Origin of the sequence: Antrihabitans stalagmiti, from assembly GCF_016482825.1 — a bacterium.
Classification (GTDB): Bacteria; Actinomycetota; Actinomycetes; order Mycobacteriales; family Mycobacteriaceae; genus Antrihabitans; species Antrihabitans stalagmiti.
Map to the genome: position 1 here is coordinate 1 of NZ_JAEMNV010000014.1, position 46361 is coordinate 46361.

The following is a 46361-nucleotide window of genomic DNA, read 5'->3' on the forward strand; positions in this document are numbered from 1 at the left end:
GTTGTAGCCCCGACGGGATTCGAACCCGCGCTACCGCCTTGAGAGGGCGACCAAAGGTGCTGGCAGACAGGCCGATACATCGTCTGACCTGCCCTAAGTCCACCGGGGCTTGTCTCGTTTCACCGGGTTTTGTCGTTCAGCTGTGGGCAAAATGTGGGCAGACGCCGCAACACGCGACCATTCGTCACGTGACCGGCGAAGCGGACTCCGCGGGACACCACTGCTTCATCTCGAGGTACGCCTTGCCGTTGCCCGTCGGCGCACGGAAGCTTAAGAGACAGAGCCACTCCCCCGTCGAAACGCGCGCCCACGCCCACAACTTTCCCGGGACAACCTCGTCGAGCGATAGGCCTTCTGCACGGACACGCAGCGGCCGACTGTTGTGACGCGGCGGTATCCGGGCGATCGCCACAGCGAGGTTCACCGATACCGACATGGGCGGATCCACCACATGCCGCGGCGGCGGCTCGAACACGTACGGCCAAGTCTCGAACACGGCCCGTCCCTTGGCGATTGATCGGACGTTTGATGGTGGCCGATGCTTCCCGAGCCTCGTCAGCCCCATCGACCACCTCCCCTGAGATTAGCACGCATGTTCGAACACGTTTCGGGTCGCCGACGACAAAAACGCCCCCAACCCACTGTGGGGTCGGGGGCGCTGATCCATACTCAATTCATGACGACGTGGTTGATAATCGCCGGGATACTGCTCGTGCTGATCTTCACGTGCAAGCTCGCCTGGAAAGTCGGCAAAGCTTCAGGCTTTGGCGAAGCGGGGTTGCCGGCTCCTGAGAAGAAGCAAACCAGGAAGCCTCCGTCGCAGATCTAGTTTCAGGTCGGGATACCGAGGGGGAATCATGCGAATAGTTGTAGTTATTGCGGCGCTGGCGATCACCGTTGCAGGGTGCGGTGGCAGCGACTCGGTCGACGAGCCCCAACGGGACGGGAAACAGGAATACGCGACCGCGCAGACGCTCGTCGACGATTGGGTTGATGCGGGCGCGTCGTCGTGTCCGACCTCGCGCGACCTTGACCCCGCGTATGCCAGCGACCAACTGCGATGCGGCGACATCAATAACCTGATCGTGTTTTCGGTGTACGACACGCCAACCGACTTGAACGCGCAACGCAACCTCTTCGCCGATCGCGAAGCGTCGGTCACTCAGCAGGCTGTTTTCGGGGAGAACTGGTCGGTGGCGTGCAGCAAGACGAGGGTGATTTCGTGCGTCGAAGCACAGAAGCTACTCGGCGGCGACCTGCTCTTCTAGGTCGTACTGCTCCGGCCCCTCCGCCTGCTGCGCTTCGATCGGCAACGGAAGCATCAGCCGCATCGGCCCGTAACACACCTGTTCGTGCTCGTCGCGTTCGTCCGACATAACCCCTCCTTAGCCTGGATTGACGGCCCAGTTGATGGTGACGCCGACCTGCCGCAGGAAGGCTTCGGGATCCTCGTACGGGAACTGCGTGTCCATCAGCCACTTGTCGTCGGTGCCGGCGCCCGCACTGCCATTGAAGGGGTACGAACCGCGGCGAACCGCGAAGTGCAGGTGAGGTTCGGATGAGTTGCCTGTTGATCCGACGTTGCCGATGACCTGACCGCGGGTGACGACCTGCCCCGCGACCAACGGCGGCGGGTTGACCATGTGGGCGTAGTCGGTGCAGATGTCGCCTTCGTGCCAGATGGACGCGCCGTTGCCGTACGCCGAGCCCATGACGCTAGGACCGCCCGCGAGCAGCACGATGCCATCGGCGGGGGCGTAGATCGGCCGCCCTGTGGTGCCGCCGGTGGTGAGGTCGATGCCGTTGTGGAAGGTCGTCGAGCTTCCGGTGTAGTAGCCGAAGCCGTTGGTCTTGTTGCCCCAGCCTGGCTGCATCCACTCGTAGGTTTCCCACACTGGCGTCGTCGGGAAGTAGTCTTCGGCGTCGATCCGCGCGATCGCCATCGAGTAGGTTGCGGTGCCTGTGCTGGATTCGGTGGTGTAGGTGACGAACCCCCAGTGACGGTTGGACTGCGAGACAATGTTGCCTACGTCCGTCCAGGAGATCGTCGTCGGAGAGTTGTTCAGCCACACGGTGTAGACGTTGCCGACTGCACGAAGCACCAACCCTGACGGGCACAGTCGCAACTGACCGGACACCGGGAGCATGTCGAGCTTGTATGCGGTGCTCGACGCGCGCACTGTGCCAGCACCACCGACGTAGGACTTGATTCCGATCGTGTGCGTCGTCCCGGAGATGGTCGCATAGACCTCGGCGCGGTTCTGCCCGTCCGCTGTCGAGCGCAGGAATCCGCCACCGCCCTGCGCATACGCCTGTGTGCCAGCAGGTTTCGCGACCCATGCGGTGACCTTCTGATCAGCCTGAGTGAGCGGGGTGACGTGACGAGCCGCATACGCTGTCGTCGAGTTCGATGCACCCGTCGTGCCACCCTGTGCACGTTGGGCGCTGATCACCGGGGCTTGCCCGATCGTCACCCAATCTGGTCCAAGCGGGCCATCCGGCCGGTTGAGGGTGTCGGAGATTGCGACTGTCGTCGTCATGGTCGGCGCAGGCATTGTTGCGGTGGCCGTCATCGGCGGGATGATGATGTTCGCGCCGGCTACAACGGTCGGCGGGAGCATGAATGCGGACGCGAGCGCGGGCGGGATCGCCGTTGTTGCGCCAGTGGCCGGCGTCGGTGTGGGCATCGACGCTGTTGCCGCCATCGGCGGAATGACAACGCTCGTCTGAATGCCGGCAGTCGGCGCGGGCATGAACGCGGTCGCGGTCATCGGAGGCACTGCGACGCCTGCATTTACGACAGCCGACGGCGCAGGCATCGACGCGGTCGCGTACATCGTGGGCGCTTGACCGATCGCGGTGTCGGTGATGAGTACACCCGGTGTCGGCATGGATGCTGTCGCCGACATGACGGGAATGTGCGTATCGACGGGCACCACGATCGTCGGTGCGGGCATCGACGCAGTGGCGGTCGCAACGGGAATCACCACGTGCGCGTTGACAATCGCAGTCGGTTCGGGCATCGACGCGGTGGCCATCATCGGCGGGATTGCCGCACTTGCGCCTGTGATGGTCGTCGGTGCGGGCATGTGCGCGGTGGCTTGCGCGGTGGGGATTCCGACGATGACCGGCCGCGTGCCGTCCCAGATGATCCGGGAGCCGTAGTAGACCGCGAGAGCTGGGATGCCGTTGCGGACGATCATCAGCGGGGATTGTCCGCGTTTGAGGATGAAGCCGTTCGGGAGTGCTTGAAGACCGCCTGCGGCGGTCAGTGTCGCTGTTGCAACAGTGGTATTCGCGCCGCCGACGAGGCCGACTGATCCGCTGGCGGTGAGCGTGGCTGTTGCGGTCGTGGATGCTGAGCCGCCGGATGCGACAGTGCCATCGGCGGTGAGTGTCGCGGTTCCCGTTGCCGATGTGCCGCCAATGTGGCCTCGGGTTCCGGCCGCCGTCAATGTCGCCGTGGAGGTCGTTGACGCGGAGCCGAGTGCGCCGATCGCACCGTCAGCGGTGAGCGTTGCGACGGCGATCGTGTCGGCCGCGCTCGGCGGGGTACCTACTATGCCGTCTGCGGTGAGTGTTGCTGTCGCGGTGAGGGTCGCAGCACCCGTGGTCGCCACTCGTCCATCTGCTGTGAGAGTCGCGGTCACGGTGGTCGACGAGCTGCCCTGTGCGGCAACTGCACCGCTAGCGGTCAGCGTGGCCGCGCCGGTTGTGGAGCTGCCCGAGCTGGTTTCTCGCGTGCCTGCGGCGGTGAGCGTGGCTGTGCCCGTCGTCGACGCGCCGCCCGCCGTAGCGCGCACACCTTCGGCCGCCAACGTAGCTGTGGCAGTGGTAGACGCGCCCGCGCTCGTGTTGCGCGTACCGGCAGCCGTCAGTGTTGCTGTGCCCGTGGTGGAGGCATCGGAACTTGTCCCGCGCACACCGTCCGCGGTGAGCGTCGCCGTAGCAACGAGATTCGCGTCGCCGGTGTAGTCGACCGACGTCGATTCCGTCTCGGAGACGTGAGGGCGGTACGCCGAAACTGGGCGCGATCTACCTATCCGTGGCATGACTCACCTCGCAATCGTCGGGATGAGTCGGACTACTCCTCGTACGCGAGCCAGCACGACATCCCGATCGCGACCGACGTGGTGGCGCGGATCCGCAGAATGTCGTTGGCGACGACGCCGGGTTCACGGTCGAGCGGGAACTGCTCGGAGAACTGCTGCGCCCACGTCGAGCCGCCCGCGAGGAGTCGTGACGCGGTCACGGTGCCCTCGGCGCTCGATGTGAAGCCGGACGCTGAGGTGCCGAGCGAGATCGCCGACGCGCCGGTACCGGCGTCGTCGTACTTCACGACATCGCCTGCGGCGTAGGCAGTTACGGTTGCGTTCACGGTTCCGGTGGTGATCAGCTCGACCTTCACCTGCGCCGTCGGGACGGCGTCGAAACTGTAACCCCAGGCGATGACGGAGATGTTGGTTGTCGGCTTGACCTGCAGCATCGTTTTGAGCGACGTGCCGGTGGTGACGGGAGCAAGGAAGGCGGTCAGCGCCGCTGTGGCGCCGTTCCACACGATGTATCTACGACGAGAGCCCATGACTGCAGCCGCCTTTCAGTAAGACCCGGACCGATTAACGGACTGGGTTGGGATGGCAAGTTTTGATGGCCGCAGGTCGCCGACCGTGAGCCGGCCGAAGCGGGTCGTGTTGTTGTTCTGCGCGATCAGTCCGGCGTAGCGGCCCGTCTGGTTCGCGATCGGAGTGGTGTCCGGCCATGACGAACCGCGTTGAACGCCGTTGACGAACTGGTAGTACACGTTCGAGACGACGAAGAACTCGATGACGTCGAAGAGGGCGATCGCGGTAGCCTGCGACGCCCTGGCTGTGTAGCCGGCGAGTGCCCACGATGTGGCGGTGGCGATCTCACTGCCCGCCGTCGAGATTGTCAGCAGCGGAAAGGTTCCCGATGTTGCAGTGCCACTCCCCCGGAGGAATAGGAAGTTCGACGTCGAACTGATCTGTTCGATCGTCGTTGCCACGTACTGATCCGCGCTCGCGAGCAGGCGCTTGTACTCAGCGGGAAACACTCCTGATGCATTGGCGTTGATCGTGCCTGATGCGATTCGGGGGTTGACTGCGCCGTTCTTGTAGACCCAGTCGGACCCGAGGACGCCGTCCGATCGGTCGGCTTCGTCGGTCCATCGCCGCCACTGCAGCATTTAGGCAGCCAGTGGCGCGTACGCGAGACTGAGAGTGTTCAGCGTGTAGGTGTCGGTGTTGACGACCGCGCGCGTCGATGACAGGGCGGCCGACCATAGGAAGTTGCCCGAGGTGGATGCGTCCCACACGCTGATGTGCGACAGGGTTTCGCCGGTGGTCATCGCCCAGTTCGGCAGCGTGCCGGTGACTGCGATTGCCCCGCCGGAGGCAGCGGAGAACGTTGCCTGAGATCGGGTTGTGACAGCGCTCGGATTCGCAGTACCAGCCGATCCTGGATCGCCGATGTGCAGCTTCACGTATAGCCCGGACGGCTGCGTGAATGCCGTGCCACCACGAAGGTGATCAAGTTGCTTGTTGACGAGGTTTACGGTGTGCAGTCCGACAGTCATCGGTCAGTCCTCCTGTGTAGTGGTGTCGTCGGCATCGGTCGTGCCGTCCGCGTGAGTCACGAACCCATCGGCCGTGAGAACGAGCTGAAATACGGGCACCTCGGTCGGCTCGGTCATCACGCCACCTGCGTATTGATGAGGCCATTCGAGTCCAGCTGCACCGTGAAGGTGGAGTTCGACGACGACTTGTCGCCGTCGAGGTCGGCCCATCCGATGAGCGGTTTGTTCGTCGAGGGTGTGGAGTCGTAGAACACGGCGCGGTTGGCGGTGATCGTCGAGGAGTTCCACACTGGATCGGCGCAGTCGACCTTGGTGGTATTCGTGGCCGCGTCGTAGGTGACCTGGACGCTGGTGAGCAGGACACCGCCCGTGGTGTAACCGTTTCCGTTGGCAACCTCGCCGCTGGTGATGTCAGCGAAGTACTGCATCGTGTCCTGGTTGATGGTGGCGGCCGACGTGAACAGCGCGCACTTGAGGGCGTCTGTCGAGAGCTTCACCTCTTGGTTGAACGCGCTGACTGGGAACTTGCCGAATAGCTTGGCTGACACTGCCATTGGAGACTCCTTACCGTTTCGGGAACGACGAAGAACCCGACAGGCAGTGGCCTTCGGGGGTTGGGGGTTGCGGGTGAGTTGCTTAGTCGGGGAAGAGAATGAACGTGGTGTTCGGGTCTGGCGACTCCTGGGACGTGAACTGACTCATGGTCATCACTTGGACCCGATCGAATCCGCCTGCGTTGCGGACGAATCCGTCAGGGTTTTCTGGTTGCGGCTCCGCTGCATCCCAGAGGGGTTGCAGCCGAAGTGGTATCCCCGAGTCGGGAATGTCGATCGTCCGCGTCTCTTGCCCGATCGTGACGTCGGCCGGACCGGGGTCGAGGTCCTTCGTCGTCATCACTCCGTTGGTGACAGGGGCTCGATAGGGGGTCTTCACGATCATGGCCGTGCCGTCGTAGCTCAGCCGCACGCGTGGGATTCCGAACTTCACGGTATCCACGCCGATTTCGCGCGCGATGTTGCCTATGGGCTCGAAGAGTATGGTCACTGGTCACAACTCCCGTGCGTGTCGTAGTGCGGCCCGCATCTGGTCGACGTCGTGCCCTCGCTCTTCGAGTAGGGGAATCGCGATGCGCAACTGAGTCGACAGTTCGACGACGTGACCGTCGAGCGCGCTGATCTGCTCGCGTTGGCCGTCGAGCTGCTCGCGCTGCCCTTCGAGTTGCTGCGCCTGACGCCCGAGTTGTGCGCTTACCTCGTCGACCTTCTCGTCGAGTTTGCGATTCTCTTCGCGCAGTTCCTTTGCCTCTTTGCGCAAGTCGGTCGCGATGCCGACGCTGATCTCGTTGATGACCTTCGCGTAGTTCGCTTGGTTCAGCCGGCGAACCGATACCGCCGCGATGAGCGCGAGGATGATGCCGGGGACGCCGAGCTGCACGGCGATCTGAGAGAAGTTCATCGGGCGTCGTCCTCTCGATCGAGTTCGGCCATTCGCACGACGACGTGCCGCAGGAGCCGAATGTCTCGAACGACGACGCCGATCGCGCAGATGCCGATCGCCGCGCCGATCCACGCTGCGAACGTCGCATTCTTGGCGTAGGTGGCTTGTACGATCGCCGCGACGTAGGCCCATGTGGCGAAGGTGAATCCGAGGTCACCGGAGAGCTGGACCCACAGGCCCGACAGATTGCGGTGCCGCAGCCAGTTGCCGAGCCACCCGAGTAGCGGGCACACGATCAGCATTGCCGTCCATATTGCGTCGAACATTTCGCCCATCACGCGAGTCACGGCGCCGGGAGGATTCGAGATGATCGCATGGGCGCCCGCGCATATATAGGCCGCGTAGATGATGTTTTGGTAGTGCCGAACGGATTCCGAGTCGATCCACGCTGCGAGTTGCGCGAAGAGTCTCCGCATTACGACCGCCGATGACGACCGACGTAAGCCTCGATCTCCTCGGCCTGGCGGATCGTCGGCGAGTTCGGCAACGCGACGACGCCGAGCACGCCGCCGATGACCTGCACAGCGAGCGCCAGGCCGATCGCGACGTTCGTCGGGACGAGGCCGGCGGGCAGGACAGTCAGCAACCACACGAGGTTGATCAGCGCTGCGACGGCCGCGGCGATCCCCTTCGCGTACCTCTTATAGATCGAGGTCGACTGCACGTATTCGGCGAGTGCCGAATTGTCGGGCGTGGTCACGACTTCGCCCGCAGCGCCGCGGCAACGCCGTCGCGCAGGGTGCGCTCCTGGCCCTTGCTGTTCTTGCCAAGCGACGACTCGTCACTCCAGTTCGGATCTTTCGGGCCGAGCTGCGCCTTGATCCATCGCGTGTTCTCGAGCAGTTCGCGCTGCTCCTCGGGTGTCAATGCGGCCATGATGTCTTCGCCCTCCTGCGGGTTGATGAATGTCTGCACTCGTCGGATGAACTCGGTCATCGGGAAGCCGTTGCCGGGGTCGGTGTGTCCGCCGCCGCGCCGACCGAAGTCGCGGTGACCGACGATGCCCTTCGCTTTGACCGGCCAACCTGCGCGGCCGCCGTCGCCTGCAAACTCGGCGGGGATGCCGAACTGCAAGCACGCCGCGGCCATCGCCTTCGCGCCACGCCACAACATCGCGTCTTCGTTGAGTCCGTCGCTCGTGTCGGTCGAGAGCCACTTGCCTGCGTCCCATTCGGCGAACGATCCTGCGAAGCACAGGTGGAACGCGATGTCGTTGGCTTCGGCTGCGGCCCAGGGACCTTCGTTGACGGGCACGACTTCGATCGTGTCTTTGTCGTCGACGACGACGTTGTAGGCGACGGGATTGGCGGTGTTCGCACTGTTGATGCAGTACTGCGCGAGGTTCACCGCCGTGCTCTTGGCTTGCTGCGTGTGCGCGGCGCCGAACAACGTCAGCCTGCGCGGGCCATTGCTGTTGCCGATGCCGGCACTGGTTGCGTTGTAGCCGTGCATCACTCGTGTGATGCCATAGTCGTAGGTGGGCACGCTCGGTCCTCCTGTCATTGCGGTGATGCGGTCGTAGAGTTGCTGCGCCTCACCCATCCGCTGGTCGTAGCGGTCGGGAAAGCTACTGCGCTGCACTGCTTGCGCGTAGCTACCGGGCGATCGGCTCGTGTTGTTGTAGTCCGTGTTCGCGAGCGCCTGGAAGAACATGCGGGCACTTCCGTATGGGCTCATCCGCTGTTCGGCGGTTCCCCACCACGGCGGCTGTTGCTGGAACAGGCCCGATGACTTCGAGTCCGAGCCGATGCGCTCGTGTGGATAGTTGAGCGTCTCCGGATCGGCGCGATTCGCGTACATGATCCAGTCGCATTCGACACTGACAGTTGCAAACCCGATGACGATCCCGCGCGCCGTGATGCCGAGATCCCTACCCGCGCGAAGAACCTCACGGGCGTACGTGTCGTTCGTCATCCGGCGACCGCGTATCCGAGCAGTGTGAGCACAGGCCAGTGCGTTGCCTGCCACGGGTGTGAGTAGTCCGCGATCGCCCGCATCGACGGCCCCAACGGACGACCTTTGTCGTTCGCGGCGAACACGATGGCTTGCGAGAAGCTGTGACCGCGATACGCCTTGATCACATCGACGACAACGTACTGAATCTCCTGGGCCGTATCGGGATCGACGAACGGAGGGTCGAGCTCGAAGCATCGAGCGTCACCGTTGTACCCGCCGACCGATTCGATATGCACACGCGCAGTGGACACTTGACTCCTTAACTTGGGGAGAAGATGACGTAGACCCGACCTGCTCCACCTGGTCCGCCGAGGCGTGGGGAGCCGAACTGGCCGTGTAGCCCAGCGCCGCCACCGCCGCCGCCAGGCGCGCCGCCTGCGCCACCCGCGCCGCCGGAGCCGGTGATATTGACGGTGCAACCGCCACCGCCACCTCCACCTCCGCCGCATGGGGTGATTCCATCGAGCGGGATGGAGTCGCCGTCCGTACCACTCTGCGGAACAACAGCATTCGACCCCCCCGTGCCGCCAAGTGCTAAAGCGGACGCCTGCCCATTGAAGCCACGCTGCCCGGGAAGTGAGTCGCCAACCATTCCACCGCCGGCACCGCCAGCGCCGGGAGCCGACGCCGAGGACACCGCGCCTCGACTGGTCAGCATCGACCCTTGCGTACCGGACGTTCCGATCAGGAAGCCGCCGAACGACGACAGTCCGCCTAGCTGAAAGTTTGTAATCCCTGGTGCGCCAACGGTAATGAGCACCGTCTCAGGTAGGCCCTCGCAAAAAAACTCGCGGTATTGGTAGCCGCCGTGTGATCCAGGGGTCGCGCCGCCAGTATTCGCATTGGCCTGGAACCCATTCGCGCCGCACTGGCCGCCATTGACCACCGCTACGCCGACCTTCCCCTGCCCGGGGTTGGTCCACACCCCATTCGATGGGTAGGTGTAGAGCGTTCCGCCGTTTTCGAGGGAGGTGACGCGGACGTCGAGGCCTTCGATCGAACCGGCCTGGCCGGCGATGGGACCGACGACCTTGGTTTGCAGCTCCTCGTGCGCGTTCTGCCATGGCGCAATCGCCGTGATGTTCAACCCGGCCCGCCAGGACGCCTCGGTCAGGCCGGACAGTGGCGACAAATCACCATCAGTGATCGTGCCGGGAGGGAAGTTACCGTCCGGAGTAGTCACCGGTCAGTCCCACCACTCCGGGTGCTCTTCACGAGTCCGATCGACAACCGCCTTGAGCACATGCGGTTTCATCTGCGCCAACGTCTCCGACAACGGATCACGTTCCGGGTCAGGCTCATCCACCGACACCCATGACCCGTGACCGTCGAACGGTGTCAACGGTGCTGCGATCGGCGGCCGGTACTTGATCACCGGATCGGCTACAAGACGACCGCCGACCTCGAATATCCGTTTCGAGATCGTCCGCAGATGATCGAAGCTCACCATCACCTGCGCGCCGTTCACGTCATCCAACCCGAGCAGCGCCCAAAGGAACATTTCTTCGGGGTCGTCGAGGTTGCACAACTCCCGAACAGGAAGGCCTTTGTCTTCGGCAGCCATCACTTTCCCATCATCAAAATAGCCCGAGTTGCGTGAGTCCACTGACCAGATTTGCCAAGTGACGCATAGCTTTTGCGAACGCATCCTCGCCAGGCTCGATCGCACCGACAGTCGGCAACCACGTCGGCGCCGAACCCGGAGACGCGACCAACTGCAACTTCTTGATCCGCTGCGAATAGATCCGGTTATCCCAATCGACCGGGGCCTGCATCAGGATTCGAGTACCGAGATCCATGTCGCCCAGGCCGTTTGCGCCGATACGCCACGGCAAAGCATCGACAATCTCGATTGCAGCCGAAAACTTCGTGGCCGCAGCAAGAATCGCAGTGCGCAACACCATCGTCGCCGTCAGCGTGTACGCCTTGTCCGAACCCGGCAGGAACGTCTCATACGGCCCGAACTTGCTGACCGACTGCGCCCGATTCGACAGGTACACCGTCATGAACGCAAGAACGACATCTTCGTAAAACGGCTTCAGCAGCGCGTCCGCCACACCACCCAAGGGTGGGACAAACGGAATTGCCGCAAACGCATCGCCGATCGCCTGGACGATCGCACCCAGAAGCTCGTTCACGCCCGGAGCCGAATGCCCGCCCGTAGTGAACCGCAAATACTTCGCGTTCCGCAGATGCGCCTCGAACGACGCAATCCCCGGAGAGTTCGCCGGATAGAACACGTACGGATGATCCGGTACCTGCCCGATCGTCCCCGGCTGGAAATACGCAGGCGGTGGCGGCTGACCAGTGATCGGCTGCTCCCCAGTCTCCACCGGCAACGGTGAACCCAACCCGATACCCTCGACCACCGCGTTCAAGAAGATGCGGATCAACTGCCCGATACCCTCGAACAGCCCGCCCGTCACCTCATCGGCAAGAGCGCCTTGGAAAACGAAGCTCACCACCAACGTGCCGTACGACAAGACCGCACCCGGCCACGGCAGCGGATCACCCCGCACATACCGACGCACCACCGTCGTCACATTCGCATCGTTGAGCATGTCCGCACACGCCTCATGCCACGACTTCATCCGCGACACAACCAAACCCGACACCACACCAGACGCCTTCGCCTGCGCATGACTGAACGGCTTGATCACAATCGGCCAGTTCCGGTAGTCCGCCGTCGTCACCGAAATCGGGTCAGTCGTCCACCCAAGACCAGCCGGATTCCCATGCGCGCGAGCCAAGTTCAACCACAACGCCGTCGCAGCCGCCCAATCGGCCGGACCACCCAGCAGAAACACCTTGATCGGCTGAAACCCCGCCGGCGTCGTCGGGGTCGGCCACAACGTCCGCGCCTTCAATAGCGCATAATCATGCTCGAGCATCAGCTCGATCTTCACGACGCCGAGATCGTCGACCTTCATCACGACGTCATCGACGCGCGCGCTGTACCGTTTGCCGACGTAATCGAACAGCACGAACATGTCGATCTTCTGACCCGAGATCAGCCGATCGCGCAACTTCCACGCCCACGGTGCCGCCGGGTGATCACCGTCGAGCGTGATCATCCCCGTGCCGGTATCGTTCTCGATTTCCGTCAAGTCGATACCGTCATCGCAACGGATGACATGCTGCAACGTGAACGTACCGTCGTACGCCCGAATCAGGATGTCTGCGTTACGTTCCCGATCCAGATCATGCTCGAACTCGTCGATCAGCGACGCACCCTCGAGAATCTGATCCTTCAACGACGCAGCGAAATTGATCGCCATCAGTAGCCGCCGACGAACGAACCCCACAACCGCGGCTGATGCAACTCAGCACGAGCACCACCAGCAGGCGCACCCGTCACCGAAATCGGCAACATCGTCAGCGGAGTATGAGGCGGAATTGGGTGCATGAAGAAATAGTTGCCGCCGACCTGCCCGGTGACGTTCGACTTACCGGCGTCGCGGAACATCACCTTCATCGGGTCCAGGCTGATCTCCACCGTGCCGTGCTGAGATGTCACCGGCTGCAACGGAATCGTGCGTGTCCCGTACACACCACCGGGCTTACGACGCCGCGGTGCACCTACCCACGACACGTCCGGTGCGGTCCAGATGCCGCGCGTCAGCTTGAGTGTCTGATACATGGTCTGATCGGTCGGATTGGAGCAGGGGATGAGGCCAGACCCCGACGATCCGCTCGTCTCCCATACCGTCACCTCAGTGGGCGACTCCCACAACGGTTGCGCGGCAATCAGTTTGTAGAAGACGTTGCCGTAACGCTGATGCTCCGGATCGAGATCGGGATTGAAGTCCGGCTCCTCCGACATCGCTATATGTAGCTCGCGAATGTCGTCCTTCACACCCGCCACGATGCGAGCGAGCTCATCCTCGTCCCACCACGGATCAAGCTGATAGGTGAACAAGCTCCGCAGAAACTGATGCTCGTCGCTCCACTCGAGGCCATGCCCGCCAACAACATTGAACCCGAGCGTCATCTGACGATCCGGCAACTCCAAGCCCTTGAACGTCGCGCCCCGCTGCTTACGCGCACGCGAATACTCCACATCGACCGGCGTCTCGTAGATCCCCTGGACCTGCCCCTCGCCTAGGGTGATGTTGCGCGCACCGGGACCGTTGACAATGACCTCTTCGCCGTTTCCAGCGCCGATAATCTTGATCGGGATCGACGGATTCACAGACCGCCGCCGTACTGCATGAACACGAGCTGGTTCTGCGTCTTCAACTTCCGCATCTGACTACGCTCATCGGAGACTTTGATGTGGTTGTCGATTTGGACGCGCGGACCGGTCGGGCCTTGTGGCGTCGAGGGCGGCAGTCTCAACATGTCGAGATTCGCGATCCGCTCGACATTCTCCTTCTCGAGCGGCGTCAACCAGGCCTCCGGCTTCTTGAGCAGATTGATGCCGATGTCACCCGGATTCATCACGCCGCCCTGATCGAAAAGCTTTGCCGGCGCACCCTTCCGCAACTGCTCGAACCAGGCCGGGATGCCCGTCGCTGGATCGAATCCCAACTGGCTCATCACATCGTTCTGCGTGAACGAAGGAACCGAACCGATTGCTTCCTTCGGCTTCTGCGTGAAGGCCGAGTAATCGATGCTCCACCAACGAGATTGACCGAGGTCGAAGGGAAGTTGCTCCAACGCTGCGTCGAAGAGGATGCCTGCCGAATCAGTGATCAAGTCGCGAAGTACGCCCTTGACGCCCTTCTCCTCCGACTCCCCGGTAGGCCTCGTCAAACCGTCCAACGCCTTCGACAGTTCGACGTCCGCCTTCAGTCGATCAGTCTCCGTCGCTTCGGGATCGGCATAGACGTCGTTGCGGCGCAGTTTCGCCGCTTCGACCGCAGCTTCGGCGTCGATCCGTGCGGCTTCGTCATCGGTGTAGCGGCGCGTCAGTTCCGGCGCTTCCGGCGCGATTCCGACGCCGCTAGCCGCGTCGTCCTTCTTGCCTTGGAGTTCGACGACCTTGTTTTGCGCCTTCTCGACTTTCAGGTCCGCCTGCTGCTTGTCGGCTTCCGACTTCGAGTCGTCACCGTAGACCTTGTCGCGCGCTTCTTCCGCCTGTGTGACAGCGACTTCGGCCGACTTCAAATCGGTTTCGTCGTCGTCGGACCACTGAACGCGCTGCTTGCCGCTGCCTGTGCCGAGCACGAGGTTGGAGATCTGCTCGTTCGGGAGGTGGAACTTGTACGGGAACTGTGAGTCACGCGCGCCAGCTCGACCGCCGTCGATGCCTGATGTTCCATGCGCGCCACCCGATTCGGCGTTGTGGCCGTCGATCGTTGCGGCCATGTGCTCGTCAGACACGCCTACCTGGAAGAAGGTGCCGACTGGACCGAGCCCGGACACGAGGCCGGCAGTCGCCCCGCCGATGAGGCTCAGTGTCGTGTACAGCCGCTTCGTCGAGCCGACGATGCCCATCGCGATCTGCTGCAACCAGCCGACGAATCCGGAGCAGTCGAAGTTGGTTGGACCGGTGCCGCCCCACGAGTACGGATTGCCGTCGACAGATCGGCCCGCGGACAACGCCGCGCGAATGCCGCCGTCGGCGTACTTCTGCAGCGAGAAGCCGAACCGGCTTGCCACCTCGGCGAGGATGCTCGTCGAACGACCACGCTTCGCCGCAGACATCGGGATGAACGCTTCGCCACCCGTCTCACCTTCCGCCCACTGCACGAGCCCGCCACCGCGACCAGGCTGGATCGTGGCCTGTCCAGGGAGGTTGTCGATCCCCCCGTCTGCGCGCGGCCGCGGCGGGATCCCGAAGATCGTGCCGACCTGCGGACTGATCTGCGAACCGAGATCCGGGTTGTCCTGCAAGACTGGATGAACCGGCACCGTGACCGACTTGCCGCTCAGTACCTGCAGCAGTTCCTGCATGTCATTCTTCGGCGTCTGCGTATCGAGATTGATCTTCGTCGGAATCTCCGCCGGGAACAGCTTCAACTGATCCGCAAGAGCGACCGCCGCTTCTTTCGAGCCGAGTGCCGCAGTCGCGAGTTCGATGAACGAGTCACGCACCCTCTGGCCCGCGTCCACACCCGCGGCGGCGACCTGTTGCGAGGACTGCCCTTGTTGCTGCGCGGCTGTGATCGCCGCAGCAGCCGCTTCATCGAACGCCTGCTGAACACCCTTGGTCGTGTCGCGCAGTTGCGACCCCGCAGCCGTCGCTGTGTCGATCTTTCCAGCGGCATCGATGGTCGCCGCGCCGCCAGAGTTGAGCGCTTCCTTGAAGCTCCTGAGCGAGTCGTTGACCTTCTGCTGCGCATCCTCTACCGACGACTCGTCATCGCGAAGGAGGCCGAGCGCTGACGCGAGACCACTGACGCCCGCTGACGCACCGACCGCGCCGTCCTTGATCTCGAGGAACGCGTCGCGGACCTTGTTCGCCGACGACTGCGATTCGAGGAATACCCGTCGAACCTCGTCGTACTTATCGACCAGGACACGGCCACCGTCGCCTGTGGCAAGCAGGCTGTTGCGCAGATCGTCCCACTGCGAGCTCGATCCCACCGCGGCCGCGCCGAGATCCTTGGTAGTCATATCAAGGGATTCGAGCGCCGACTGCGCGGCGCGAGCCTGGTTCGCCGCGTCCGTCAGTTCGAGAGCATCGCCGATCTGATTGCCCTGGCCGAAGCTGAACGACTCCTTGAAGAACGAGACGACGCCCTGCCACTTCGACGGGAATCGCTCGGACGCCGCTTCGAGCTCGTCATCGATCGCCGCAAGCTGATCGGTGACAACCGACTTGACGCCGCGGTCGATCGTTCCGCCCGAGTCACCGAACGCTTCGTCGAGGCTTTGACGGAATGTCTGCATCGACTCGCCGAATCGCTCAGCCGACGTTCGGTTCGCCTCGATGTTCTTGTTGAGCGTGTCCGACGCCGACTTGAACGAGATGATCCCTATCACCGCGGCAGCGAGCCCGAGAACGAGCGGGCCGCCGAGCGCGGACGCCAGATTGCTTGCGCCGGTACGCATCGCAGAAAGACCGGCGCGGCCAGCACCCTGGGCATTGGCGCCCAAGGTTGCAATGTTCGCCGCGCCATTGCGGAGCGCCCCAACAAACGCACCAGACGACGCCACAGCGGCACGCTGCACCGCAGCGTATCGAGCTAGAGCCGTCGTCTGCGCGTTGATCGCGGCAGCGTCGCGTATGCGGGTCGCTGTACCAGCGATCCGCTGCGCGATCGACTGACGCTCGACCGACACCGCGAATCCTTGCGCGGCCATATTCTCGCGAAGCGCGATCGTGTGAGCGGTGAGCGCGCGCGTAAGCAGAAGCTGACCGGCCAGGATCGCGGGCGCCTGAATCACCGCGACGACGCGGGCAATATGGAACGCGGTCTCTGCGGTCTGCGCAATCGCATAACCAGCGGCCAATCCCGCGAGCGCAACTGTTGCCGCCGTCGTGTGATCGGCAAAGAACCCCATGATGTTGCCGAGCGCACGCAATCCAACGACCGCGACACTGCCCGTACTGCCCACCAAATCAAGCAGTGACGTCCCCGCGCCCTGAATGACCGAGCCGAGTTTGCCGATCGACTCACCGACCGAATCGCTCGCACCACCAACAGAGTTCAGACCGTCGGCAACTTCCGTGCCGCTGCTCTTGAATACGTCGAAGAACTTCGAGAAGCCCTCAGCCGAGGGACTCTTGATGACGTCGAAGAGTCGCTGTGCGCCCTCGCGGATGCGGAACAGAATATCGACGACCTTCGAATCCTCTTCGAGGCCGAACGTCATATCGGCACCCTTGAAGTCACCCGAGGCGAGGATCGAAAAGACGCCACGGATGCCGTCAGTAACCTTGCGGGCGCGTTCGCCGAATCGCTCCCAGCGTGTTCCTTCGCCGTCGATCGAATCGCCTGAGGATTTGAACGCGGCCGACATCTGATGCAGGCCGTCCGCGGTGCGTTGAGCGAACGCGCTCACCGACGGAGTGATCCTGTCGAGCAACTCGGTTACCTTGCCGAGCCCGCCCTTGCCGTCGTTGAGGAACGGCGTCAGGAACCCCTCACCGAGACGACCGAACGCAGCCTTCATATTCGCGAACGACCCGCGCAGCGTCTTCCCGGACTCCAGGGCCGCGCCGCCGATGTTCTTCTCGATCACCCGCTTGAACGTTTCCGAGTCGACCTCGCCGGCCTTGACCATCTTCGACAGTTCGTCGGCGCTGACGCCGTACTCCTTTTGGAGCCACTGGAAGATCGGCACGCCGCGGTCGGAAAGCTGATTCAGGTTGTCGGTGAATACTTTTCCCGACGCCTGCACCTTGTTGACGATCGAGCCCATTTCCTCGAGCGAGGTGCCGGCGATTGTCGCTGCGTCGGCGGTGAGCTTCAAGTACTTCGTCAGCTCTTGGCCTGGCTGGATACCTGCGGCCACCGCAGATGCGGCGATCGTTGCTGCCTCGCCGAGTCCGAACGCCGTGCCTTTCACCGACGCGAGAGCCGAGGACATGATCTCCGCAACCGACTCGGCGGAGTGCCCCAGGCCCGCGAGCTTGCCCTTCGCATCGTCGATCGCGACGAGCCGCTTCATCCCCTGCGTCAATGCAGTGCTCAGCGCGAGTCCTGCGACTGTGCCCGCAGCGATTGCGCCGGCCTTGAGGGTCGACCCCATCGCCGATGCAATCTTGGAACCCATGCTGCGACCGACGGAATCCGCACCACGCGCACCTTGCTTGAGGGAGGACTCGATCTGACTTGGAATCTTCGATGTGTCCGCGACCAGCGAGACATAGGCAACGGCGAGTTCGGAAGCCAACGATTCGACCTCCTTTCAGCTACGGGCAGGGAGAATGCATCGGGTGATTTACAGCGCGGCGGTCAGCGCGAGTTGCCGACTGGCGATGCGTTGTTTGATCTGGTCCAACGGAATCCGCTGCGCCACAGACTTAGTCGACGCGGTTCTGCCTTCACCCACGCCGGGTCGCGGCATCGGCTTCGGGCGCGACGCGTGCTTGTCGCCGCCTCGTTGCCAATTCGCGCCGGCCAGAAGGTCGATGACAATCGCCAACAGGTGAGCCTGCAAATTCCAGCCATCGTCGGGGAAACGCAACTGCCGCAACGCCGAAGTCTTCGGGAGGTGCTTGATAATGCACTTCACGTCCCACCACGACAGGTCGGCCGTGCCGATTCGATCCAAGGTGTAGCCGCGCTCCAGCAGGTCGGACTGCACGGCCTCCGCAGTCTCCTGATCGCTCAGGAATCGACGGAGGCCTAGGATTCCGGGACTGTCACCTTCGACATCTCGAACCAGTGATTCGAGATGTCGTCGAGTTCACCGCTGGTCAATTTCGACAACGCGTCGAGATGCTTCGGGACGAGCATTTCGATCAGCTTCAACGTCATCTTGCGATCAGACTTCGCGTCGCCGTCCTTGTTCTCCTTGAGCCATTCCTCGAACTCGTCAGCCTTGTCGGTCGGCAGATACTGCAGCTTCGGGACGCTGAAAAAGATCGGATTCTGCCGACCCTTGATCGGCACCTCGAACTCGACCTGTACCGACGGATCGTGCGCGGGAGTAACGCGGTAAACGGACATGCGTGAGGACCGGGCCTTTCGTGTTGGGTAGCGGACCGAGCCGAACCCACCCGGCAAGGGCAGGCCCGGTCCAAGGGGTGAAACACCTTGCCGGGTGGGTACTTTTAGGCGTACGTGACTGCGAACGCCGCCGACGGCCCGTTGGCGTCGGTCACGATCACGTTGTGAGGACCGGCCGTCTTCGCGGGGGTGATGACGCTGATCGAGTTGTCGGTCAAGACCTGGAACGCCGTCACGGCGGTGCCGCCGATCGTGATGCCGGTTGTGCCGTCGAAACCGCGGCCTCGGATCGTCCGCAACTGTCCGCCCGCTGTACCGAAGTTGCCCGTCGGCGTCACGCCCGTCACGGTCGGGACCGCGCTACTGGAACCGCTCGGAGGCTCGCGGAGCTCGACGACGGTGTCACCGTCTGCGTTCTCGAAGCATTCGATTGTCAGCGTGTACTCGACGGTGTCGGTATGCACCTTGGTGATGTCACCGACAGTTGTGACCTGCCCGATTTCGATCAGGTCGCGCTGCAGCATGCCCTCGCCGTCGATCGTGTCGACCACGTAGAAGGACTTGGGCAGGATCGACTTGTTGTGCCGGACCTTGATCGGGAACCCGTCCTCGTCGACCTCGACGTTGCTGTCACCGAAGACAGTCCGCAACGTCTCGGCGTTCTTGTCCTCGAGCAACGTCACCTGATAGGTCTCGGTGTAGTCGTTCTGGAGGGTCGCGACGGTTGCGCCGCCGAACGACTTCTTCTTCTGCACGTCACGCGACGCGGAGTTGACGATGCCGGACTCACCGACGTAGCCGTGATCCTTGAACAGGTTGGACAGCGATGCGATGGCGTCCGTCGGCGCAGTCGTGCCGAGCGGTGCCCGATAGAAAACGCCTACCCCTCCGGGGCGAGGAGTGGCGACGGAAACATTGGCCGAATCAGCCATGACTTTGCCCCTTTCAAAAGGCAGTGCGTTTGGACCGGGCCTGAAAGGGATCGAGCTACTGAGCTGAGATGCCCAGCGTTCCTGTGACCTGCCAGCGCGATTGACTCGGCACGGCAGGGTCGTTGAACGACGCGCGGCCAGCCTCGGACCAGCCGAGAAGCTTTACGTCGTTGATGGTTTCGAACTGGGCTGCGCGGAGGTGCGCGGCTACGAGGTTGGCGAGAGTTTCCGCTTCCGCCTCGGTCGGTGCCCAGCATTCGAAGATGAGCCACGGCCGATCGGTCACAATGTTCGACATCCCACCACCAGCGCGGGACACTCTGACAAACGTCGCGGGGCGCGGGTTCGGCACCTTCGATGACACGGGCGGAACGATCCTGTCGTTCAGCAGTTGCACCGCCACCGTCTGCGCAGGCGCTGGAACGATCAGTTCAGCGTCCGGCATCGAGTGCCCGGATCAATGTGTTGTTCGTGGCGTTGTCCTGCATCGCCTCCGCCGTCGCCGTGACAACGCTTGTCCGCCAACGACCTTGCGGACTTTTCACGCCCTGTTGTGAGGATGTCTCGTAGCCGCCTTCGGACCCACCGGCTGCCGCTTGCACGCGACTAGCCCGTTCTTCCAGATCGGAAACGACTCCGGGGGAACGCCGGAGATCGTAGAAGGCGTTCGGATCCCACTTGATCCGCATCTACCCCTCCACTCGCTTGAGGTTGACTACCGAGCCGGGTCGCCAACCGTGGAATCCGTGATTCGCATCCTCTGGGTAGCCGATGACCTCGAACTGCCCCTGCGGACCCTCAGGTAAATCCACGACGTCACGGGGTCCTACCGGAAAACCCTCCGGCACAGCCATTTCGATCTCGACGACCGTCCGGTTATGACCAGCGAGCTTCGGTTCGCCCTCCCCGCGACTGGCCGGACCCCAGCAAATCACCCGATGTTGCACGCCCGGTTGATCAAGTGGTGGCGTAAACACGTCAGCCGGGTTTCCCTGTGCATCCTCGGCGCCGGCCGAGTGAGTGTGCACCCCAACCTCATAGAGGAGCGGGAATGTCACTTAGATCAGCCAGCCCATGCAAGCGCCGACAGTTGGGCCGTCGAGCGCGGCGATGTCAGCGGCGTTGAAGTACAGATTGCCTGTTGGATTGGCGAACGTCCGCGTCATGCCGAACTGGAGTGCAGATAGAGACTGCTGCGACACCCCGTCCGCTTCGGGCGCCAGCATCGCCCGTTTCACCATCCCGCACACGATCCGAACAACGGTGAGCTCGGCTACGGCACCCGACGCGATACGTGCATCGATGTCGGGCCAACGCTCACGGATCATCTGCGATGCATCCGCGAGAAGCGTTGTCGCAATGGCGGACTCGGAGACACTGAGAGGCCGCCACCGCGACTCCACATCTTGCGGCGTGGCGAACGGGTCAGCCATGACGGCCTCTCGCGGTCACTTCTCGGAGTCGAGCGGGTTGGACTCGTCGAGGTACCCCAACTCGCGGAGTAGGTCGACTGATTCCTTCTCGACGTCGTCGGTGATGATGTCGCCGTAGCGGAGCTGCTTCACGGCTCCGTCCTTGGTCTTGACGGACACCAGTGCGGCAGCGACGAACGGACCGGCGGCTTTCTTAGCCGCTTGTGCAGGCATCAGGCCACGCCCGAGATGCGGAAGCCGGCGCCCGGATCGGTGACCACGGGTGCGAAGTTCGCCCGCACACGCAGTCGCCACGAGTCGTTGTTGTCGACTCGCATGACCTTCGACTGCACCAGGTCGGTGGCCTGCTGGTATCCGCCGGCCAGGTCCTCGGTCGCGATGAATCCGAGCTGGCGAGTGTCGAGCACCCACGCGTTGGTTCCGACACCGCCAGGCAGGTTGGCGGCGTTGGTGACCATGATTTCGAGGCCGGCGATTACTTCGTAGCGGCCCGAGTAGATCGGGTTGCTCTTGTCCTCGCGGGCCATCGCTGCTGCGATGACCGGATCGGACGCGAGGTATGCCCAGGCGTTGTCATCGACCAGCAGTGCGTTGGGCTCGTACCCGAGATTCAAGCCGCGGATCGCGGCTTTTGCCTTCAGGATGTCCCGCAGCACGCTGGGGGACGCCGCAGTCCATGCCGTTGCAGCGGCAGCGGTGTTGGTGACCGATGTTGCGATCAGCGACACGACGGCCTGGTCGATGGCGCGACCTTCGGTGTTGACGAGCTTCAAGAGTCCCTTGTCGACAGGATCCATGTTGCGGCGCTTGATCGCCTCGTCGAAGACGAGAGTGTCGAGACCGGACTTGACGACCTTCGCGAGACCGCCAGGTCCGTCACCGACCGGAGAGATGGTGTATTCGCCACCGGGCGCGACGATTTCGGGAGTGGAGTCCGCGAAGATGCCTTCGACAGTCTCGTAGCCCACGGCACCGCCGGTGGTCTCTTCACGGCCGCGCAGGAGTTCGCCACCGACGTAGCGCTGCTGCATGAGCGTGTTCAGATCGCGTGCCACCCACTGCGGGTTCTGCAGGTAGCGCGATGCGGTCAGATTCGGGTCTGCGTATGTAGGCGCAGCGGGAGGGTTGGCAACCATGTCTTGTTCACCTCAGTGAGTTTGTGGGGCCGTGACCCCTGGAATGAAGGGGGTCAGCGAGCGAAGGCGACGCGAACCTTCGCCCCGTCTGCGGCGGCAGTTTCAGCGATGCCGACGAACTGCGCCGCGGTCGGAGTCGCCGCTGTTGCGACCTTGCCTGTCGCAGCGCTTGCCACTGCGTCGCCTGCGGCAACTGCGCCGGACGCGACGAGAACTTGAGTTCCACCGCGGTATACGGCGACTGAGTCGTTGGTCGCGGCATCGGTACCGGCAACGCCGATCCACGCTGCAGATGTTGCGCCGGCCGGACCGACTGTGCCGGAACCGGTGATGGCGACCAATTGTCCAGCCGTGATGGTGGCGCTGGCTTTGAAGGTGGGCACGTGGCCCGGAGTCCGGATAGGGAGGTACTCGGCCATGACGGCCTCGCTTTCTGGGTTGGTTGGTTTCAGCGCCCGAAGCGGGCCGCGTACTGCGCATACTCGGTCTCTTCGGGGTCGTTCTGTTCGGGCGTTGCGCCCGGTTTGAGATTGGGAACCGGTCGGCCAGAACTCGGTTTGCCCTGTTGCAGGGCTTCGAGTTGCGCCTTCAGGTCGTCGTTCTCTGTGCGCAGTTTCAGCAATGCGCCGAGCCGTTCTGCGCGTCCGGCGATGGCGTCTTCGTCGCCCGTGCCGAGGAGGTCGAAGTGGTCCTCGTCGATGCCGAACTTGGCGGCCGCCTTGTACCGGAGTCCTTCAGCGCGCGCGTCGTCGCGTTCCCGTTCCGCTGCTGCGGCGCGGTCTGCGATCTTCTGCGCTTCTGTTTTCTGGGACTCCTCGAAGTCTGCGAGTCGCTTCGCGGCGTCGGCGTTTGCTTTCGCTTCACGTCGGGCCGCGTCACGTTCCGCCTTCATGGCGGCGATGGCGCGCTTGCCTGCATCACCCAGTTCGACGGGATGTCCGTCGGGGGCGACCGTTGCGGGCGCTTCCGGCGTGACGTCGGGTGTGACGGCTGGCTGTTCGGTGAGAATTTCGGACATGTTGGAACTCCCCGTTGCGGGTTGGCCGACGCCGTTGCGGTGTCGGAGGTTCAGTGAGACGCGATGTACGCGCGCACACGGGCGCGATCGGCGTCGGTGGAACTGTGCAGGGACGGCACATACGGCCGCACCGGGAGCGGCTCACCACGAAAAGCTGGGATCGCGGTGCAGTTGCAGTTGTCGTGGCTGGCGAAGTCGGCATGCTTGGCCGAATAGACAGCACCGCGACCCGCGAGCATCTGACAGAACGTGCAGCCGCCGCTCGATTGCCGCTGCCAACCGCTCGCCTTCGGGTCGTCGTAGGACGCGATTTGAATCGTCGTGCGGGCAACGTCCGCCACTCGGCGCTGTAGTCCACCCTGGATCAATGTGAGCGCCGACGAAGGGTCCGGCTTGTCACCCAGTAGCGGGCCAGTGCCCCACCCGATCAGCGCATCGACACTCTCGACGGCCGGCTGAGCGGGCACGGCGAAAAACCGTCCGCCGACCCCTTTCTCCAGTCGAAGATCGTCGTACCACTCGGCCGCCACGGCACCAGCTGCAGCACCGTAGGTATCGACGATCGCGGGAAGTACTTCAGCGAGCACTTCCCGTGCCTCGACCGCAGAGGAGATACGTCGCCAGATGATCGCCAGGTCAGCCGACGCACGATCGGTCAATTCAGCGACAGCGCTACGCAGCAGGGTTTCGGTCTGCACTCGCAGCTACATTCTCGACCGGACTGTCGACCGCCGTCCGTTCGGCGAGCAACCTGTCGATCACCCGCGATCCCTCGGCCTTCCGGAGCGCCGCAACAGCACGCGCCAGCTTCTGCTCCGTCATACCCGGAACATCCTCGAGCACAATCTCCGGCGCAAGGATGCCTCCCTGAACGAGCTTCACCAGACCGTCAACAGTCTGAGCGAACGACCGTGCCTCGTAGTCGCGCCAGCGAAGCTCGGAGTTGTAGTCGTCGGCCGCCGCGTCGTTGCCATCGATATAAGCGCACAGCCGCAGCAGCTGCTCGTGTGACTCACCCAGCGATGTCTGAATCTCCCCTGACTCACGGTTCTTCGCAGCTTCGAGCCCAGCGAGTGTTGCATCGGAGATATTGGAGATGCCGTCGATTCCCAGCGCCTGCGCAGGGATCTGGCCTTGCGCCGCGAAGTCACGAATAGACGCTTCCCGTAGTTTCAGATCGACAGTGCCGGCGGATAGTTGGCCGATCTCGATCTCTTCTTTGTCGCCAGGGAAGTACCAGATCCGCGCCGCGCCGACCTTCAGTTCTTGCTGCTCACTCTCAGGCACCCAGCCGAGCACGTACCGCTGCATGAACGCTTGCGTGTACTGCACCACCATTGCCTGAAACGTGGTCTCGGTAATCCGCTCGTTGATCGTCAGCAACGGCTCGACAATCCCGTAGGACTCCTCGCCAGCCAACAGATTTCGGTCCCGATACCGGACGACCGGGCATACACCCAGTTCGTGAGCTTCAGCGTCGAGGTAAGTCAGAATGCCGGCGCCGAACTCCAACGTTGCCGCCGGTTCATACCAGCGATTCAACGCCTTCGGCTCGACACCGAACCGGTAGATCATCTCGTCGTCGATGAGCGTGACAATGTTGCCGTCACGGCACAACGCCATGATCGGCCACTCATCGGCGTTCGGATCCTGATATAGCGCCGTCATTTCCCGCGGGGAATACAGCGAGATCGATGGTCCCGGTTGATTGCGTCCGTACGTTCCCGGGAGCACAGTCGCGTAAGACGCACCGTAGGTCAGGGCGTCATGGACCAAACCTGTTTGCCGCGAATCCATCCGATTGCGCTGCCACCACACCCAGGGCTCGGAAGAGTCTGGATCGGACTCGCTGTAGTACCCGTCAGCTTTGATCACCTGGCGGTACGTCTTCACCAGCAGCGGCAGATAGTTCGTTTCCGACTTGCGGGCCAACTCTTTCATCAACGGCGGCGCATCCTTCGGAACTTGCACCGTAGGAATGAACTCACCCGACCTCCGGCACGGCTGCATCGCGTCGTGAATCCGCCGCAACCTCTCGGCTTCCTGCACCCGCGGTCCCGACAAGATCTCACGAGCCGCGACGAGGGCATCCGCTTTACTCAACGCCACAGCGGACCTCCTCTCATCGGAACACGGGTTCAGCAGTGGTTTTCGGCTTCAACACCGCCCCGTAGCGAGCAAGCGTCACCGCGACGAGCGGAGAAATGTTCACGGTCTGGTCCTTGCGGTCCCACGCCCACATTCCGGCGTCGCGGATGTCGCGTTTCTTCGCGCCGGCAAGAGCCGCGTCAAGTTGCGGCTGAGCAGCGTGAGTCAACCGGCCTTCGACCGCGTCCTCACGAAGCCCGCCGCACGCCTTGCCCATATCGACCGCCGAAGTGACGATCACCTTCACTTTGCGAGCCTTCAGAGTCGGCACCATCTCGGCCGCGGGACTGATGGAGTCGATAACGACCGGGATTCGCTTCGGCTTCGCTCGCTCTATCAACCACTCCACAGCCGCCCAGGTCTCGGCCGCATAGTCGACGGCAAGAAGTTCAATGTGCTTGCGGTCAACCATGTCCCAACATCCCGCGATCGAAATCAGTCGGTCGTGCGACATGTCGACAGCCAGCGCGGTCGGCGGTATCTCGTCCAACGGCGCCGGACGATCCTCGTTGACTGCAAGGGGGTTCCAGACTGCAGAAGCAATCACCTGACTCAGCGTGATCGGTTCGTCCCACCAGCCGAGAGACTCCCGCATAAACTCCGCGGGAGGCATCGCCTGCCGTAGAGCTCGAATCGTTTCGATGTCGATGCGCCCGGTCTCTATCGACGGATTTGCAGCGCGGACAAGATGTTCGCGGTCGAGCGCACAATCCAATCCCAGATCGACAGCATTCTTCGGGTGCCGGCAATCGGGAGTACCGCAATCTTCCTTTGGCGCAAGCCACTCGAGGTACGACAAGCGCGGTGACATCGCGTGTCGTCCACGCTCCCGCAGATCGAACAACGCGTCGCTGTCCTCTTTGCCGGCACTCGATCCGTACAACACTTGAGGATCGGCCTGCGCCGTCATCAGTGGAAGTAACGAACCCAGCATTGATGCCTTCAGCGCAAACGCTTCGTCGAGGATCAACTTCGGAGCCGCAAGGCCGCGGCCACCGGAGACGGTGCGTGCCTTGAACAACAGGCGCTGTCCCGACGCAAGCTCGATCCGTTCCTCGCCGTTCGCGTCATAGATGCCGTCGTTCTGACCGGCCTTCAGATGCTTCCGCAGAGACGGCGTGCCGAGGATCAGGTCCGCCAGCTCTCGCCGTGCCTCGTTCGTCGTCGACATCTCGTGCGCGGACCACACGATCAAGGGCTGCTCGGTGACGAACAACCACCCGAGAGCCGCCTGTTTGAATAACCCGGTCTTGAGATTCTGTCGGCAGCAGATCACGCAGAACTCGAACGACAACGCCGACCCGTCCGGTCTGATCGCAAAAATCAGATCGAGCCCGAGCTGCTGCTGAGCATCCGGCTCGAAGCCAGCCTTCGCACAAACATCAGCGACCTCCGGGCCGTACGTGAGCGATTCTGCGGGGCGCGCCCGGTGACCGTGTGGGCATGTCCAGTGATCGGGCTCAACCAGCCGCTTGGCGAGCCTTACGCTCACGAGCCTCCCTCGCCTTGGAGACCTCATCGTCGGCATCGGCCGGCGCCGACTTCACGCTTGCGCCGTCGAGGGCGGTCGCCATGACGGTCCGCAACTCCTTCGACAACGACGAAATCCCCGACGCGCCCTGGGCCGTCAGTTGCCGCGCCAACTCGACCGCGAGCTGCCCGTCGAACGAGTCGAGCCGACCCGCCGCCTTCAGCTCGGCGGTCACTGAACCGACCAGCCCGACCGGACCGGGCTCCGAACCACGCTTACGCCTCTGCCGGCACCGATCCGAGCAGTACTTCGCCGTCGAACGACGAGCCTCGAACTCCGCTCCGCACACGCCACACTTGACCTGCATCGCGGCCTCCTTAGCGTGACAATCGGACTTGCGGAGAGAGAAGCGGCCCTATGCCCAGAGGTCGCCGCGATGGTCGATCGGGGGGTTACCCCCCCACCTTCACCAGGAGCGTGTGGTGGTGACGGGTTGGACTGTGGGTTTGGGTTGGCGTGTTCCGTTGCCTCTGCGGACGTTGCAGAGCCTGTGGGCTAGTCGGCAGTTCGATCGCTGAGTTGGCGATCCGCCGAGGCTGACTGGGATTACTTCGTCGACTTCGGGTGAGCCTGGGTCGGGTGTCTTCAAGGTCTTGTCGACTGGCTTGTTGCATAGCCAGCATGTGTGTTCTTCGCGTAGGACTCGGGCTCGGACTTGCCTGCGTCGGTGCCCATTGGCACTACGAGGGTTTGGATTCGCCATCGATCTGCTGTCCCTCGAAGTAGTGCAGTGGACGTAGCTTCTCGATCAGTGCGGTTGCGAGCGGTGCAGTTGCGTACGCGAGTAGTTCCTCGCGTGAGCCTGGCCCTTGCGATGGCAGGCGGAGTGGGTCGACGTCGAAGTAGGTTCGAGCGAGTGTGACTGCGACGTGGACTGATTCATGAATGATCGTGTCAACACTGAGGTGCTCGGATGAGAGGCGCAGGATGCCGAGGTATCCGTTGTGGCCTGGCTTGTCTGGTTCGGTCCAGCACCCGCCGACATCGCTGATGGTCTTGATCGAGTAGCGGCCATGCTTCGCCATCGCACGATGGAGATCCTTGTTGGTCTCGTACAGAACGATGGTGATCCAGTAGTGCGGGATGGCGTCGAGACCGGGCACGGATAGATCTTCCGCGTCGAGCCTGAAGCGACGCTCGGGCATTGGTTAGAACAGGCCGACGACGAGCGGGATGAGCTTCACAACGGCCGCGACGATGGTCGCAACGAGCGGTGCGATGGCGAGGATTGTGGTCAGCATGGGGATGCCTCCTGTGTGCGCGGTAGTCGGTCGAGTAGTAGGTCCATCCGCAGCGCCAGGAACTCGGCAGCTTCGGTCTTGCCGGCCGCGCGTGCGGCTTTGAGTTGCGCTCGGCAGGCTATGAGTTGATCCTCGATCGACGGCATTGGTTCACCCACAATCGGCGGTCGCGGCGGGTTCGTGGGTTCGTGTGTGCTCGGTGAGCGCCAGACCGGCTGTTCGTGACATTCGGCCCGCTTCGCTCGTGATCGGACGATGCCGATCAGCGCGGACAACAACACGCCAGCCGCATACATCACAGTGCGCGATAACGCGATCCATCTCATTGCCTGCGTCGCTGGGTGTGGACCTTGATGGCCGAGAGGACTGCGAAGCCAAAGCCTGCGTATGGATCGAGTCGTGGGTATCGGTCGAGTGCGTTGAGTAGGTGCGCTGTTGTGACGGTCGCGAACCCAATTGTGATTGCGATCGTGGTGATTGGCGCGCGTTCGAGGGCGCGGTCGAAGGCGTGGCTGATGAGTTGGTCGGGGTCGCATGTCACTTCGTGCAGTGCGGCTCCGGCCACGAGTGCGCCGATCGCTTGGGGTCCGGTGAGTGCCATGTTTCCGCCCTTCGATGGACGCAATTCCTTGCAAGTTAACTTGCATTGTGGCGTGAAACAAGGTAACTTGTTAGTATGCAATCGGAACCGGTAATCACCCCAAGCGCGTACAAGCACGGGATCGTCGAAGACGACATCCTGCACGCGTTCCGGAACCCGCTGTTCGTCCACCCGGGCGCTGAAGGTTTCACGATGATTGCCGGACCCGCCCGCGACGCAAGCATGTTGGAGATTGGATACATCACGTCTGACCAGTTCCAAGCACTGATCATTCACGCCATGCTCGCCCGAACGAAATACCTGAGGTGATACAGATGCCACGCACATCCGCAGAGATAATGGCGCACGCAGACGAGCTCGCGGCGCGCTTCGAGAATGACGATTTCGGTGCAACCGAGTCGATCGAGGTCGACGGGCTCGTCGGGCTCCGCAAGGCGGTCGTCGAGTTGTCCGATGCGCAGAAGAACATCGAGCTCTGGATTGCTCAGTGCCGGAAGCAGGGCAAGACTTGGGGTGCGATCGGCGAGGTGCTCGGTACGTCGGGTGAAGCTGCTCGGCAGAAGTACGGGGATCCGGCTGAGCGCCGGCCACGGAAGAAGTCCGGCGTAGGGCGCTAGTCCGAAGACGACGAAGGCGCGAGGACTGGTTGTCTTCGCGCCGTGTGTGGACAGAGTTTGTCCGCTGGCATTGATCGTCCCGTGAGACGCGGCTTCTGTCAATTACCTGCTGCTTTGCCGTGTCTACGCGCTTGGCAGTCGAGGACGTCGCCGAATCGGTAGACGACGGACCCGTCAGGCGCGCAACGCTTTTCGAGCAGTCCGCGTTGCGCCCACGTCCGGACGGTTGAGGCTGGTATTCGCCAGTAGTGTTCGATGTCGACTGCCGATAGTTCGGCGTCGAGCACTGCGGGGTCGCTGGCCCAATCAGGGAGTGCCGTTGGTGCCATCCATCCTTGGCCGAGTTCGACTGCCTTGGTGTCGAGTTCGGCGCAGCGCTTCGGGTCGACGTCGTTGAGTGCGTCGCGGTATGCGCGGGCGATGTCTCGCGCCCATTCGAGGCTTGAGCGGGTCATTGTTTGATCCGTTGCTTTTCGAAGTCGAGGACGTTGCTCAAGAGTGCGAAGTGGTCTGAGTCCCAGGTGATTCGGCAGGCTTGGCAGGTGACGCGTTGTTGGTTCGTCGATGGCAGTAGGGCTTTGCGTCCGCAGTGTGGGCAGGGGTCGGGTAGCCAGATGCGGGTTTCGGTTGCGTCGAGCGCGTGTGCGGCTCGGGCGTGTAAGTGCGCGAGTCGGAGTACACCGTCGACCCCATCGAGTTCGATCTGCGCGAGGTGATCTCCCCCGTCGGGCATCGGTTGCAGGTCTGAGAATCGGCGGAGTGGTTGATCGACGAGAGTCCCGGTGTGTGTGCCGAGGACGGTGACGCATCGCTGGACGCATGGGCCTATGCGGCTTGGGAGTTCGATGTTTTCGCGGGTGACGACTCGTGCCCACCGGATTACTTCGGTTTCGATCGCGGCGGATATGACGGCGACGTCGAGGCGTAGCGGGATCGGGTGTGCGTTCGTGCCGCCGATTTGTGGTGTATTCGATTTGCGGGTTGCGCTGAGCGCACCGGTGAGTCCTGCCCAGTCGGCATAGAGCTTCGTCATGGCGTCGAATGAGTGTTCTTCGCAAGGTGTGCAGAGTCCGGGGGTTTCGACTCCCCCGCCGTGGAATTCGCCGTCGGGTGTGCGGGTTCGGGTGGCGCAGCGCCGGCCTTTGCGGCATTCGTGTTCGACCTGACCGTGATTCACGCCCACTCCTCGCGATAGTCAGGATGATCGGAGTAGATCGCAGCCATCGGTGCAAGAGCTTCATGGACTGAATCGTCGTAGTCGGGGAGCCAGTCGCGGAATGCCGCGATCGTCGCCCGTTTGGCGGCACACTCACGGAGTACGCGAGCAGGGTCGTGACGAGCGATGAACTGCATCTCCTGGGTCCGGGCGGGCCAGGCGCCAGACCCGCCGATGCACGTATGTGGGCCCCACACGATTTCATGGCGCACAACGTTAATCGTGGTGTTCGGGCCGTAACGTCGGATCGATTCAACCTTGGAGCGTTCGACACCGTCGTCGTACCGCCACTCGGCGGTACCGTTGAACGCTGCGACGGATCGAGCCTGTTCTTCATCATCTGCAATGCGGGCCTTGAGGAACTCAATTATGGTCATGCTTGGCCCCATTCTTTGCCGCACTTGCAGATTCGGATGACCTCGAACACGGACTCATCGAGAGGCTTCGGCGGGATATGCCGTATGAAGCCGTTCCAGCCGTGCATCGTCACGTGATCGGCTTCCCATTCCGCGACGTCGTCGGGGTCGAGTGCTGGCTTAGGCGGACGAATGGAGTGGCAGTCGACCGACTTGCATCGCGGGCACATCGCCCAGGCAGTGAAGCGTTCGATTGTGCTGGCTGCTCGCATTCCGTTGCGCGGTGTGGTCATGGCAGATCCCACTCACGGAGCATCTTGTCGATCGCGCGCTTCCGTGCCTCCTGACGATCAATATCAGCCTGCGTGGGCTTCGGTTCGCGCGGTCGCTTGCCCCGACTGCCTCCAATCGCCCAGTAGGCCACCTGCAAGCCGTGGTTCAGGTTGTTGGACCAAGACTCGAAGGCGTCCGCCATCTCAACCAGTACTTCGCCGATCTTGGCGTCTCTCTGATCGAGGTAACGGATGATCTCAGCCCGTTGCTCCTCGGTGAAACTTTCGAGCCCGCTCATGCGATCGCCTCGAAATCCTCTGCACCGGTTAGATCAGACACTTTGACCCTCCACTTCGGTTGTCCAGCTGAGGGTTAGCCACATGCGGCCGCGCTCCCCCGCGACTACGGGGTGGATCTTCGGCATCCGTTCCTGGATGAAGTCGAAGGTGTCGTCGGGTGCGAGGCCGGCATCGACGAGGCCGTCGATCATCGCTTTGCTGTCGAGGCACAGGTTCCCCGGATCGCGGCGTCCGCTGCGTGCTGGTTGGTAGTGCAGCGAGACGGTGATCGGGTGTGTGGGTGTGAGTTTCGCGGCTTTGGCGATCCAGGCGGTGTCGCGGCGAATCTCAGCTGTGATGCGGGCTCGCACCATGCGGTGCATGCGTGTGTTCGGGTTGAGCTGCGGCCGTGTCCAGGGCAGGGCTAGTTCCACTCGGGTCACCCGATCCTCGCTTGGTACGCACGCCACGGCAGCGTGACTGATCCGAGTTTCCCGGTCCGGTTCTTGGCGATGCACAGTGTCACCTCTCCTGAGGGTTGGCCGTTGGCGAGTTCGTGGTGCAGCAGGATCGCGACGTCGCAGTCCTGTTCGATGGCGCCGGATTCCCGCAGGTCCGACAGAAGGGGTTTACGGTCGGCGGCGGCGGAGTTGCGGTTGAGCTGGCAGGCGATGATGACGGCGCAGTCGAGTTCGCGGGCAAGGACTTTCAGGGCGCGTGAGATGTTGGCGACTTGTCGTTCGCGGGACTGGCGTGAGTCGGATTCGCGGAGCAGCTGCAGGTAGTCGACGACGATGACGTCGAGGCCTTCCGGTCGTCGTTTCAGGGTGCGGCATTGGGCGGCGATGTAGTCGACGGTGATGTCGGATCGGTCGACGAGGGTGAGTGGCATTGCGCCGTAGGTGTCGGCGTATTCGGCGATTTTCATGTGGTTGTGGTCGTCGAGCTGGCGTTTGGTGATCTGTCGGTATTCGGCGTGTGCGCCGGCGGCCATGATGCGGGAGACGACTTCGACTTCGCCCATTTCGACGGAGAAGATGACGCCGGGGTGGCCGTGTTCGGCGGCGTTGACGGCGAGGTTGAGGAGAGCGATCGATTTGCCTTCGCCGGGTCGTCCGCCGACGACGTAGGAGCGTCCGGGGTGCAGGCCGCCGGCGAGCATGTCGTCGAGTTCGGCCCAGGGTGTTCCGACGGTGCGGATCTGGTCGGTCGGTGCGGATAGCCATTCCCACCAGTTGGCGAGGACGTCTGCGAATGCGTGCGCGTCTTTCGAGGGTTTGGCTTCGGCGAGTTCGCTGAGCCGCTCCGAGGCGAATTGGAGGGCTTCGGAGTAGGTCTCGGCGTGGGGTGTGTGTTCGGCGATCCGCTTGAGCGCCTGGATGAGTCGGCGTGTTTTGGCGAGGTCGATGACGGTGGTTGCTGCGTGGCGGAGTTTGTTGACTTCGACGGGTTCGCCGGACATTTGTTGTAGTCGTGCTCGGATGGCTGGGGTGTCGCGTTCGGCGAGGAGTGCTCGGCGTGAGATCGCGTCGCCGCGGTTGATGATGGCTTGGGCGGCTCCCCACATTTCGCCGAGGTGGGTGTCGATGAAGTCCTGTGCAGGAACGGCTTTGAGTAGGTCGGGGACGAGGTGGCGTGAGGTCATCGACAGCAGTGCGGTGCCGAGGATGAATTCGTCGTTGGGTCCTTCGGCGAGTTCTTCGGCCCGGTCGAGTTCGACGCCGACGCTGCTCATGGTGCCTCTCGTTTCAGGATCCGGGCGACGATCTCGTCGTGGTTGGTTTTGATCCAGTCGCGGCGCGCTTGGAGCGTGAAGGCCTTCACGTCGGCGACGTCTTCGGGGATGTCGGGGTTGTAGAACTCGAGGCCGCAGCGGTCGGTGATGGCGATGGTGTTGTGGTTGGTCCAGCAGTCGCGGAGCCAGTCTTCGATGCCGGTGGCGGTGGCGGGTGCGATGTCTTCGTCGAGCCAGCGTTTGCCGTTGAGCCAGGTCGATCCGTAGGCGATGAATTTCGGGTCGAGTCCGTTGACGGTTTTGGAATAGGCCTGGACGGCGGCGGTGAGAGTGTCGAGGTCGACGTTCCGTCGGGCGGTTGTGAAGGCTCGTTCGGCTTGGCCTTTGGCTTTTTTGAGCGGGTAGTGCGCCCACCAGGTTTCGAAGTCGGAATCGATATCGCGTATCGATTTATCGATGCGCATATCTTTTTCCTTTACTTTCCTTTCCTTTACTGGGGCGAGTGTGGGTGAGTCTCGCTGTGCCTCACTGATACTCGCGTGAGTTTCGGTGTGGTCTGGTGTGGTGTCGGGAGTGCAGACGGGGCAGCGTGAGTTCCAGCGAGTGTCCGTCTTCTGATGCTCTTCCATGCGCTTGACGTGCAGGAACGTGCGACTGTTCGCGGTGTTGGAGATCCGCTCGACGAGGCCGGACGTGATCAACTCGGTTATCAGTTCGTTGATATCGACGTTATCGATCGGCAGGATTTGCAGCTTCAATTTCAGTGCATCGTCGGCAACATGACCCTTATCGCAGATAGCGAAGTTCCACATACCGATAAACAACAAACGGGCGTATGCGCTTATCGATACGACCTTCCCGTCGGTCCAGAAGTCCGGTTTGATCGTGCGTATGCGCGCCATCACAGCACCAACTGAGGGTGTGCGAGGTCGTCGAGTGCGCGTGCTTTGGCGATGTTGGCTTCGATGTCGATCGTCTCCGCCCAGATGTCTTGCAGCGCTTCCCACGTCAGCGGTCCCATGTCGCCAGCGTTGAGGAGGTCGGCTGCTTCGTTGATGAGCGCCCAGTTGGCGCGCATGAGTGCGTTGACGCGGTCGGACATGTTGGTCAGGTCGACCCATTCCGGCAGCGTCGGATACGCCGTGTTGGTCACCGCACCTCCCAGTTGATGGCGTCTGCGAGGCGCTGCGTGAGCCCACTACGCACGTACGCGGTGGTGTGCTGTCCGTCGATCGCGTAGCCGCGGATCAGTCGCCCTGCGAGGTCGTAGGCCTGCCAGGTGCCGATCGGGTTGCGGATCCAGTCGACGTTGGTCGGTTGCCACCGGTTGCGGCGGATTCGATCGGCGAGGTCTGCTGTCCAGCCGCCGGCGACGGCGAAGCTGAACTCGTCAGCACCGTCGGTGAGGTTCCGCAGCGGCGAACCGTCGGGGCAGCAGGGGATGCCGTCGTGCTGATTTGCGACCTCGAAGGTTCGCAAGCGTGGCCAGGTGCCGTGCTCCCCCGCGATACCGAACCCCGGCAGGTACTTACCGTCGAACGAGTCACCACGGCGACGGCGCGGGTTGGCGATCATCGCCGCAAACAAGACTCGGCATCCCTTGGTGTAGCTGGCGCCCGCTGCAAGGTCCTCGAGGAAGTCGGACACAACGTATGCGCCGAGTGAGTAGCCGAGAAGTCCGACGAGGTTCGGTGTCATCTGAATGCGTTGTGCAAGTTCAATCTTGCCGATTCGCCGGGACAGCGCCAGGCTCGGGCCGAGTGCATTCCGTTCCGGGTTGGCCGGCCCGACCGATGCCGGGTACTGGATATCGCGAGTTCGGAACCGGGTCGGGTCGAGCCTCTTCGTGACGTTGGCGAGCATGTTCGTTGGGCTATTCCAGATTTCGCCGGTGCCGCGAACGGTGAAGACGTCGATCATCGCTGCACCTCCGCGAGCTGCGCGATGATGTCCGCCGGCGGCGTCCACAACCCAAGCGCGCCTACGCACGAGATCGGCTCAGCGAGCGGGCGCGGGTTCTCCAAGACGAGATGGGCGATCTGTCGGCGTTCGCGGCCGCCTTGCTCGACGTAGGCGGACTCACCCCAGGGCCGGCAGCATCCGGCGTCGGGATGGACGTCGACAAGGTCCACGGCGCCGAGGATTGCGCCACAGTTCGTCCATGCGGGCGGAGTGACAATGCCGCTATCCCAGCATCCGAGGCCAGTCCGTCCGGTCGCTGCCTTCTGCACGAGAGGTGAGTCCATCCCGCGGTCTGAGTAGCGCATCCCCGCGTGGACAGCGAGCGGCCCGCGATACTTCCAGAGTTGCGTGCGGTTCTCGATCACTTTGCCGCCGTGCATGATTGCCCAAGCCCACGGCTGTTGGACGGTAAGGGCTTTCACAGTCGCCCCTCCCGTTCGAGGAGCTGCACCGCGGCGTCGACCTTGTCGTACTCAGTTCGCTCGCCGTCGTGACGATCGGGATGCGTGTTCGCTCTTGCGCGCTGGATCACGAAACCGATCCCTTGCTCGGAGTACTTCGTCAGACTTCGCAGATACCGTTCCGCGTCGTCGGCACTGCGGAACAACGGCGCGGCACCCGATTCGATCGCGCGCCAACCTGTGTACTGTTCACCGCTCGCGGTGATGCCGTAGCGGTCGACTTTGCGGAGCGCTTCGAGTGCAAGCGCGATCGCTCGTAGGTTGTCCTGCCAGGTGGTGAACTTGTCGCACGGGTAGGTCAGTGGTCCGTGCTTCGAGTCGATCGACAGAATGACACCGGGATGGGTCGGCCGAGCGTTGGCTCGAGGTAGCCCGTCGATCCGAAAGTCCTGCTCCCGCATCGCGATCTGCAGCACTGCCGGCGCGTTGCGGCGACCGGTGCCGAGATTGAACAGTTCCTTGTCGAGCAGCTTCAACGTCGCGCGCCATGGCGCCGAGAAGTTGGATGCCACACGGTTCTTCGTCTCGACTCCCCGCCATGCCGCGATCGGCCGAAGCGTGACGTTCGCGGGGTAGTCGCTCATCGCGCCACCTGCCAATGCTGAGCACCGACAGCGAGGGCAACAGCCACTGTTGCGAGAGCGGCGATCGGCAAGGCGACGCGCAGGAACTCAGGCACTGGGCACCGCCTCGCTGGCCGGTTCTGCCGTCGCCGCGGCTTCGCGGCTGCGGGTGATCCACACGTCTATCCGAGCAGCGCGGGTTTCCCAGCCGGGGCGGCCAGCGAACCGGTTGACTAGCGATCCGTCCTTCAGAACCCATACAGCGACGCCGTCATAGATTTCGCTGATCTCGATGCCGTAGTCAATGTCAGCGTGATTGAAGTCAGCCATGGTTCAGCGCCTTTCGACTTTCTACTTCGACGGCGCGGCCGCGAGCGAACGCCTTGTCGAATACGGTGCGGGCATGCGTGCGGATGGACGGCCAAAGGTCTTCGACTACCGCTGTGCTGGCGAGCGATTCGAGGCGAATGCGTAACACCTCAAGGGACGTGTCGGTATCGCCCGACTCGTATCGTTTGGCAGCTTCGTAGAGCACATTCGCGACGCCCGCGTGCCCTGAGTCGGCGTGCTTGCCCGCCCAGTGACGTAACTCGTCTGTGTCGACGACGACCTGGACGCGGAGGGTTTCGCTCATCGCCTGTCCTCTCGCTCTTCGCGCGCGATCTCGAACTTGGTCGGCCGTTGATCCTCTGGATATGGGCCGGTGAAATACGCCGATGCCGAGCGGGATTCGTCGCGGTCGTTGTGGGCGTAGTCGTTCATCCAGTTGCTCATGCTGGGAGTCCGGCCTCTTCGATCTCGACGAACACGCGCGCAGCTTCGGTCATGGTGAGCTGCTTGGTGCTCGTGATCGGCTCGGCACGATCGATGATGTTGTTGATGTACGCGAGCGCCTCTTCGCGGTTCTTGGCAGTGTTGCCGCCGAGCCCGACTTGGCTCAGCATCGTGTGCAGCTTCTTGAGCTGCATCGGCGTGATCGGATCAGCGGCGGGGTCGTCGACTGGTGCCGTCGCAGTGGGTTCGGGTTGCGGCGCTTCGGGTTCGGGTGCCCGGTCTTCGGTCGCAGCAGTGGCGGCGGCCACTGACTCGTCGTCGCGAACCGGCGCCTCATCCGCGGCTGCCGGCGACTCGGATTCGGGGATATTGAGAATGTCGCCGATCTTCACCGGCTCCCCGCTACTCGCCGAGACACGTTCCGACTGCACCCGGACAGGCTGCGGCTCGGACTCCAAATCCTCACTCGTGTAGGCGATACCGAGCAGAACGTCCGGCGCGAGCTTGCGGCACACCTCGGCCGCCGCCTTCGCGTACAACATCGCCTGCGGGTCGGTGAGGTACTTCATGTTTCCGTCGAGCTTGCCGTTCGAGTTGAGCTTGTAGTTGCCCGTCTGCTCGTCGATCGTCGGGACATACCCGGCGCGCAAGGCGCGGTCGATCGTCCACGTGCTCGTCTCGGTCTCACCGTTCGGCGCAACACCGCTCACCGTCACCGACTCATCGCTCGACGCGTCCGTGCGGATCCGATATCCCTTCACCTTGAGCAGCGCGACCATCGTCCGCGCATAGATCGCCGGCGTGCCGTGCACGGTGAAGATCTGCTGCAGCGACTGGATCGGATTCAGTCCGAGCTCGGCGCCGTAGAGGATTGCGGCCGTCGCATCTTCCGGCTTGCCGCGATAATTCGGACCAGCGAGGACCGTACGACTGAGTTTGCTCGCGAAGTCGTAGGCAACGTCCATCACCTTCGCGTACTCGAGCAGCTGGTCGATCGCGTGATTGCCGAACTGGGCGGGCTCGGCGAGTGCGATTGCGGTGGTATCGGATACAGCGATGTCGGTGCTCATGCGAAGGACTCCTCGTGTTTGATGCGCGTCCACTTGGACACGCGCATGTCGTGGATGATCGGCGGATAGGTCGGCCAGACACCGGAACTCATGCAGTCCGCGAAGGTGCGGATCGCACGCTGATTCAGCTCATGTCCGAACGCGATGTCGTCAGGCCCGTACTGGTGGGCGGTGACCTCGTACGGCGGTTCTTTCTCCTGCGCGATGAAGATGAACCCGGGGTCGTCGTCGAGGCCGAGTTGTTGTGCACCGTCGCGGTAGAACGCGTGCTGGCAGTAGTAGCCCCACTTGTTGGCGGAGTGCGCAAACTCGTCCGGGGCGGCGTCGATGGTGCTCTTGTAGTCGACGAGGACCAGGCGGCCGCCGATGAGGGTGCGCCAGTCGAACCGTGCGCGCAGCCGGACTCCGGTGTAGGGGTCGTCCCACCAGATCGATTGCTCGGCGACACCTTTCGCGAACAGTCGTTGTGCGATCGGACTCTTCTGCAGCTCGGCCGCCATCGCGTGGACCTTGGCGAACTCGACGGGTTTGAGTGGTGTCGCGCCGGCCGCGCGCGCCGCAGCGACCAGTTCTTTCGATTCCTTGGTGCGCCACTCGTCGAACGGGATCTCGACCAGCGGGGCGCCGACGCCGAGGACGAGTGCATGCGCTGCGTGGCCGTACTCGAAGGCCTTCTTCGGTGCCGGCGGATTGTCCTGCTCGAACCGGAACTTGCGAGGGCTTGCTTCGATCAGCCGCCGTGCTCCCGACGACGACAACGACATCTTGTCGGCGTGGTAGTCGGCGTCGGTGATGCCGTCGTACACACCCGGTTTCACGATGCCGCCTTCATGTCGGCGTGGAAGTCCGGATCACAGGCGACGCATCGGCAGTGCCCGCAATGTTCGTCATCGACGAGGGCGTAGACAGCGCCGCAGCGGCCGCATTCGTAGACCGTCATTCGGCACCGCGCTTGCTCGACAGTTCGATGCGTGGGAGCCGCGGCCCCGGGCCTGGGGTCTTGTTGTAGAGACCGGTGAGGACGTGAGCGACGAGGATCGGCAGACTGCCCTTGTCGCCTTGCTCGCGCAGTGTCGATCCGCGAGCTCGCAGCTGTCGCGGTGTGAGCTCGCACATGGCGTCACCGAGCCGGCCAGTGTTGAGATCGAGATCGTGGTAGTCGATCAGCCACGAAACACCCTCGATCACAGCAGCATTCATCGAGTCGGGGAGTCCCGACCACACGTCGAGGATGAGGGTCAGGGTTTTCGCGAGTACCTCTGCATCGGCGCGGGTCCAGATCCGTTCGAGGGTGGTGCAGCACTGGACGTGTTTGTCGCCGGGGTTCTGGGTGATTTCGAGGCCGCAGTCCGCAACGATCCGTTCGATCTCGCGGACGGTCGGGTCGCCGGCGGCGCGGCGTGCATACCAGCGGTCCCACGTGGTGAGTGCCTTTGTGTTGCGGTCGATCTCGTCGAACAGCTTCGCTTCCTCGGCGACTGATAGTCCGGTGTGCACATTGACGGCGAGGTGCAGCTTCTTGTTGAGGAGCTTCGCTGCCATCCAACGGTGTTGGCCGTTGATGACGGAGTATCGCGGAGCGTGGTGTTCGCCTCGGTCGGCGACGTCGAGTACTCCGACGAGTTGCGGGTCCCACACTTCGGCCATGTGCCGGGCGCGTTTGAGGTCGCAGTCGCGTTGGTAGGAGTGGTCGACGAACATCGACGTCACGGGGAGCGCGGTGATGAACGTGGCTTTGCCTGGTGCGGAGTCCCCTTCGGTGGCATGGATTGTCTCGGTCATAGCGCACCGGTTTCGTTGGCGACGGCACGGTCGCGGGCAGCGTCGGCACCGGTGTGCGGGCTGTGCGGATCGTCGCCGGATTCGTTGGGAACGAGGAACTTCGGGCACGAGCACGGAAGCGTTGTGATCCGCGCTGCGGCGGCGCACGCTCCGAAGTGGGAGTGATGGTTGGCTTGCGGGTGAGCGCAGCGGCGGCAGAGGATCACAGCTCCTCCCGGTCTTCGGCCCAGTCGGAATGCCCGGACAGGGCGAGATCAGCAACGCCGACTGCGACAGCGGCGATCAGACCAGCGGACGCGAGAGTCCATGCGGTGGAGGCGAGTTCGAGGAACATCAGTTGCCCTCGACAATCGCCATGACATCAACAGACACCTCACGGGAAGTGAGCGCGACGTCGCAACCGTCCACGATCGGCTGCAGCAGAAACCGAATCTCATCGAGCTTCGCCGCATTGATCGCAGCGTGGCGGTCGACAGTCGGAGCGTTGTCGCGAACATCGGCGGCTGCCTGCCTCCGTTCGAGTGCTTCCGCAGCGGCAGTGACCGAGACGACACCTTCGTAATCGCCAGACTCAGCGAGCTCGAGTGCATGAATGTCGAGTCGGTCTGCCCATCCGCCGAGCGTGTTGGTGAACGTTTCGGCGGTCGTCGCTTCCTTCGCGCCGATCGCGATACGCGGGTCGTCGAGGATGGCATCGGCTAGTTCGTTCGCCGACCACGCCTCGCCCGATGGCGGTTTGAAATCGAAGATGATGTCAGTGAGCAATTCGCGCAGGGCGGTCATGCCGTCACCTGGCTCGGACGGCCCCAGATCGCGCGCTCGTCGACGATGGCGTGAACCTGCGCCTCAGTGAGCATCTGGGCGGCGACGATCTCGGCGAGCGTCCGTCGTCCCAACGCTGGCCGGTGGCGGCCGTTACGCTTGAAGAGTCTCATCGGTTGCTAATTCCTCTCGATGGGGCCGACGGGTCGCGCGGGCATGCGCGGCCCGTTCTTTGTTGGTCAGGGACCGGGGACGACGCCGCGTGATGGCACGCCAAGGGGGAAGAGCGCCGCCCCCGGGGTTTCTGGCGCACCACCCGACCCGGCGGCGTGGAAGTCAGCCGGGGCAGGCGATGCGATCTCCACGTCGAGCGCGGAGACGGATGCGACAGCAGCGAGAACCGCGTCGGGGTTGCGGAACATGAGCACGCCCATCGCCCTGAACTGGGCGTCTCGTGGTAGCGCGTCGAAAGCCTCGAACGCTTCCGTGAACGTGGCGGTCATGCGGCACCGCCGGATTCGAGGAACTGTTCGACAGACGCGACAAGCCGGTCAGCCGTCGCGTCGGTGGACCACTCCCCCACGTAGCGCCAGACAACAGCGACGGCGAGGTTTGTGACGCCGAGCTGCGCGGCCGCAACGCGCCGCAACTCGTCGGCGTACGCCTCAGCGAGCCTTCGGTCCTGCCAAGTCTTCGTTTCTGTACCGCTGAGGAATCCGAAGATGTTCGGCGCTGAGTCCTGCACGAACGATCCATCCGGCAGACGCACGGCGAACTCACGATCCGGTCGGGTGGTCATGCCGACCGCCGCACTGCGCGTGGACGTTTCGCCGTGACGGGAGCGCCGAGCCATTCGTCCACGGCGTCGCGGTGAATGGTCCACGGACCACGTCGGCCGGCGTGCCGACCCGACTGCGTTGCCCGCAACTCACCGGTCCGGCAGGCGTCGTAGACGGAGCCGACGCCACGGCGCGCGTATTTCGCAGCCTCTGGCACGGTCATCCACGGAGATGGGATAGCGGCTGGTTGGCTACGATCAATGTCTGTCATGGGAGTTCCGTTCTCCTTATGGCTGATGGCCCTCGGCGTTCCCGCGCTGGGGGCCGTTCTTATGCAGCGGTGTGGTTTGCGCTTCTGGAAGCGACAAGCACAGAGGCCGCAAAAAGCGATCCGGGAGGGGCGTTCAGCGCCTCCTCTATGCGGCGTGCGACGTCTGGACCGACTGTGTCGCGCGCGCTCTTGCCCCTTGAGCGAAGGAATGCAATCGAGGAAGTCGAGCACTTGGCGGCCCGCGCAAGGTCGTCGTTACTCATGCCCCGATGTGCCATGTATTGGCGGAAAGCCTGCTTGCTGATGAGTCGCACCCAAAGCCTCCCTGGGTCTGCTGCGCGGTGTGTGATCACTGTAACTCTCGCTTTCTGCTTGGTCAACCAACAAGCGCGATGTAACCACACTCGGTTACACCTCGCAACAGACGGGACTGGCGCTAACCTGCTGGTAGTCGAATCACAAGCCTGGAATTTGTAACTGCGACGGTTACACTTCCGCTATTCGAACACCGGCGATTCGTGGGAGCGTCTGAAACCGTGAGCAGCTTGAGCGACCTGCTGAACAGTCAGCCAGTCACCGCACGCCAGGCGGCCGCGATTGCCGAAAGGTTAGGTATTCACCTTCCTTACGGAACGATCGCCGCCTACTGGTCGGGTCGGCATGGACGACCGTCACTGGCCAACCTTGAGCGGCTCGCGCAAGTGCTGTCGCTCTCGATTCGCGAACTTCAACTGGCGGCGTGGGACGTATCAGCCCCACTCGGGGAATACCAACCACCAGAGGAAGCCAACCTCCTCGACCAGCGACAGCGGCAAGCACTAGACGAGCTCATCAAGAGCATCGCCGCGTCGCAAGGAGGAACCGCCCGTGATTCCAGATTCAAAAGCCCTCTATCGTCGTCGCCGCAATCGGGAGCACCGAGCGAAACGAACGAAGACCAGGAGGCAAAGCCTGTCGATCTGACAGAGAAGCGCAACGAGAACCGACGGAACACGCAGGCCGCTAGAGCTGACATTCAGTGGCCGGCGCCGGACCCGGTCGTCTTGGCTGAGGGTCCGGATGGCAAGGGTGAGGCCTTGAATACTCCGGATCAGGCCGACGACCTTGACGACGACGCTGACGAAGAGCGCTGGGCCGCGCGCAAAGGTGAATCGAAGGAACGCCGCCGCCGGCGGTTGACAACAGCACCAGAAGACGAACCGCAGGGCGAAGCACCGGAGGGAGGGGCGTGATTCCTCCTTGCGGTGGCCCGTACGCGACTCTCCCGCCAGGGCGCCATCCGGCGACGATGGCCGAGATCTACGAACACTTCGTGCAGAACGCTCCATTCCGCGAACGAAGAGAGCTCATATTTCGTGCGCTCACCTTGCACGCAGACATGGTTGCAAACGTGTTTTCCAATGCACGACTATGGGTCGATGGCGGGTTTGTCACTCACAAGTCGTGGGCGGAACCTGAGGACGCCGACGTGGTAGTCGTCGTGCCTCAAGGCGAGATAGCACGAGCGACGGAGGACAAAAACCTACCTCTGTCGACCATGCAGGGCGTGCTGAGCACGAAACCGTCGGCCACCACTCCTAAGCTCCACCCGATGGGTGGTTTGCTGGACGTATTCATACAGCCCGACGTTCCAGTCTTGCTCGACCCGTGGCATCGGATCTGGTCCCTAGTAAGGGATGCAAGCGGAACGGAGTACCTGGTGCTACAAAGGGGTATCTGGAGGTGATTGTTCGATGAGCGTAGAGAACGATGCCTCTCGTGCAGTAGGCGAAGAACTCAGAGCGGCACTCGAATACAGCACGGGTGACCCCAAGTCGGATGACTACATCCGTGGATCGCTGCGTGCCGGAGTCGTAGGCGACGATCCGTACCTCGTCGATATCTTCGAACAGGTCGTCGGACCTGAGCAGGCTGAGGTCGATCTACACCTGACTGGTCCCGGCGTTCGGAATCATTCGACCAACGCTCACCATTTCGCCCAGTTCGTTTCGGGGATCAGCGAAGCCGTAAAAGAGACCGCGAAGGAGATGGCCGGCAAAGGTCGATACTCAGAGGGTCTCGTCATCGAGGGAGCGACACCGGGATCTGTGCGTGTCGTTCTTCGTGCGCCGGAGCCGAAAGTCGTGCAAGACCAGACCATCGATGAGCGCACGGCCGCGTCGAGCGTTGATTCCGACGCATTACGGGCAATCGCGGCGATCCTGACTCATGCCAGCGACAAGGATCCCAACAGCCCCTTCGTCGCGGAACTTGCCGAGCTGCCAGTAAAGGCCCGCAGAGGATTGAAGCGCGCAGTCACGCAATCGCGTAAGGCTGGGTGGCTGATCGAAGGAACTGTAAGGCAACGTCAGATCGGCGCGGGAACCGTTCTGTTGTCCGCGGAGGGTGCGATGAGACTCGCACTCCAACTGGAGTCAGGTACGGAGAAGCGAACCACAGAGAAGGCCATAGGTCGGATAGATGGTTTCCGACGCTCATTGGGCACGCTCTACTTCATCCCCGATGGAGGACAACCCTTCATTGCTGGTGTCAAGGATTCCAGCGTCGCAACACGAGTGACGGAGCTATTTGTCGATCCTGACGAGATGGTCGAGGCGATCTTTCACGTCGTAGAGTCACTGCTGCCGGGTGCCGGAGCAGTAACACGAAGGAGTCGCGTCTTGGTCTCCATCAAACGGTCCGATGTCGGCGAGCAGGGCGACTTCGAATACAGCGACTGACTAGGTTCGAAATCACACCGATGTATTTTGTCGGACCCTTGATTCACGCTGATCAGCATGACCCGATGGCATCCGTGGCGACACCTCCGCGACAACCATTCGCACGTCGACGTCACCTACCCTGACCTCGGCGGACTTGGCTGCCTCGGACGACGCCGCGCCGGACACATCGAGATCGACGAAACCCTCGACCAGGTCGAACGCCGCTGCACCGTCACGCACGAGATCACCCACATCGAACGAGGCCCGGTCCCCGATCATCCGTTCTACGGACCGAAGGAAGAGCGCACCGTCGAGCGAATCACCGCCGAACGGCTGATCGAACTGGACGCATTGATCGACGCACTCGCGTGGAACCGGCACCGCGTCGACGCCGAGACAGCCGGCGAACTGTGGGTCGACCTGGACGTACTCGTCACGCGCGTCAAGAATCTGACTGAGGACGAGCGGCGACACATCGACATGGAGCTTGAGAGGCGGCAGCCGTGAACCCTGAGAGCATGACGGACGACGAGCTGGTCGACGCTGCCGCCGCGCTCACCGCGAGCGAACGGGCGCACCTGATCGACGACAGTGTCGATGAAGCGCTTGCCGATCGAATCAAGCTGACAGCGCTGATAATCGAGATCGAACGACGCGCGGAAGGGCGGCAATCATGACACCCCTGCAGAGCATGATGCTCGACTTCGAAAAGCAGTACTGGCATCACGCCGGGGACAAAGAGACCGCGATCCGCGAGACCTTCGACATGTCCGCCGTGCGGTACTACACGCACCTGAACACGCTCCTCGACGAACCGGAAGCCCTTGCCGCCGAACCGGTCCTCGTGAACCGGCTTCGTCGCATCCGTGACGCACGCCTCCACACGCGAAAGGCCGGCTGATGGCCGCAATCTCCCCCTACGACACCGCGCACGGAAAGCGGTACCGCGTCCGCTACCGCATGCCGAACGGACGCCAGACCGACAAACGAGGATTCCTCACCAAGAAGGCCGCCGAAGGATTCGCGAACCGCGTCGAAGTCAGCAAGGACGACGGCAGCTACATCGAACCGAGTCGATCGAAGGTCACCGTCGGCGAGTGGGCGCAACTGTGGCTCGACGGCAAATCGAACCTCACACCATCCACCCGATCGCGATACCAAGGGATCGTCGACAAACACGTTCTCGGACGATGGGAGACAACGCCAGTCGGCCGCGTCGACTACGTCGATGTGCAGCGGTGGCTGACCGAGCTCACCGAGACGCAGTCCGCGGCGTCGGTGACGAAGATCCACCGAGTGCTGTCGCAGATTCTCGATCTCGCGGTGCGGGACAAGCGGATCCCGAACAACCCAGCGCACAAGGCGAGCCTGCCGCGCGTGGCGCACAAGAAGCGGCGCTACCTCACGGCCGCGCAAGTGGAGGCGCTCGCGGAGAAGTCCGGGTCGTGGGGTCCGCTCGTACTGTTCCTCGCTTATACCGGTCTTCGGTGGGGTGAGATGGCGGCGCTCACGGTCGGCGACGTCGACATGCTGCGCCGACGGGTCCATGTCACGAAGTCGGTGACGATTGTCGAAGGCAAGCATTCCTGGGGTGAGCCGAAGGACTATCAGCATCGGTGGGTGCCGCTCCCCCGGTTCCTCGCCGACGTCGTAGCGCCGATCGTGGCAGGCAAGGCGTCGACGTCGTTGCTGTTCGCTGGCGAGCGGGCGGGAAAGCCGTTGCGGTCGAAGGTTGCTCGCGAGGCGTGGTTCGACCAGGCGGTGATCGACGCTCGGTGCCCCGAGGCGTTCACGCCGCACGAGCTGCGTCACACTGCGGCGTCGCTAGCGGTGTCGGCCGGCGCTTCGGTGAAGGCGGTGCAGCGGATGCTGGGCCATGCAAAGGCGTCGATGACGCTGGACACGTACGCCGATCTGTTCGACGACGATCTCGAATCGGTGGGGATCGCGCTCGATGTGATCCGGGCAAGTGTGGGCAAAATGTGGGCAGACGGTGATGTGGTGGAAATGAGAAAGACCCCGTGACCCTGCATTTCTGCTGGTCACGGGGTCTTTGCCCGTTGTAGCCCCGACGGGATTCGAACCCGCGCTACCGCCTTGAGAGGGCG

General features: G+C 62.9%; 73 protein-coding genes and 1 tRNA gene. 12 read left to right on the plus strand and 62 right to left on the minus strand.

The features are described from left to right. Positions 1-4: 4 nt before the first annotated feature. Both JGU71_RS28085 and JGU71_RS28090 read right to left on the minus strand, forming a co-directional pair. Positions 5-110: transfer RNA gene (locus tag JGU71_RS28085), tRNA-OTHER, on the minus strand. A gap of 74 nt (positions 111-184) precedes the next feature. Continuing rightward, the gene (locus JGU71_RS28090) at positions 185-496 is read right to left on the minus strand and encodes a hypothetical protein (protein WP_199708459.1); all 312 of its coding nucleotides are present in this window, start codon (positions 494-496) and stop codon (positions 185-187) included. A gap of 180 nt (positions 497-676) precedes the next feature. Here JGU71_RS28090 and JGU71_RS28095 point away from each other — a divergent pair, with 180 nt between their 5' ends. Together JGU71_RS28095 and JGU71_RS28100 are read left to right on the plus strand one after the other, a co-directional pair. Next, complete coding sequence (locus tag JGU71_RS28095) at positions 677-829, plus strand: hypothetical protein (protein WP_199708460.1); 153 nt, start codon at positions 677-679, stop codon at positions 827-829. A 28-nt stretch (positions 830-857) separates the two neighbouring features. After that, the gene (locus tag JGU71_RS28100; protein WP_199708461.1) at positions 858-1268 is read left to right on the plus strand and encodes a hypothetical protein; all 411 of its coding nucleotides are present in this window, start codon (positions 858-860) and stop codon (positions 1266-1268) included. Here the strand turns inward: JGU71_RS28100 and JGU71_RS30295 are convergent. The 35 genes from JGU71_RS30295 to JGU71_RS28270 form a co-directional block, all read right to left on the minus strand. After that, positions 1242-1376, minus strand: a complete 135-nt coding sequence (locus JGU71_RS30295) for a hypothetical protein (RefSeq protein WP_267908492.1) — start codon at positions 1374-1376, stop codon at positions 1242-1244. The genes JGU71_RS28100 and JGU71_RS30295 overlap by 27 nt on opposite strands. A 9-nt stretch (positions 1377-1385) precedes the next feature. Then, positions 1386-4052, minus strand: coding sequence for a M23 family metallopeptidase (locus tag JGU71_RS30490; protein WP_199708462.1), 2667 nt, complete (start codon positions 4050-4052; stop codon positions 1386-1388). A gap of 32 nt (positions 4053-4084) precedes the next feature. Then, positions 4085-4582 carry a hypothetical protein gene (locus JGU71_RS28110; protein WP_199708463.1) on the minus strand — a complete coding sequence of 166 codons (498 nt, stop codon included), beginning with the start codon at positions 4580-4582 and terminating at the stop codon, positions 4085-4087. A 15-nt stretch (positions 4583-4597) separates the two neighbouring features. Next, entirely contained in the window at positions 4598-5203 is a 606-nt protein-coding gene (locus tag JGU71_RS28115; RefSeq protein ID WP_199708464.1) for a hypothetical protein, read from the minus strand. After that, positions 5204-5593, minus strand: a complete 390-nt coding sequence (locus JGU71_RS28120; protein WP_199708465.1) for a phage tail fiber protein — start codon at positions 5591-5593, stop codon at positions 5204-5206. It abuts the gene before it with no gap. Positions 5594-5709: 116 nt separating this feature from the next. Further along, positions 5710-6147 (minus strand): hypothetical protein, encoded by a 438-nt coding sequence (locus JGU71_RS28125; protein WP_199708466.1) that lies wholly within the window; start codon positions 6145-6147, stop codon positions 5710-5712. A gap of 82 nt (positions 6148-6229) precedes the next feature. Next, positions 6230-6637, minus strand: a complete 408-nt coding sequence (locus JGU71_RS28130; RefSeq protein ID WP_199708467.1) for a hypothetical protein — start codon at positions 6635-6637, stop codon at positions 6230-6232. Between the two features lie 3 nt (positions 6638-6640). Further along, positions 6641-7048, minus strand: coding sequence for a hypothetical protein (locus JGU71_RS28135; protein WP_199708468.1), 408 nt, complete (start codon positions 7046-7048; stop codon positions 6641-6643). Next, positions 7045-7506, minus strand: a complete 462-nt coding sequence (locus JGU71_RS28140) for a hypothetical protein (RefSeq protein WP_199708469.1) — start codon at positions 7504-7506, stop codon at positions 7045-7047. The genes JGU71_RS28135 and JGU71_RS28140 overlap by 4 nt, the downstream gene beginning before the upstream one ends. Next, the gene (locus tag JGU71_RS28145; protein WP_199708470.1) at positions 7506-7790 is read right to left on the minus strand and encodes a hypothetical protein; all 285 of its coding nucleotides are present in this window, start codon (positions 7788-7790) and stop codon (positions 7506-7508) included. The genes JGU71_RS28140 and JGU71_RS28145 overlap by 1 nt, the downstream gene beginning before the upstream one ends. Beyond that, positions 7787-9004, minus strand: coding sequence for a peptidoglycan recognition protein family protein (locus JGU71_RS28150; RefSeq protein ID WP_199708471.1), 1218 nt, complete (start codon positions 9002-9004; stop codon positions 7787-7789). Before JGU71_RS28150 ends, JGU71_RS28145 begins: the two co-directional genes overlap by 4 nt. After that, positions 9001-9297, minus strand: coding sequence for a hypothetical protein (locus JGU71_RS28155; protein WP_199708472.1), 297 nt, complete (start codon positions 9295-9297; stop codon positions 9001-9003). The genes JGU71_RS28150 and JGU71_RS28155 overlap by 4 nt, the downstream gene beginning before the upstream one ends. An 8-nt stretch (positions 9298-9305) precedes the next feature. Continuing rightward, on the minus strand, positions 9306-10229 hold the full coding sequence (locus JGU71_RS28160) for a hypothetical protein (protein WP_199708473.1): 924 nt from the start codon (positions 10227-10229) through the stop codon (positions 9306-9308). A gap of 3 nt (positions 10230-10232) precedes the next feature. Continuing rightward, a complete protein-coding gene (locus JGU71_RS28165; protein WP_233530235.1) occupies positions 10233-10610 on the minus strand; it encodes a phage gene 29 protein family protein in 378 nt (125 codons plus the stop codon). 13 nt (positions 10611-10623) lie between these two features. After that, positions 10624-12324 carry a Gp37-like protein gene (locus tag JGU71_RS28170; RefSeq protein ID WP_199708475.1) on the minus strand — a complete coding sequence of 567 codons (1701 nt, stop codon included), beginning with the start codon at positions 12322-12324 and terminating at the stop codon, positions 10624-10626. Further along, on the minus strand, positions 12324-13238 hold the full coding sequence (locus JGU71_RS28175) for a hypothetical protein (protein WP_199708476.1): 915 nt from the start codon (positions 13236-13238) through the stop codon (positions 12324-12326). Before JGU71_RS28175 ends, JGU71_RS28170 begins: the two co-directional genes overlap by 1 nt. Beyond that, entirely contained in the window at positions 13235-17833 is a 4599-nt protein-coding gene (locus JGU71_RS28180) for a tape measure protein (protein ID WP_199708477.1), read from the minus strand. Before JGU71_RS28180 ends, JGU71_RS28175 begins: the two co-directional genes overlap by 4 nt. Before the next feature lie 48 nt (positions 17834-17881). Further along, entirely contained in the window at positions 17882-18247 is a 366-nt protein-coding gene (locus JGU71_RS28185) for a hypothetical protein (protein ID WP_199708478.1), read from the minus strand. A gap of 41 nt (positions 18248-18288) precedes the next feature. Then, complete coding sequence (locus JGU71_RS28190) at positions 18289-18612, minus strand: hypothetical protein (RefSeq protein WP_199708479.1); 324 nt, start codon at positions 18610-18612, stop codon at positions 18289-18291. Positions 18613-18716: 104 nt separating this feature from the next. Beyond that, positions 18717-19544 (minus strand): IPT/TIG domain-containing protein, encoded by an 828-nt coding sequence (locus JGU71_RS28195; protein WP_199708480.1) that lies wholly within the window; start codon positions 19542-19544, stop codon positions 18717-18719. A gap of 55 nt (positions 19545-19599) precedes the next feature. Further along, entirely contained in the window at positions 19600-19842 is a 243-nt protein-coding gene (locus JGU71_RS28200; protein WP_199708481.1) for a hypothetical protein, read from the minus strand. A 133-nt stretch (positions 19843-19975) separates the two neighbouring features. Beyond that, entirely contained in the window at positions 19976-20233 is a 258-nt protein-coding gene (locus JGU71_RS28205) for a hypothetical protein (RefSeq protein WP_199708482.1), read from the minus strand. Positions 20234-20602: 369 nt separating this feature from the next. Further along, positions 20603-20977, minus strand: coding sequence for a Gp19/Gp15/Gp42 family protein (locus tag JGU71_RS28210; protein WP_199708483.1), 375 nt, complete (start codon positions 20975-20977; stop codon positions 20603-20605). A gap of 15 nt (positions 20978-20992) precedes the next feature. Then, on the minus strand, positions 20993-21190 hold the full coding sequence (locus JGU71_RS28215) for a hypothetical protein (RefSeq protein ID WP_199708484.1): 198 nt from the start codon (positions 21188-21190) through the stop codon (positions 20993-20995). Then, a complete protein-coding gene (locus JGU71_RS28220) occupies positions 21190-22113 on the minus strand; it encodes a phage major capsid protein (RefSeq protein WP_199708485.1) in 924 nt (307 codons plus the stop codon). The genes JGU71_RS28215 and JGU71_RS28220 overlap by 1 nt, the downstream gene beginning before the upstream one ends. 53 nt (positions 22114-22166) lie before the next feature. Then, positions 22167-22532 (minus strand): capsid cement protein, encoded by a 366-nt coding sequence (locus tag JGU71_RS28225; protein ID WP_199708486.1) that lies wholly within the window; start codon positions 22530-22532, stop codon positions 22167-22169. 29 nt (positions 22533-22561) lie between these two features. Next, positions 22562-23131 carry a hypothetical protein gene (locus tag JGU71_RS28230; RefSeq protein ID WP_199708487.1) on the minus strand — a complete coding sequence of 190 codons (570 nt, stop codon included), beginning with the start codon at positions 23129-23131 and terminating at the stop codon, positions 22562-22564. A gap of 50 nt (positions 23132-23181) precedes the next feature. After that, on the minus strand, positions 23182-23829 hold the full coding sequence (locus tag JGU71_RS28235; protein WP_199708488.1) for a VG15 protein: 648 nt from the start codon (positions 23827-23829) through the stop codon (positions 23182-23184). After that, positions 23804-25240, minus strand: coding sequence for a phage portal protein (locus tag JGU71_RS28240; protein WP_199708489.1), 1437 nt, complete (start codon positions 25238-25240; stop codon positions 23804-23806). The genes JGU71_RS28235 and JGU71_RS28240 overlap by 26 nt, the downstream gene beginning before the upstream one ends. Positions 25241-25253: 13 nt before the next feature. Continuing rightward, positions 25254-26771 carry a hypothetical protein gene (locus tag JGU71_RS28245; protein ID WP_199708490.1) on the minus strand — a complete coding sequence of 506 codons (1518 nt, stop codon included), beginning with the start codon at positions 26769-26771 and terminating at the stop codon, positions 25254-25256. After that, entirely contained in the window at positions 26740-27117 is a 378-nt protein-coding gene (locus JGU71_RS28250) for a DUF2256 domain-containing protein (protein ID WP_199708491.1), read from the minus strand. The genes JGU71_RS28245 and JGU71_RS28250 overlap by 32 nt, the downstream gene beginning before the upstream one ends. A 99-nt stretch (positions 27118-27216) precedes the next feature. Continuing rightward, positions 27217-27513, minus strand: coding sequence for an HNH endonuclease (locus JGU71_RS30635; RefSeq protein WP_372433252.1), 297 nt, complete (start codon positions 27511-27513; stop codon positions 27217-27219). Then, on the minus strand, positions 27491-27913 hold the full coding sequence (locus JGU71_RS28260) for a hypothetical protein (RefSeq protein WP_199708493.1): 423 nt from the start codon (positions 27911-27913) through the stop codon (positions 27491-27493). Before JGU71_RS28260 ends, JGU71_RS30635 begins: the two co-directional genes overlap by 23 nt. Before the next feature lie 131 nt (positions 27914-28044). Continuing rightward, positions 28045-28197 (minus strand): hypothetical protein, encoded by a 153-nt coding sequence (locus JGU71_RS28265; RefSeq protein ID WP_199708494.1) that lies wholly within the window; start codon positions 28195-28197, stop codon positions 28045-28047. A gap of 176 nt (positions 28198-28373) precedes the next feature. After that, the gene (locus tag JGU71_RS28270; protein WP_199708495.1) at positions 28374-28652 is read right to left on the minus strand and encodes a DUF7427 family protein; all 279 of its coding nucleotides are present in this window, start codon (positions 28650-28652) and stop codon (positions 28374-28376) included. A 75-nt stretch (positions 28653-28727) separates the two neighbouring features. Here JGU71_RS28270 and JGU71_RS28275 point away from each other — a divergent pair, with 75 nt between their 5' ends. Together JGU71_RS28275 and JGU71_RS28280 are read left to right on the plus strand one after the other, a co-directional pair. Next, on the plus strand, positions 28728-28961 hold the full coding sequence (locus JGU71_RS28275) for a hypothetical protein (protein WP_199708496.1): 234 nt from the start codon (positions 28728-28730) through the stop codon (positions 28959-28961). 5 nt (positions 28962-28966) lie between these two features. Then, positions 28967-29269: a hypothetical protein gene (locus JGU71_RS28280; protein ID WP_199708497.1), complete on the plus strand. Its 303-nt coding sequence runs from the start codon at positions 28967-28969 to the stop codon at positions 29267-29269. A 98-nt stretch (positions 29270-29367) separates the two neighbouring features. On the opposite strand, the gene JGU71_RS28285 is transcribed toward JGU71_RS28280, so the two are convergent. The 8 genes from JGU71_RS28285 to JGU71_RS28320 all read right to left on the minus strand — a co-directional run bounded on the left by JGU71_RS28285 (position 29368) and on the right by JGU71_RS28320 (position 33591). Then, complete coding sequence (locus tag JGU71_RS28285; protein ID WP_199708498.1) at positions 29368-29724, minus strand: hypothetical protein; 357 nt, start codon at positions 29722-29724, stop codon at positions 29368-29370. Beyond that, positions 29721-30302 (minus strand): hypothetical protein, encoded by a 582-nt coding sequence (locus JGU71_RS28290; protein ID WP_199708499.1) that lies wholly within the window; start codon positions 30300-30302, stop codon positions 29721-29723. The genes JGU71_RS28285 and JGU71_RS28290 overlap by 4 nt, the downstream gene beginning before the upstream one ends. A 140-nt stretch (positions 30303-30442) precedes the next feature. Continuing rightward, on the minus strand, positions 30443-30862 hold the full coding sequence (locus JGU71_RS28295) for a DUF6221 family protein (RefSeq protein WP_199708500.1): 420 nt from the start codon (positions 30860-30862) through the stop codon (positions 30443-30445). Beyond that, positions 30859-31134: a hypothetical protein gene (locus tag JGU71_RS28300; protein ID WP_199708501.1), complete on the minus strand. Its 276-nt coding sequence runs from the start codon at positions 31132-31134 to the stop codon at positions 30859-30861. Before JGU71_RS28300 ends, JGU71_RS28295 begins: the two co-directional genes overlap by 4 nt. Continuing rightward, positions 31131-31412 (minus strand): hypothetical protein, encoded by a 282-nt coding sequence (locus tag JGU71_RS28305; RefSeq protein WP_199708502.1) that lies wholly within the window; start codon positions 31410-31412, stop codon positions 31131-31133. The genes JGU71_RS28300 and JGU71_RS28305 overlap by 4 nt, the downstream gene beginning before the upstream one ends. 33 nt (positions 31413-31445) lie before the next feature. After that, the gene (locus tag JGU71_RS28310; protein ID WP_199708503.1) at positions 31446-31835 is read right to left on the minus strand and encodes a RusA family crossover junction endodeoxyribonuclease; all 390 of its coding nucleotides are present in this window, start codon (positions 31833-31835) and stop codon (positions 31446-31448) included. Further along, positions 31832-33127 carry a replicative DNA helicase gene (locus tag JGU71_RS28315; protein WP_199708504.1) on the minus strand — a complete coding sequence of 432 codons (1296 nt, stop codon included), beginning with the start codon at positions 33125-33127 and terminating at the stop codon, positions 31832-31834. The genes JGU71_RS28310 and JGU71_RS28315 overlap by 4 nt, the downstream gene beginning before the upstream one ends. Next, a complete protein-coding gene (locus JGU71_RS28320) occupies positions 33124-33591 on the minus strand; it encodes an LvrA C-terminal domain-related protein (RefSeq protein ID WP_199708505.1) in 468 nt (155 codons plus the stop codon). Before JGU71_RS28320 ends, JGU71_RS28315 begins: the two co-directional genes overlap by 4 nt. 153 nt (positions 33592-33744) lie before the next feature. Here JGU71_RS28320 and JGU71_RS28325 point away from each other — a divergent pair, with 153 nt between their 5' ends. Continuing rightward, entirely contained in the window at positions 33745-34044 is a 300-nt protein-coding gene (locus JGU71_RS28325; protein WP_199708506.1) for a hypothetical protein, read from the plus strand. Here JGU71_RS28325 and JGU71_RS28330 read toward each other — a convergent pair. The 17 genes from JGU71_RS28330 to JGU71_RS28405 all read right to left on the minus strand — a co-directional run bounded on the left by JGU71_RS28330 (position 34029) and on the right by JGU71_RS28405 (position 41551). After that, positions 34029-34280: a hypothetical protein gene (locus JGU71_RS28330; RefSeq protein WP_199708507.1), complete on the minus strand. Its 252-nt coding sequence runs from the start codon at positions 34278-34280 to the stop codon at positions 34029-34031. The genes JGU71_RS28325 and JGU71_RS28330 overlap by 16 nt on opposite strands. Further along, positions 34277-35047: a PE-PPE domain-containing protein gene (locus JGU71_RS28335; RefSeq protein ID WP_199708508.1), complete on the minus strand. Its 771-nt coding sequence runs from the start codon at positions 35045-35047 to the stop codon at positions 34277-34279. The genes JGU71_RS28330 and JGU71_RS28335 overlap by 4 nt, the downstream gene beginning before the upstream one ends. Further along, positions 35044-35511, minus strand: coding sequence for an ASCH domain-containing protein (locus JGU71_RS28340; protein WP_199708509.1), 468 nt, complete (start codon positions 35509-35511; stop codon positions 35044-35046). The genes JGU71_RS28335 and JGU71_RS28340 overlap by 4 nt, the downstream gene beginning before the upstream one ends. Beyond that, the gene (locus JGU71_RS28345; RefSeq protein WP_199708510.1) at positions 35508-36134 is read right to left on the minus strand and encodes a molecular chaperone DnaJ; all 627 of its coding nucleotides are present in this window, start codon (positions 36132-36134) and stop codon (positions 35508-35510) included. The genes JGU71_RS28340 and JGU71_RS28345 overlap by 4 nt, the downstream gene beginning before the upstream one ends. Positions 36135-36221: 87 nt before the next feature. After that, entirely contained in the window at positions 36222-36443 is a 222-nt protein-coding gene (locus JGU71_RS28350) for a hypothetical protein (protein WP_199708511.1), read from the minus strand. Then, on the minus strand, positions 36436-36747 hold the full coding sequence (locus JGU71_RS28355) for a hypothetical protein (RefSeq protein ID WP_199708512.1): 312 nt from the start codon (positions 36745-36747) through the stop codon (positions 36436-36438). The genes JGU71_RS28350 and JGU71_RS28355 overlap by 8 nt, the downstream gene beginning before the upstream one ends. Then, entirely contained in the window at positions 36744-36887 is a 144-nt protein-coding gene (locus JGU71_RS28360) for a hypothetical protein (RefSeq protein WP_199708513.1), read from the minus strand. The genes JGU71_RS28355 and JGU71_RS28360 overlap by 4 nt, the downstream gene beginning before the upstream one ends. Continuing rightward, on the minus strand, positions 36884-37957 hold the full coding sequence (locus JGU71_RS28365) for a hypothetical protein (RefSeq protein ID WP_199708514.1): 1074 nt from the start codon (positions 37955-37957) through the stop codon (positions 36884-36886). The genes JGU71_RS28360 and JGU71_RS28365 overlap by 4 nt, the downstream gene beginning before the upstream one ends. Then, entirely contained in the window at positions 37954-38775 is an 822-nt protein-coding gene (locus JGU71_RS28370) for a PD-(D/E)XK nuclease-like domain-containing protein (RefSeq protein WP_307829962.1), read from the minus strand. Before JGU71_RS28370 ends, JGU71_RS28365 begins: the two co-directional genes overlap by 4 nt. A gap of 118 nt (positions 38776-38893) precedes the next feature. After that, complete coding sequence (locus tag JGU71_RS28375) at positions 38894-39739, minus strand: DUF6551 family protein (RefSeq protein WP_199708515.1); 846 nt, start codon at positions 39737-39739, stop codon at positions 38894-38896. After that, positions 39736-39945 carry a hypothetical protein gene (locus JGU71_RS28380; RefSeq protein WP_199708516.1) on the minus strand — a complete coding sequence of 70 codons (210 nt, stop codon included), beginning with the start codon at positions 39943-39945 and terminating at the stop codon, positions 39736-39738. Before JGU71_RS28380 ends, JGU71_RS28375 begins: the two co-directional genes overlap by 4 nt. Further along, the gene (locus tag JGU71_RS30300; protein WP_267908493.1) at positions 39942-40073 is read right to left on the minus strand and encodes a hypothetical protein; all 132 of its coding nucleotides are present in this window, start codon (positions 40071-40073) and stop codon (positions 39942-39944) included. The genes JGU71_RS28380 and JGU71_RS30300 overlap by 4 nt, the downstream gene beginning before the upstream one ends. Continuing rightward, positions 40073-40522, minus strand: a complete 450-nt coding sequence (locus JGU71_RS28385) for a hypothetical protein (RefSeq protein WP_199708517.1) — start codon at positions 40520-40522, stop codon at positions 40073-40075. Before JGU71_RS28385 ends, JGU71_RS30300 begins: the two co-directional genes overlap by 1 nt. Next, positions 40519-40674, minus strand: a complete 156-nt coding sequence (locus JGU71_RS28390) for a hypothetical protein (RefSeq protein WP_199708518.1) — start codon at positions 40672-40674, stop codon at positions 40519-40521. The genes JGU71_RS28385 and JGU71_RS28390 overlap by 4 nt, the downstream gene beginning before the upstream one ends. Positions 40675-40740: 66 nt before the next feature. Beyond that, positions 40741-41004 carry a hypothetical protein gene (locus JGU71_RS28395; RefSeq protein ID WP_199708519.1) on the minus strand — a complete coding sequence of 88 codons (264 nt, stop codon included), beginning with the start codon at positions 41002-41004 and terminating at the stop codon, positions 40741-40743. Further along, a complete protein-coding gene (locus tag JGU71_RS28400) occupies positions 41001-41300 on the minus strand; it encodes a hypothetical protein (RefSeq protein ID WP_199708520.1) in 300 nt (99 codons plus the stop codon). Before JGU71_RS28400 ends, JGU71_RS28395 begins: the two co-directional genes overlap by 4 nt. Continuing rightward, positions 41297-41551 (minus strand): helix-turn-helix domain-containing protein, encoded by a 255-nt coding sequence (locus JGU71_RS28405; protein ID WP_199708521.1) that lies wholly within the window; start codon positions 41549-41551, stop codon positions 41297-41299. Before JGU71_RS28405 ends, JGU71_RS28400 begins: the two co-directional genes overlap by 4 nt. A gap of 545 nt (positions 41552-42096) precedes the next feature. On the opposite strand from JGU71_RS28405, the gene JGU71_RS28410 reads away from it, so the two are divergent. The 7 genes from JGU71_RS28410 to JGU71_RS28440 are packed head-to-tail and all read left to right on the plus strand — an operon-like array spanning position 42097 to position 46278. Beyond that, on the plus strand, positions 42097-42783 hold the full coding sequence (locus JGU71_RS28410) for a helix-turn-helix domain-containing protein (protein ID WP_199708522.1): 687 nt from the start codon (positions 42097-42099) through the stop codon (positions 42781-42783). Next, positions 42780-43277, plus strand: coding sequence for a DUF6932 family protein (locus JGU71_RS28415; RefSeq protein WP_372433254.1), 498 nt, complete (start codon positions 42780-42782; stop codon positions 43275-43277). The genes JGU71_RS28410 and JGU71_RS28415 overlap by 4 nt, the downstream gene beginning before the upstream one ends. Positions 43278-43284: 7 nt before the next feature. Further along, on the plus strand, positions 43285-44271 hold the full coding sequence (locus tag JGU71_RS28420; protein ID WP_199708524.1) for a hypothetical protein: 987 nt from the start codon (positions 43285-43287) through the stop codon (positions 44269-44271). Positions 44272-44328: 57 nt separating this feature from the next. Continuing rightward, positions 44329-44760, plus strand: coding sequence for an ImmA/IrrE family metallo-endopeptidase (locus JGU71_RS28425; RefSeq protein WP_199708525.1), 432 nt, complete (start codon positions 44329-44331; stop codon positions 44758-44760). An 11-nt stretch (positions 44761-44771) separates the two neighbouring features. Beyond that, complete coding sequence (locus JGU71_RS28430; protein WP_199708526.1) at positions 44772-44930, plus strand: hypothetical protein; 159 nt, start codon at positions 44772-44774, stop codon at positions 44928-44930. Then, positions 44927-45154: a DUF3263 domain-containing protein gene (locus JGU71_RS28435; protein ID WP_199708527.1), complete on the plus strand. Its 228-nt coding sequence runs from the start codon at positions 44927-44929 to the stop codon at positions 45152-45154. Before JGU71_RS28430 ends, JGU71_RS28435 begins: the two co-directional genes overlap by 4 nt. Next, entirely contained in the window at positions 45154-46278 is a 1125-nt protein-coding gene (locus tag JGU71_RS28440; RefSeq protein WP_199708528.1) for a tyrosine-type recombinase/integrase, read from the plus strand. Before JGU71_RS28435 ends, JGU71_RS28440 begins: the two co-directional genes overlap by 1 nt. The last annotated feature ends 83 nt before the right edge of the window (positions 46279-46361 follow it).

Bases quoted from the DNA above. Each gene is read 5' to 3' on its own strand.
- JGU71_RS28280 (WP_199708497.1), top strand. From the start codon at position 28,967: ATGCCACGCACATCCGCAGAGATAATGGCGCACGCAGACGAGCTCGCG.
- JGU71_RS30635 (WP_372433252.1), bottom strand. From the start codon at position 27,513: ATGGCGAATCCAAACCCTCGTAGTGCCAATGGGCACCGACGCAGGCAA.
- JGU71_RS28425 (WP_199708525.1), top strand. From the start codon at position 44,329: ATGACCCGATGGCATCCGTGGCGACACCTCCGCGACAACCATTCGCAC.
- JGU71_RS28305 (WP_199708502.1), bottom strand. From the start codon at position 31,412: ATGAGCGGGCTCGAAAGTTTCACCGAGGAGCAACGGGCTGAGATCATC.
- JGU71_RS30300 (WP_267908493.1), bottom strand. From the start codon at position 40,073: ATGTTCCTCGAACTCGCCTCCACCGCATGGACTCTCGCGTCCGCTGGT.
- JGU71_RS28405 (WP_199708521.1), bottom strand. From the start codon at position 41,551: ATGACAGACATTGATCGTAGCCAACCAGCCGCTATCCCATCTCCGTGG.
- JGU71_RS28365 (WP_199708514.1), bottom strand. From the start codon at position 37,957: ATGAGCACCGACATCGCTGTATCCGATACCACCGCAATCGCACTCGCC.
- JGU71_RS28150 (WP_199708471.1), bottom strand. From the start codon at position 9,004: ATGACGAACGACACGTACGCCCGTGAGGTTCTTCGCGCGGGTAGGGAT.
- JGU71_RS28140 (WP_199708469.1), bottom strand. From the start codon at position 7,506: ATGCGGAGACTCTTCGCGCAACTCGCAGCGTGGATCGACTCGGAATCC.
- JGU71_RS28195 (WP_199708480.1), bottom strand. From the start codon at position 19,544: ATGGCTGATTCGGCCAATGTTTCCGTCGCCACTCCTCGCCCCGGAGGG.
- JGU71_RS28375 (WP_199708515.1), bottom strand. From the start codon at position 39,739: ATGACCGAGACAATCCATGCCACCGAAGGGGACTCCGCACCAGGCAAA.
- JGU71_RS28395 (WP_199708519.1), bottom strand. From the start codon at position 41,004: ATGACCGCCACGTTCACGGAAGCGTTCGAGGCTTTCGACGCGCTACCA.
- JGU71_RS28165 (WP_233530235.1), bottom strand. From the start codon at position 10,610: ATGGCTGCCGAAGACAAAGGCCTTCCTGTTCGGGAGTTGTGCAACCTC.
- JGU71_RS28230 (WP_199708487.1), bottom strand. From the start codon at position 23,131: ATGTCCGAAATTCTCACCGAACAGCCAGCCGTCACACCCGACGTCACG.
- JGU71_RS28435 (WP_199708527.1), top strand. From the start codon at position 44,927: ATGACACCCCTGCAGAGCATGATGCTCGACTTCGAAAAGCAGTACTGG.
- JGU71_RS28265 (WP_199708494.1), bottom strand. From the start codon at position 28,197: ATGCCGTCGATCGAGGATCAACTCATAGCCTGCCGAGCGCAACTCAAA.
- JGU71_RS28360 (WP_199708513.1), bottom strand. From the start codon at position 36,887: ATGAGCAACTGGATGAACGACTACGCCCACAACGACCGCGACGAATCC.
- JGU71_RS28420 (WP_199708524.1), top strand. From the start codon at position 43,285: ATGAGCGTAGAGAACGATGCCTCTCGTGCAGTAGGCGAAGAACTCAGA.
- JGU71_RS28440 (WP_199708528.1), top strand. From the start codon at position 45,154: ATGGCCGCAATCTCCCCCTACGACACCGCGCACGGAAAGCGGTACCGC.
- JGU71_RS28295 (WP_199708500.1), bottom strand. From the start codon at position 30,862: ATGACCATAATTGAGTTCCTCAAGGCCCGCATTGCAGATGATGAAGAA.
- JGU71_RS28205 (WP_199708482.1), bottom strand. From the start codon at position 20,233: ATGCGGATCAAGTGGGATCCGAACGCCTTCTACGATCTCCGGCGTTCC.
- JGU71_RS28325 (WP_199708506.1), top strand. From the start codon at position 33,745: ATGCTCTTCCATGCGCTTGACGTGCAGGAACGTGCGACTGTTCGCGGT.
- JGU71_RS28285 (WP_199708498.1), bottom strand. From the start codon at position 29,724: ATGACCCGCTCAAGCCTCGAATGGGCGCGAGACATCGCCCGCGCATAC.
- JGU71_RS28125 (WP_199708466.1), bottom strand. From the start codon at position 6,147: ATGGCAGTGTCAGCCAAGCTATTCGGCAAGTTCCCAGTCAGCGCGTTC.
- JGU71_RS28290 (WP_199708499.1), bottom strand. From the start codon at position 30,302: ATGACGAAGCTCTATGCCGACTGGGCAGGACTCACCGGTGCGCTCAGC.
- JGU71_RS28190 (WP_199708479.1), bottom strand. From the start codon at position 18,612: ATGTCCGTTTACCGCGTTACTCCCGCGCACGATCCGTCGGTACAGGTC.
- JGU71_RS28250 (WP_199708491.1), bottom strand. From the start codon at position 27,117: ATGCAGGTCAAGTGTGGCGTGTGCGGAGCGGAGTTCGAGGCTCGTCGT.
- JGU71_RS28135 (WP_199708468.1), bottom strand. From the start codon at position 7,048: ATGAACTTCTCTCAGATCGCCGTGCAGCTCGGCGTCCCCGGCATCATC.
- JGU71_RS28170 (WP_199708475.1), bottom strand. From the start codon at position 12,324: ATGGCGATCAATTTCGCTGCGTCGTTGAAGGATCAGATTCTCGAGGGT.
- JGU71_RS28385 (WP_199708517.1), bottom strand. From the start codon at position 40,522: ATGACCGCCCTGCGCGAATTGCTCACTGACATCATCTTCGATTTCAAA.
- JGU71_RS28350 (WP_199708511.1), bottom strand. From the start codon at position 36,443: ATGGCTGACTTCAATCACGCTGACATTGACTACGGCATCGAGATCAGC.
- JGU71_RS28315 (WP_199708504.1), bottom strand. From the start codon at position 33,127: ATGAGCAGCGTCGGCGTCGAACTCGACCGGGCCGAAGAACTCGCCGAA.
- JGU71_RS28390 (WP_199708518.1), bottom strand. From the start codon at position 40,674: ATGAGACTCTTCAAGCGTAACGGCCGCCACCGGCCAGCGTTGGGACGA.
- JGU71_RS28275 (WP_199708496.1), top strand. From the start codon at position 28,728: ATGCAATCGGAACCGGTAATCACCCCAAGCGCGTACAAGCACGGGATC.
- JGU71_RS28120 (WP_199708465.1), bottom strand. From the start codon at position 5,593: ATGACTGTCGGACTGCACACCGTAAACCTCGTCAACAAGCAACTTGAT.
- JGU71_RS28355 (WP_199708512.1), bottom strand. From the start codon at position 36,747: ATGAGCGAAACCCTCCGCGTCCAGGTCGTCGTCGACACAGACGAGTTA.
- JGU71_RS28345 (WP_199708510.1), bottom strand. From the start codon at position 36,134: ATGAGCGACTACCCCGCGAACGTCACGCTTCGGCCGATCGCGGCATGG.
- JGU71_RS28095 (WP_199708460.1), top strand. From the start codon at position 677: ATGACGACGTGGTTGATAATCGCCGGGATACTGCTCGTGCTGATCTTC.
- JGU71_RS28430 (WP_199708526.1), top strand. From the start codon at position 44,772: ATGACGGACGACGAGCTGGTCGACGCTGCCGCCGCGCTCACCGCGAGC.
- JGU71_RS28225 (WP_199708486.1), bottom strand. From the start codon at position 22,532: ATGGCCGAGTACCTCCCTATCCGGACTCCGGGCCACGTGCCCACCTTC.
- JGU71_RS28115 (WP_199708464.1), bottom strand. From the start codon at position 5,203: ATGCTGCAGTGGCGGCGATGGACCGACGAAGCCGACCGATCGGACGGC.
- JGU71_RS28110 (WP_199708463.1), bottom strand. From the start codon at position 4,582: ATGGGCTCTCGTCGTAGATACATCGTGTGGAACGGCGCCACAGCGGCG.
- JGU71_RS28270 (WP_199708495.1), bottom strand. From the start codon at position 28,652: ATGGCACTCACCGGACCCCAAGCGATCGGCGCACTCGTGGCCGGAGCC.
- JGU71_RS28320 (WP_199708505.1), bottom strand. From the start codon at position 33,591: ATGCGCATCGATAAATCGATACGCGATATCGATTCCGACTTCGAAACC.
- JGU71_RS28200 (WP_199708481.1), bottom strand. From the start codon at position 19,842: ATGTCGAACATTGTGACCGATCGGCCGTGGCTCATCTTCGAATGCTGG.
- JGU71_RS28100 (WP_199708461.1), top strand. From the start codon at position 858: ATGCGAATAGTTGTAGTTATTGCGGCGCTGGCGATCACCGTTGCAGGG.
- JGU71_RS28400 (WP_199708520.1), bottom strand. From the start codon at position 41,300: ATGACCACCCGACCGGATCGTGAGTTCGCCGTGCGTCTGCCGGATGGA.
- JGU71_RS28220 (WP_199708485.1), bottom strand. From the start codon at position 22,113: ATGGTTGCCAACCCTCCCGCTGCGCCTACATACGCAGACCCGAATCTG.
- JGU71_RS30490 (WP_199708462.1), bottom strand. From the start codon at position 4,052: ATGCCACGGATAGGTAGATCGCGCCCAGTTTCGGCGTACCGCCCTCAC.
- JGU71_RS28210 (WP_199708483.1), bottom strand. From the start codon at position 20,977: ATGGCTGACCCGTTCGCCACGCCGCAAGATGTGGAGTCGCGGTGGCGG.
- JGU71_RS28300 (WP_199708501.1), bottom strand. From the start codon at position 31,134: ATGACCACACCGCGCAACGGAATGCGAGCAGCCAGCACAATCGAACGC.
- JGU71_RS28215 (WP_199708484.1), bottom strand. From the start codon at position 21,190: ATGCCTGCACAAGCGGCTAAGAAAGCCGCCGGTCCGTTCGTCGCTGCC.
- JGU71_RS28335 (WP_199708508.1), bottom strand. From the start codon at position 35,047: ATGATCGACGTCTTCACCGTTCGCGGCACCGGCGAAATCTGGAATAGC.
- JGU71_RS30295 (WP_267908492.1), bottom strand. From the start codon at position 1,376: ATGTCGGACGAACGCGACGAGCACGAACAGGTGTGTTACGGGCCGATG.